We start from the raw sequence: 57,671 nt of genomic DNA, 5'->3' as shown, positions 1-57,671 counted from the left end.
CAACCGGGTTTAACTAGAACAGTGATTAATGGTGAAGATTATTTGTTATCTTATCAGGAAGTTGGAAATAGTGGATTAAAACTAGTTTTAACACTGCCTGAATCAGAACTTGGAATTACTCAAAATGTAATTAATACCTCAGTTATTTCTGCAGCTGCAATGCTGGCTTTTTTACTAATCATTTATCTGCTTATTAAAAAGTTAGTGCTCAAATATCTAAGAATGGCAGTTGAACATGCAGAAAGTGTGGCTGCCGGAAATTTAATGGCTGAACTTCCAGCTGACTTTGTGAACAGAGAAGATGAATTTGGTCGTTTAGGATCTTCACTAAAAAATATGACTGATAATTTACAACAAATTCTTTCTCAAATTCAGTCGATGGCTCAGCAGGTTGCTGCTTATAGTGAGGAATTGTCAGCTTCTGGAGATGAGGTTGGTACATCTGCTGAAGAAGTAGGAATAGCTATTCAGAATGTTGCTGATGGAGCTGAAGAGCAGTCAATTAAGTTGGAATCTACAGCTGAAAATATAAATAATTTAAGTTCTAAAGTTCAGACAGTAGAAAAACAAGCTCAAGATATGAATCAGGTTTCCAGTGAAGTATTAAAAAAGGTTAAGAGTGGACAAAAATCGATTAATGAATCTATTGAACAAATTTCTAAAGTTGAAAAAGATACTAAAGAAGTTAGTGATGTAATTGAAAGATTAGGTCAGCGATCGGAAGAAATTGGTAAAATCGTTGAACTTATTAATAGTGTTTCCAGTCAAACTAACCTGCTTGCTTTAAATGCAGCCATTGAGGCGGCAAGAGCCGGGGAAGCCGGCAGAGGTTTTTCTGTAGTTGCAGATGAAATTAGAGAATTAGCTGAAGAATCTTCCCAAGCTACTGAAAATATAGCTGAGTTAATTAGTGCTATTCAAAAGGATGTTAATTTAGCTGTTGATCAGATGAATCAAAATACTGACCGGGTTAATCAAAGTTCTGCTAAGATTAATGAAAATGGCGAAATATTTGATAGGATCAGTGAAGAAATTGATAAATTAATTAATATTATCTTTAGTAGTGTGGAAAATATAAACCAGGCTGCTGAGACAAGTCAGGAAATTGAATCTGAAGTAGATGAAGTTAATAGAATTAGTCAGGATTTTGCCGGTAATGCGGAGGAAGTTGCTGCTTCTAGTGAAGAACAGATTGCTTCAACTGAAGAAATAGTATCTTCAGCTAAAAAATTAACAGAGATGGCAGAAGATCTGGCTGAAATATCAAATAAGTTTAAAATTTAAATAGGCATAGAGTAGTTAAATTAAATATAAGGTTGAGATTTATAATAATATATTATTTTTCTGGACTTTCCCCATTTTTTATATACTGCTGCAAAAAGGGGAGATGCAGGAATATTGAAATTTTTAGTCAATGAATCTTAACGAAATGAAGGAAGAAATAGGGTTGAACTGCAGGATGGAGTGAGCTAATCATGAGTCAGGAGGACTCATTGATTAGTGTGCCCTATTTCACACCCGAATTGAGTTTTAGATAAATCTAAAAATTTCGTTGATGACTAAAGCCCCCCTTTTGCAGCTTGAAAATAAATTTTGGGGAAACTCCTAATTATTTTTACATTGACATTAATAATAAAATGTAATACAGAGGTGGTATCATGATTAGTGTAAGATTATCTAAAGAACTTGAGGAAAAAATCAATAATTTATCCGAACAAAAAAATGTAACTAAGTCTGATATTATAAAAGAAGCTCTCGAAAAATATATTGAAGAACAAGAGAAACAAACTAAACCATATGAATTAGGTGTTGAACTTTTTGGAAAACATGGAAGTGGTAAAGGGAATTTATCTAAAACATATAAAAAGAAAGTGAGGGAAAAAATTAATGAAAAGCACCCTCATTGATGCAGGACCACTTATTGCTTTATTTGATAAAGATGATAAATATCATGAAAAAATAAAAGAATTTTTAAAGGAGTATCACGGTAGATTATATACATCTTGGCCTGTAATAACAGAAGTATTGCATATGTTAGATTTTAATGTTGAGGTACAAATTGATTTTTTAAAATGGATAAGAAAGGGTGCATTAAATGCTGTATCCCTAACTAAAGAAAGTATTACTAGAATTATTAATTTATCTAGAAAATATTTGGACGTACCTATGGATTTTTCGGATGCTACTCTTATTGTAATATCAGAAACTAAAAATATAAAAGAAATAATATCTATAGATGCAGATTTATATAATTTTTTTATATATATATATATAGAAATGTTAGAAATGAATATTTGCAAAATGTGTTCAAATATCAATAAAAATTTACGATTATTTAGGGGGCTATATAGATACAACAAATATCCAGACACGTCGGAATTCCAAGTAATGTTACATGGTATTGCTAATTAGTAGATTGTGAAGCAAAAAACCTTCTGATTAATTAATCAGAAGGTTTTTTCTCTATTGAGTTTGTATTATTTAAATCATCAGCCCTATATGTCGTGAGGGCAATAAAATAAGGGAGATTGTTCCCTGATTAATCTATATCAAATTTTTTAATTATTTCTTCAAGATTTTCAGCTTTATTTGATAATTCATCTGCAATTGAAGACATTTCTTCAACAGTAGCGTTTTGTTCTTCACTGGCTGCTGCCACTTCTTCAGCAGATGCAGAAGTTTCTTCGGATACTCCAGCAATATTTTGAGCTTCTTCTGATATTCCAGAACTTAGCTTATTTGTTTTCTTGAATTCTTCTACAGAATTTGCCATTCCCTGATTTATTTTTTCTAAAGTTTTTCTAATATCCTTAAATGTTTTATTAGATTCATTTACAAGTTTTTCTCCACTTAGAATTTCATCTTCACTTCTATTCATTTCTTCTCCAACTTTATCGGTTGTTTTGGAAACTTCATCGATTAAGTCTTTGATTTTATCAGCAGAAGCAGAAGATTCTTCAGCTAATTCCCTAATTTCGTCAGCAACAACACTAAATCCCCTACCAGCTTCACCAGCTCTTGCTGCTTCAATAGCTGCATTTAATGCTAATAAATTAGTCTGGTCTGCTATATTGTTTATTAAATCAATAATGCTTTTTATTTCTTCGGAAATAGATTGTAATTCAGCAATATCTGTAGAAACAGTTCTCATAGCTTCAACTATATTTTCCATTTGTTGATTTAAATTATCCATCTTCTGAGAACCTTCATTAGTAACAACATTCATATCATCAGTATAATTTTGTACTTTTTGATTGTTTTGATTTAAATTGTTTAAGCTATCAACTAATTTTTGAATGTTTAAAGATACATTTTCTACACTTTTAGCCTGACTATCTGCTCCTGTTGCAACTTCCTGGATAGACATAGCAACTTGTTCTGATGTATTTCCTACTTCTTTTGAACTAACATCTAAAGTTTTAGATGTTTCAGTAACATCTTCTGAAGTGTTTTTAATATTTTGTACTAAATGCTTTAAGTCCTTTACCATTAAATTAAATGAATTACCTAAACTTCCAAGTTCATCTTTTCTGTTCACTTCTACACTAGCATTTAAATTTCCTTTAGCAACCTTATCCATTTCTTCTGAGTATTTTAAAATAGGTTTTATTACCTGTTTTGAAATGTATAAAATTATAGCTCCTAATAAAACAATTAATACTATAATGGATAAAATTGTAGTTGTTTTTAATATTTTTTGATTTGCTTGATAAGCTTCTTCAGTTGGTATTTGAGCAAAAACAGTTCCTCCAATTTCTTCAATCGGTAAATATGAGGCTAACATTTTTTTATTCTCATTTTGATATTCAAATACCGTATTATTTGAATTTAAAAGATCTTTTAAATTAAACCAGTTGCTAACATTGAAATTATTTTCTATAAGGTTTTGATTCGGATGTGCTAAAAGCTGGCCCTCTTTATTTACAAGAAAAGTATTTCCTGTTTCTCCCACTTTTGTTTCATTAATTAAAGTGCTTATTTGTTTTAATGAAATATCTCCACCGATAACACCAGATATTTGTCCTTTATCATTAACTACTTTTTTAGTAATAGTAATAATTAATTCACCTGTTGCTGCATCTGTATAAGTATCTGTCCAAATAGATGAATTTGAGTTTAAAGCATCTTTATACCAACCTCTATTTCTTGGATCAAAATCATCTCCAAGATCAGCATTTGGATAAGTTAATAATTCCCCATTTTTAGTTCCCATATAAATTAAATTAAATTGAGAATATTCTTTCCCAATATTAGTTAATGTTTTTTTAATTTCAGGTTTGTTCAAATTTTTAAAATTTGTTTCTTCTGCTGTATAATTTACAATTTTTTTACTTTCTTCTAAAAAAGCATTAATTTGTGATTGAACTGCTTTTGTTATATTTTTATTTCTCTGTTTAGCCAAAAGTGTAATTTCTTCTTTTACTACAGAATTAATAAAATAACCTAATGTTGTCAAACCAATTATCATAATTAATGCAACAATAACTATAATTTTTAAATTAAGTTTTTCGTTGATTTTTAAATTTTTAATAATATTATTCACATCATACCTCCTTTCTCCATTTTGATAAATTAATAACTCAATTGGTAATGGATGTTATTATATCATTTATTTTTTGTCTGGTCAATTGATTTTAGCAAAAAAAGGAGGTCCCTCTTTTGCTGCTATAAAGATAATTTTGGGGAAACCCCTTTTTTATGTAAAGATAGTAATTTTTAAACAAATAATAAAACTGCTAATCCTGCTAAAATAGGTACTGGAATTGCTAAAAGCAATCTAAGACCTACAATTTTAGGGCCAAAAAATATTAAGCCATAAGCAACCCTTCCAATTCCAATAGCACCATATCCCATTAACATTGCCATTACTACACTTATATGAGCCCCTTTATCATAAAGAGATTTAATGATAGGGTAAACAGCATAAGGGCCACCTTGTAGTAGACCGGCTAAAAGCCCACCTGCAGTAATACCCTTTAGACCTGAGCCTTCCCCTAAGAGATCACTAACCTTTTCTTCAGGAATTAGTAATCCAATAGCCTGCGAAATTAATAAAGCAGCTATAATTAAAGTCAGTAAGCTGGTAAAGGTTTGAAAAGAATTGATAACCCCTTTTTTTGCTACATTAGGTTTAACTATAAATAAATATGCATATAAAATAGCTGCACCTAATATAATAATCCTTTGTCCCCAACTTTTGCCAATGATAAAATTTATAATATCCATGATTTTCCTCCCTGTTTTGTTTTTTTTAATTATCTTTACCTATGTAAAATATTTCATTAGAAGATTTATATTAGTTTGACATTAAAGCAATTATAACAAATATAGTTTATAATTGCAACTATATATGCTGTGTGTTAAAATTATTATAGAAGATAAATTAAGGGTAAGAAAAGGGGGGTTATAAATGGAAGATTCTCTGGTAAGATATATTACTACAATTTCAAAATATATAAATTATTATATTAATAAGAAAGCAAATGAATTTAATTTAAATATAAAACAGGTGCATATTTTAAGAATTCTTTATAATAATGAAGGAATTAATCAGGAAGAACTGTCAGATATTTTTAAAACAGATAAAGTAACTATTTCCAAACTTTTAAGCGGACTAGTAAAAGAAGGGTATGTAGAAAAAAAGAAAAATGAAGCAGACAAACGTGTTAAAAATTTATATGTTACTAAAAAAGGAAAAAATATAAAAAAGGAAATAAATGATATATTGAAAAGTACTACAGAAATATTATCTTCTGGTTTTACAGAAAAGGAAAATGCTGTTATCAGGAAGCTGCTAAATCAAATGCTAGAAAATATTTATGAAGAAATAAATTTAGAAATATAATAAATGATATTGCCTAACACAGTGTCAGTGTTCCTGTATATACTAAAAACTGGCTTATTCTTGTGCAACATGATCTCTGTTATGTTTTTTAAAATACAGCTAAATGCTGCTTCATTATTTCTATTTAATTTGCTGGTATAATATGATAAGATTAGAATAATAATAAAAATCTGTGGGGTATTTAAATGGATAGATCAAGAAAAAGTAGACAGCATTATCAGAGAACAATGAATTTAATGATGGATAATAATATAACAGAAGCAATAAGTGAACTTAAATTATCACTGAAGTTTAACCCTCGTCATACTGCTTCACTTAATATGCTTGGATTCTGCTATTATCTTAAATGTCGTTTTGACAGAGCAGAAGAAATTTGGGAAAAAAGCCTTTCCATTAAACAAAATTATAATGAAGCAGAAGAATACTTGAACCTGCTTAAAAATGAAAAGTTTTCTAAAATGAGAAAAAAATATAAAGAGATGCTCTTCAGTGATGATAATAAAACCGGCAGAAAAATAAAATTTTTAAAAAAAGTTATAAAAGAATATGGTGATCTAATTGAGCCATATATTATTCTTGGCCTGACCTATATGCAGAAAAAACGTTTTAAAAAAGCACTCCAGTATTTTAACCAGGCATATGAAAAAGATAAAGGTAGTGCAAACATACAGAAATATATTATTGAAGCAGAAAATAAACTGTCACAAAGAAAGAAGATTCCGCCCAGAGTTTTAATTCCTGCTGCAGCAGTAATTATGGTGCTTATATTAGGTTTTACTTTCAATTCGCTGTTGGGAAATTTTGGTCGACCGCTTCCAGCAGGTGAAGAAAGCCAGCAGATGGCTGAAGTTAAAAACATGTCTGGAGAAAGCACTGATTTAGCAGCAGAAAATGTTAAAAAAACTGCTGATAGAAGGGTAAATACAGCAGATAATAATGATAATGATGTAGATTTAAATCAGGTTAGTAGGCAGAATAAAAAGAAATATGATCTTATGGATATCAAGTTTGCTGAAGATATTTTTGCAGGAATTGATTTTAGAAAATTTATAAATAATAGAGATAATAAACTTCGGCCGAATCAGTATAAAATAAGTGTGGAAAATCAGCAGGGAAAATCCCCCTCAAAAAATGTGGGATCAGAAATTGAAGAAAGAAATACAGATAAAAATAATGACAGTACAGTAATAGGAGAGCTAAGTGATCAGCAGCTTTTTAACCTTGCTGTAGATGTTTTTGAAAAAGGTAATTACAGCAGGTCACTTCCCCTTTTTGAAAAATTATATACTGAAGGGAAAAGGAATTATTTAATTAGAGAAGCTCTTTTCTTTCTTGCCAGAAACTATGAACGGCTTGGCGCTTATAAAAAAGCCAAAAATTATTATTACAGTTATATAAATACCTATCAGAAAAGCAATTATTATGATGAGGCACTCTATAATTTAGGTCTGCTTCTTTATGAAAATAATCAAGTTGAAGAGAGCCGGCAAATTATGAAAAAAATTGTGGAAGAAGTTCCCGACAGCCTCTATAATAATTCGCGAGTAAAAGCAATATTGGAAAATAATTAGAAAAACTTTATGAATCAGCCTTTTTATAGTTTAAATAATTAGATAAAATAACGATACTAGTTGAAAAAATGGTGGAAAAGAGGCAGAAAAAAATCAATTTCGGAGAAACTCCAATCTATTCAACAATTTTAATTTCAAATATATGCGGCCAGAGTTTACCTGTTACAAATAACCTGCCGGTATCTTCATCATATGCAATACCATTTAAAACATTTATCTCATGTAAATAATTATCCGGATTAATAATACCTGACAGATTTATCATAGAATTTATTTCTCCACTTTCAGGATTGATCCGTAAAATATAATCTTCAAACCAGATATTGGCAAAAATCTCACCATTTATATATTCCAGTTCATTTATATTAGAAATTTTTTCTCCATATGCTGCCACCTCTATTGTTCTGAGTACAGAAAAATTATCCGGATTTCTGTAATATATTTTATTACTTCCATTGCTCATTATCAGGTGCTGGCTGTCATTTGTCAGCCCCCACCCTTCACCTTTATAACTGAACTCTTTTAGCAAATTAAAATTCAGGTCATAAACATAAGCAGTTTTTGCCTTCCATGTTAGCTGATATATTTTATCATTCAGGATAGTTATACCTTCTCCAAAGTGATTGCCGGGCAGTTTTTTGATTTTTAATATTTCACCAGTATTTAAATTGATCTTTTTTAGTGATGACTTATCATACAGCCCGGTACTTTCATATAGGAATCCATTAAAAAACTCCAGCCCTTGAGTAAAAGCAGTGCTGTCATGTGGATAGGTATTAATAATTTTATAGCTGTAAGATTTAATTTTAGCAGATACAGCAGAAGGGGCGGCAAAAATAGTAATAATTATAAGTAATAATATCGTTTTTTTCATTAATATCTCCTTTCTTTTCCCTATTATAATTCTTCAGAAAAGTTTGAGGACCTGCAAATATATTATTTTTCAAAAAAGATTTTGGTTAAAATAGAATGAATTTTTGAGGCTGAAGTTCTTAATTGAATGAGAGATTATTTAATGGCTGATAAAGATATTTAACTTTTAGAATAATACTTACGATAATAATTATATAAGAGATTTGAGAAGAGGCTGCAGCAAAATGATTTTATGTAAATATGTGCAAAAATTTTAAATAAAAGAGGGAGAGGATCTTTCATAAAATGAAATTACTAAAATTCAAGTCTATCAGAGCAAAGTTTTTAATACCTACACTTATTGTTCTGATAGCAGGGATGGTAATAATAGGATACATAGGCTATGATACACAGAGAAATTATATAATGAATCAGACTGAAGAAACAGCAACATCTAAGATGGAAGAAATAAAAACTATTATTGATGACAGGAAAGAAAATGCCCAGCTTACAGAAGAAGCAATAGATAAACATCTTATCACAATAGCCAGAATGGTAGATCAGTTTTTGTCAACAACATCTGAACCAATGATTCAGGGGAAGATAAATGCACTGATGGAGGAGCTGAATGTGGCAGAAATACATGTAACAGATGCAGATGGAGTAATAAAGTGGTCCAGTGTAAGAGATTTTATTGGCTTTGATTTTAAGGAAACAGAACAGACACGCCCATTTTTGAAAGGGCTGGAAAATGAAGATTTTGAGCTGGCTCAGGCACCTCAACAGAGGGGGACAGATAAAGAATTATTTAAATACATAGGGGTTGGAAGAACAGATAAACCGGGAATTGTACAGATTGGTGTACAGCCGGCAGAACTGCAGGAAATTTTAGCAAAAATAGATATCACCCGCACTGCAGAGATAACCAAATATGGCCGAAATGGTTATGTTTATATAATAGATCAGAATGGAAAAATAATAAGTCATCCAGACAGCAGCTTGATAGGCAGCAGTATTACAGATTACAGCTGGGGAAATACAATTTTAAATACGCAGGAAGGTAGTGATATTATCAATCTGGAGGGAAAAGAACTTCTCCAGCATTATATGCCTTATAATGATTATATTATAGTTACAGCACTGCCGACTTCAGAATATCAGTCAGCACTTGATACATACAGAAATAAAATATTGATTACTATATTAATTGCAATTATTATAGCTACAATTGTAGTCTTTATGGTAACCTCATCTGTAGTAAAGCCTCTTAAAAATGCTATCAGTTTTGCAGAAGAAATAGCAGATGGGAATCTTTCTGTAGCAGAGCTGAAAGTAAAAACTAAAGATGAAGTGGGAAAACTGTCAGAAGCCCTTAACAATATGCTTAAAAGCTTAAAAAGCCTTGTCGGTCAGGTGATAGATATGTCAGGCAATCTGTCGGCTTCTAGTGAAGAACTGTCAGCATCAGGTGAAGAAGTAGCTGCATCTGCTGAACATGTAGGAACAGCAATCCAGGATGTGGCTTCAGGTGCTGAAGAACAGTCCGCACAGGCAGAGGAAACAAATGCTCTGCTTGATGAGCTGACAAAACAGATTAACATAGTCAACACTGCTTCTGAGGCAATGAATAGAAAAGCAGATGAAGTGATAGGAAATATAGAGATTGGTAATAAATCTATAGAAAATTCTGTAGCAGAAGTTAACAAACTTAAAGAAAATTCCAATAATGTATCTGATGCCATAGATTCTCTTGCTGAATCATCACAGAGAATTGGTGAGATAATAAAGTTGATTAAAGATATATCTGCTCAGACAAATTTGCTTGCTCTAAATGCAGCTATTGAAGCAGCAAGAGCAGGAGAAGCAGGCAGAGGATTTAGTGTTGTTGCAGATGAGATAAGAGAACTGGCTGAACAGTCTGGTGAGGCTACAGAAGAAATATCAGAACTGATTGGTGGGATTCAGAAAGATGTACAAGTATCAGTGAAAAATATGAAACAGACCGAAGAAGCTGTAGATACAAGTGTAAACTCAATAGAAGAAAGCGGAAAGTCTTTTGAAGATATAAGTCACGCAGCTTCTGTTTTAAATAATATTATAGAAAATATAATAAACCAAGCTGAAAAGATGGAGCTTAATAGTGATGAAGTAGCATCTGCAGTAAAACAGATTGCAGCAGTCAGCCAGACAGCGGCAAGTAATGCAGAAGAAGTTGCAGCAGCAAGCGAAGAACAGAGTGCCTCAACAGAAGAGATTGTAAATTCTGCTCAGGAACTTGCAGAAATGGCTCAGGAACTCTCAAATGCAGTAAATAAATTTAGAATTTAAAAGAAGGAATATATAAGGAGAAGCCAGGTTGAGATTTTTCTCGGTCTGGCTTTAACTTAAGATTGTTAAATTCTCTATATAAAAAATTATTATTCTAATATTAAATCTACAGCTAAAAAGAAGTATGTAGGCTTTAATTGAAGCTTGTTGGATTACATTGACTGTAGCAGTATTTAAAAACAGCCTTAAATTAACGATAATAATAATGATGACAGATTTAAGGGGGCGGTATTGTGATAGGAAGAGGAATAAACAACAATTTACTGAAAGTTTATGTTGATAACTATCCAGCTAGAAAAGATATCGGCTTCTATAATATTGCAGATATAGGTAAGGATATTGCTGAAAAAGGACAGCAGTCTGCATTTAAGGCAGCTTCCTTTTATGCAGAAACAGGTGATAAGCTGAGGGATTTTGAAAACTACAAAATTTCTGATCTTGCAGAAGAAATTATGTACACAGAGGAAAGAGAATTAACTTTAAAGTTCAAAAGAGGTCCAAATATAGATGTCAGAGCATAAATTAAAGGAGGGATTTAATTGGAAATTTTGAGCCGTGATTTTGGGAAAATTGAGATAGAAAGAGAAAATATACTGCACTTTAAAGAAGGTCTGCCGGGCTTTGAAGATTACAGAGAATTTGTGCTTCTTCCTTACAGTGAAGATTCACCTTTTATAATAATGCAGTCACTAAAAAAGGCAGATATTGCTTTTGTTACAGTAGAGCCGGGAAACTTTATCAATAATTATGAATTTGAGATAAGTGATAAAGCAGAAAAAGAATTGAAGATAAATGATATAGAAGACGTTTTGGTGCTGAATATAATAACATTGAAAGATAAGGTGGAGGAAATTACAGTTAATCTTTCTGCCCCACTGGTAATCAATATGTACGAAAAACTGGGAAAACAGATTATACTAAATAATCAAAAATATAAAGTTAAATATCCCCTTTTTTCTTCTGAAGAATTTGAGGTGGCAGAATAATGCTGGTGCTGTCGCGAAAATGCAACGAAAAAATAGTTATTGATGGTGAGATTGAGATAATTGTAGTTGGTATAGAAAATGGTAAGGTTCAAATTGGTATAGATGCCCCAAAGGAAGTGGAAATTTTAAGAAAAGAACTGATTGAAGAAGTAACAGAAGAAAATAAAGCAGCTGTTATGAAAAGTGAGGCTGCCGAAAAACTGGAAAAGTTTAAATTTAAAAAATAATTTTTGGCAAATTATTTCCAATTATGACATATTATATGTTAAAATAATATGATAAGGAGGATAATTATGAGAGGTAGAAATGCTGAACAGCAGTATAAGCAGATGCAGATTAAGACAGCAGGTCCAGGCAAGCTGCTTTTAATGCTCTATCAGGGAAGTATTAAGTTTATGAAAGTTGCAGTTAAAGAAATAGAGATGAATAATATTGAGGCAGCACATGAAAATATCATTAAAGCTCAGAACATTATTCTGGAATTAAAAGGAACTTTAAATAAAGAACAGGGTGGAGAAATTGCCAAAAATCTAGAAAGGCTGTATAATTTTATTTACCAGGAACTTCTCAGGGCAAATCTCCGTAAAGAAAAAGAACATATTGAAAATGTAATTCCACTGGTAGAAGAACTTTTTGAATCCTATCAGGAAATAGTCAGCAGGAAGAATCCAAAAAAACTTAAAGTAAATGTAGGTGGCTAATTATGGAGGATCTTCTCCAACTTTATGAGAAATTAAGTGATTTAATGAACAGAGAAAAAAAGCTTATTGAATCAGAAGAAATAGAAGCTCTTTCTAATAATTTAAAAGAAAAGGAAAAAATAATGAAAAAAATTGAGTCAGTTGATGTAGATGAATATTTTTCGGAACTGGAAGATGGAGATAAAAAAGCGAAATATCTTTACAGAAGGTTGGAAGAATTAAGGAGTGCTGAAGCAGAAAACATAGAAAAAATGCAGAACAGCCGCGGCAAAATAAAAGAAAAGCTGGTAAATCTCTACAGCAGAGAAAAAAGCATTAAAGGCTATAAAAAAAGAGGGAAATATGAAGCTAAATTCTTTGATGAGAAGAGTTGATTTTACGAAAGCGTAATGAAGTTGAAAAAATCTAAAACTAAAAATTATGTTTGTAATCAATTTAATGGTAGTAATATTATATTTGGAGTCAGCTTTAATCTGGCTGAACATCAGGTAGCAGATATTTTTGAGAGGATATAATTCATTCTGCAGATCTGGTATAAATGGCCGAGAAATTAAATCAACTGGTGAGTGATGTTCTTTAAGCACCTTAAGAATGGGAGGTAAATTAATTGCAGGACAATAATTATTTAGATCTATTTTTTGATGAGACAAAAGAATATATTGAAATACTCAATAATGGGATATTAACTTTAGAAAATAATCCTGATGATAAAGAGACAGTAGATGCTGTCTTTAGAGCAGCACATTCTCTTAAAGGCATGGCAGCAACTATGGGTTTTGAAAATCTTACAGAATTAACCCACAAAATGGAGAATATGCTGGACAGGGTTAGAGATGGGGAATTAAGTGTCACAACTGGTTTTATCGACCTCCTGCTGCAGGGACTGGATAATATCCAGTTTTTAGTTGAAAAAATCAGAGAAAATGAAGGAGAAGAACCGGCAGATATCGATATGGAAGGTTTTATAGAGGAAATATCCAATTTTACTTCAGATCAGAAAAATATCAGAAAAGAGGATAACTCTGAATCAGTTTCTGCCGGATTAACTGCAGAAGAAAAAAGAGATCTTCTTAAAAAGAAAAAAGAAAAAGAAAGAGTTTATCATTTAAGTGTAGAGGTTGATGATGCAGACTTTATAAGTGTGCGTGCTTTTATGGTTATCAAAAAAGTTGAAGAGATGGGAACACTTTTTAAATCAGATCCATCAAGAGATGAAATTGAAAACTCTCAATTTGAAGGTAATAAGTTAGATATTTACTTTTTAAGCTGGCTTCCGTCTGACGAAATAAAAGTGGAAATTAAAGATATCAGTAATATAAAAATACTGAATTTCAACGAATTGGAATCATCAGAACTAGAAAGTGATCAGGAAGAAAAAAAGGAAAGTCTGCATGCAGAACATAAAGTTAATTCTTTTCAATCCAGCTCGACAGTTAGAGTTGATATTTCTAAACTGGATACACTAATGAATATGGTGGGAGAACTTTTAATAAACAAAACCAGACTGCAGTCACTGGATATAGAAAGTGGTAAATTCAAGGAAATAATTCCCCAGTTGGACAGAGTAACTATGGAGCTGCACCATATTGTTATGCAGATAAGAATGGTTCCTGTTGGAGTTATGTTTAGCCGTTTTCCCCGCATGATTAGAGACCTTTCCCAAAAAATGGGCAAAGAAATTAATTTTATTATGGAAGGTCAGGAAACAGAGCTGGATAGATCAATTATTGATGAACTTTCTGATCCCCTTACACATCTGCTGAGAAATGCAATTGACCATGGAATTGAAACATCGGAAGAGAGAAAACAAAAGGGTAAAGCAGAAGAAGGGAAAATTGAACTTAAAGCATATCAAAAAGGCAGTGAAATCATGATAGAAGTTAAAGATGATGGAGCTGGAATAGATGCTGATAAAATAGGTGAAAAAGCTGTCGAGAGAGGTATAGTCTCTGAAGAAGAACTAGAGCAGATGGAGAAAAGAGATATACTGGATTTTATATTTCACCCAGGTTTCAGCACTGCTGAAGAAGTAACTGATGTTTCCGGGCGAGGAGTTGGAATGGATATTGTCCGAAATGTTGTTAAAAAACTGGATGGACAGATAAGTATAGATTCTCAATTAGGGAAAGGCAGCAGTTTTGTGATTTCTCTTCCACTCACCCTTGCTATAACTCAGGCATTGATGGTTAATATAACAGATGACATATTTGCCATACCTCTTAACTCGGTTAGTGAAACACTGATAATTAGTGAAGAAAACATTAAAAAAGTGAGGGGTAAAGATGTAATTGTACTGAGAGATAACACAATTCCTCTTGTGTCTGCAGATAAAATTCTGGGAAATGAAAACAGCAGTTATGTTTCAGACAGCAGAGATCTGTCTGTTGTTATACTTAAAAGTGGAGATAGAAGAATAGGACTTATTGTTGATGAACTGCTTAATCAGCAGGAAATTGTAATTAAGTCTCTGGGCAGTTATCTTCAGGATACCGAATATATTAGTGGAGCAACAATAATTGGAGATGGAGATGTAGCATTAATAATAGATGTACGGGATATAGTAGCATAATTATCAGTATAAATTACCTTATAACTTAAATAATAACAGACAAGTATATTTAAGGAGAGGAAAAAATGTTATTTAATTTGAAAGAAGTAGAGTTTAACAGTATTAGGACCAAAATAATTTTAATTGTGAGTATACTGATTCTTATTTTAATTACTGTTTCATCTGTTTTTACATATTTTCAATCACAAAATATACTTGAGGAAAGTATATATTCAGCAGCACTTGATAAAGCCCGCAACAACTCACAAATAATTGAAATGATGCTTAATATAAGTACTAATTCAATTAAAAATCTTGACCGCACCTGGTTTGATTCTCGAGCAGAGTGGGATTCAGAAATGATGAGGGAGTTTTATTTTATAAATCATAAAGAACTTTTTGTAAATGTTCAGGAAGAAAATCCATATATTTCGTCTATATTTATAACCGATAATACAGGAACAGTGCAGACAACTCTTTCTGAAGAGATATTTGATATTTCAGAGTATCTTTCATTTAAGAAAGTATCTGAGTTAGGAGAAATGGTAATTTCCAATCCTGTTAAAGAACCGGGAAGTTCTAAAGATGTGATATTAATCCTTGACCCAGTTATGATAAATGGTGAGTTAAAAGTAGTTTTTGGTGGGACACTACCACTTGAAGAATTTGCTGCTGTTGCTGAAAATATGAAAATTAGGGGCAGTGGACACGGTTTTATATTTAATTCTGAAGGATATGTTATTGCTCATCAGGATGAAAAATATATTGGCAATAAAATGCTGCTGGATGAAGGTGGAGAAGATATAGAACTTTTATTTAATGAAATGTTTTCAGGACAAAGCAAAATAGATTTTTATGAACTTATGGGAGGAACAAGTGGAGTTGTTTTTTCTCCAATAAAGTCTGCTGACTGGTCTCTAGGGATAATGGCCAGAAACTCAGAAGTCATGGCACCTATTAGAACACTTAGATACATAAGTCTTGGAGTGGCGCTGCTTGCAGTCTTAATAGGTATAGCTGTTTCTTACTACATTGCTAAATATATTTCAGAACCTATACTATCTCTGAGAGATTCTGCCAATATTATTGCAGAAGGAGATTTGACCGAAAGAGTGGAGCTTGATAATGATGACGAAATAGGTGATCTAGCAGATTCGTTTAATAAAATGGTGGAAAGTTTAAAAGATTTAATTTCAAATATTTCTAATTCTGCAGAAAAAACAGGACAGACGAGCAGGAGTTTGCTGTCTAATGCTGAAGAAACATCTAAGTTAAATGATAATGTGGCTTCATCGGTTGAAGAGTTTTCTGCTTCTATAGAAGAAGTAGCAGCATCAGCTGAAGAATTTGCAGCTACAACTGAATCAATTAACAAAAATGTCCAGGAAATAACCTCCAGTACTGATGAAGTAAATAACCTGTCTGAAAAAGGTGTTAAAATGATGCAGAAAACTGAGAAAGAAATGGAAGATACACTTACTGCTTCTTCTGAATCTATAAAAACTATTAATAAATTAAATGATGCGGCAGAAGAAATTGACAGTATTGTTAATATGATTTCTGGAATAGCAGAACAGACAAATTTACTGGCTTTAAATGCAGCCATTGAGGCCGCAAGAGCCGGGGATGCAGGTAGAGGTTTTGCAGTAGTTGCAGATGAGATTAGAGAACTGGCAGAAGAGACTAAAAATTCAACAGAACAGATTAGAGGATTAATAGAGAACCTTCAGGATGAAACACAGTCAGCTGTAATAGCTATAAATAGCAGTAATGAGCAGATGGAACAGGGAGCTGACTCAGTTGCTGAAACTGCAGAAACTTTTAATGAAATAACAGATAGAATTAAGTCTGTGGCAGCTGGTATTAAAGATACTGCTTCAGGAATTAATGATCTTTCAAAAGGAAGTAAAGATATTTCTCGAGTAACAGAGGAACAGGCAGTAAATAGTGATCAAATAGCTGAAGCAGCACAAAAACAAAGCAAATCTGTAGAGGGCTTAAAAGAAGAAGTTGATAATCTAAAAATATGACAGTAGAGCTGGAAGAATTGGTTGCAAAATTTAAAATTACATAAAAATGTGGGGGTGGAAAAATGGTTTCTCTAACAGAAGCAAAAAATACAAAAAAACAGGGTCAGATGCAGTATGTTGTATTCAATATTGGCCAGGAAGAATATGGTATTGAGATAGATTATACCCGAGAAATAATAAAATCAGCCCAGATAACGAATGTTCCAAATGCAGAAAAACATGTGCTTGGAGTAATAAATTTAAGAGGTATAATTGTACCTGTAATTGATCTTCATAAAAGATTTGAGATAAAAACAGATGAATCACTTTTTGATGAAAGTGAAAGCAGGATAATTACAGTAGAAGTAAATGATGTTCTGCTTGGACTTCAGGTCGACAGAATTGAGGGAATAGTCTGGCTTGATCTGGATAAAATTACACCTGCACCCGATGTTGAAGGTGGTCTGAAGCAGGATTATTTAACTGGAGTTTGTGCTCGAAGTGAAGAACAGCTGTTAATTTTACTCGATCTTGAGAAGACAATTTTTGCATAAAAACAGTCTGGAAGCTGAAGGGATGAAAAAGAATATGAAAAAACTAAGTTACCGCATTGTACTACCTGTAATAGTGATTTTAATAATCACTACAGCAGTTATTGGGTATATGAGTATAGAAAAATCATCAGAAAATATTGCTCGTGAATCTCAATCAAAACTAATAAATATTTCCGGCAGATATGCCAATCAGCTTGATATAAGATTAAAAGATGTGGAAGCTAAAACAGATGCTATTGGTTCGATAATAAGAAGTACAATTGATATGAAGCAGGTGGATACCAATGCATATATGTATACATATAAATATCAGACAGAGAATATAATTAAAGAAATGGCACAAAATACTGAAGATTCGCTGGGTGCTTTTATATTTTTCAATCCAGAACTTCTGGGAAAAGCTAATGACATATATTTTGCTGATTCAAATGGAGATGGAGAATATGAGCTGCAGGAAACCCTTGATATTTCTGCATATCAAGAAAATAATTCGGAAATGGAGTGGTTCTATAAACCCCGCCAGCGGGGGAAAGCTTTATGGACAGATCCGTTTCAATGGCAGGATATAGATGAAGAAATAGTGAGGTTCTCTAAGGCACTAATTATAGATGATAAATTTGTTGGAGTTATTGGAATAGATCTTAAATTTAGTGCTGTGGAGAATATTGTAAATAATATTGAAACTTATGAAACTGGATTTGCCTATCTTTTAAACAGTGATGGAAATTTTTTGGCTCATCCGAATTATGAACGAGGAACAAATATGGCTGACTCCGGTTTTACAGAAACAGCTGAATTAATAGAGCAGAATAGTGAAGGCTTTTTTGTTGTAGAAGATAAAGGTGAAGTGCTTGATAATGGCTTTGCCACCCTAGCCAATGGATGGAAGCTTGGAACAGCAGCACCACAAAGTGAAGTTATGGCAGGTGTGACAGAATTAAAAAATTATCTTATTTATCTTACAATTGCTGCTTTAATTATTGCTGGACTGATAATGGTTTATATTGGCAGAAGAATTGCAAAACCGGTTAGTGATCTTTCCAAAAAAGTGGAGGAATTTGGCAGAGGCAATCTAACTGTTGAATTCACACAGCATACTCAGGATGAAATCGGAGTTATGGAAAAATCACTGCAAAATATGGCAGAAAATTTGAGGGGTATTATTTCTCAAATAGCTTCAATTGCAGGCAGTGTTTCTGCTTCTAGTGAAGAACTGACTGCTTCAGGTGATCAAGTTGGTAAATCTGCCGAACAGGTCGGTAATGCAATTCAGGATGTTGCTTCCGGAGCACAGGAACAGTCTGCTCAGCTGGAAACAGCTGAAAATAATGTCACCAGCCTTATAAAGAGTTTTGAGGATGTAAATTCAGAAACTAATAAAATGAGCCATCAGGCGGATACAGTTGTTTCTGAGGTTGAGTCAGGTAATAAAGCTGTAGACAAATCTGTCAGTAAAATCGAAAGAGTAAAAGATGATACCACAACTGTCAGCAGGCAGATAAATGAACTGGGAAAACTTTCTGAAGAAATTGGAGGAATTATAGAAATAATTAAAAGTATTGCTGATCAGACAAATCTGCTGGCTTTAAATGCAGCTATAGAGGCTGCTAGAGCGGGAGAAGCAGGTAGAGGATTTAGTGTTGTTGCAGATGAAATTAGAGAACTTGCCGAAAATTCTTCTGAAGCAACAGAAAAAATAGTTAAATTAATTGCCGATATTCAGTCAAATGTAAAAAATACTGTCAGTAAGATGAACAGCACCGAAAAAACTGTTACAGAAAGTGTTGAGGCTATCAATATTTCCAAAAATTCCTTTACAGAAATAAACAGTGCGGTAAAAAACCTTAATGAATATATTCAGAGTATAAGTACAAAAACAGCTGAAATGACCGCACAGGGTAAAGAAACTCAGAAAACTGTAGAAGAAGTAATGATGGTAAGTCAGCAGGCTGCAGGTAATGCAGAAGAAGTAGCAGCCTCAAGTGAAGAACAGATTGCAGCTACCGAAGAAATAGTTTCAGGTGCTGAAGAACTTTCGGAGATGGCAGAAAATCTTACAGAAGCAGTTAATAAATTCAAACTTTAATTAAATCAGCCTCTACAGGTACAGTTAAAACGGAGTTAACTGTATTTTTCGGGTGCTGAAGTTACTAAAATTTAGATTTGACGTAACGATTAATATGATGGGGGTGAAAAAATGAAAGCAAAAACAATTACCGAAAGTCAGCAGCAGTATATTATATTTTTTCTGGGGAGCAGGAAATTTGGAGTTAATATTACTCAGACCAGGGAGATTCTTGACAGCAAAAATCTGACATCTGTTCCTGATAGTCCTGAATTTATCAGGGGAATAATTAATTTAAGAGGTTCTGTTGTACCGGTAATAGATCTGCATGTCAGGCTTAATGTTAATCAGAAAAAAGAAGATAAAAATAATAAAAAAATAATTATTGTTGAACTTGATGGTATAACTGCCGGGATGATGGTTGATGACGTAAAAGAGATAAAAGGTCTTACTAGAGAAGAGATAGTCAATCTGCCTGAGCTGTGCAAAAATGTTGATAGTGATTATATTGAAGGAGTAGGCAGAACCGATTCAGATGAACTGCTGCTTCTGCTGGATTTAGCAAAAATTTTGAGCAGAAAGGAAATAAAAGATTTAAAAAGAGTTGATCAGGTTGATCGGGAAGTTCAGGAGGAGAATTAAATGGATTTAAAACCAGAAAAAAAAGATATTCTAAAAGAAGTAGCAAATATTGGAGCAGGTAATGCAGCAACAGCTTTTTCGGAAATGATAGGTTATACTATTAATATGACTGTACCTAAAGTTGAGATTCTTGCAATTGAGAAGTTACCCTGTATTACTGGTGATGAAGAAGATTATATTGCCTGTATAATGATAAATTTTGAAGGTGAAATTTCAGGCAAAATTTTGTTGGTGATAGATAATCAAAATGTGGAAAAAATGTTGAAACTTATTTTTAACACTGATAGTCTTCCAGAAAAAAAGATGCAGATGTCTGCTTTAAATGAATTGGGAAATATATTGAGTGGAGCTTATCTTAGAGCAATAAATGATTTTACAGATCTAAATTTAAATCAATCTGTACCAGCTCTGGCTTTTGATATGGCTGCAGCTGTGCTGAGCTCTTCTGTAATTGATTACAGCCAGACAGAAGATTATATTCTTCTTTTGGAAACGGAATTTATTGCAGGAGATGAAAAGTTAGAGATATTTTATTTCTTTATTCCCGAAAAAGATTCGCTGGATATTCTTTTTGAGCGGCTGGGGGCTGATAGTGTTGATTAATCAGCAGACAGCAGAGAAAATTATCGTTAAAATGGCAGATTATGCAGTAGGAGAACAGGGCCTGCTGCTTGCCACACTGGGTCTTGGTTCATGTGTAGGGATTGCTCTTTATGACAGTTTTAGAAAGATAGGCGGTCTGATTCATATTATGCTGCCAGAAAATCCCGGTCAGAAAAAAATTGTTAAATATGCCGACACCGGTATACCTTTTCTGATTAGTGAGCTAGAAGATATGGGTGCTTCAAAAAGAAGGATGACAGCAAAAATTGTTGGTGGTGCTGGGATGTTTAAGTTTGAAGGTGGAGATCCTGTTATGCAGATTGGACGCAGAAATGTAGAAGCAGTGAAAAATATACTTAAAGAAGAAAATATCAAAATAATCGGGGAAGATGTTGGGAAAGATTATGGTAGATCTATGTATTTTTATTTAGATGATGGAAAGGTAGAAGTAAAGTCATTTAGTCGGGATTTGTTAATAATTTGAAAAAATTATATTTTGACATTGTAAATAAAAATATAATCTGTTATTATAATAAATAATGGCGGCTATAATTCTCAGAGGAGGTAATCATTAAATGCCAAGAGTATTAGTAGTGGACGACGCAGCATTTATGCGCTTGAATTTAAAAAATATATTAAAAGATGAATTTGAAGTTGTAGGTGAAGCAGAAAACGGTAAACAGGCTGTAGAACTATATCAGGAATTAGAGCCGGATATTGTTACTATGGATATAACAATGCCTGTTATGGATGGTCTGGAAGCAATTAAAGCAATTCAGGATATTGATCCTGATGCACAGATAGTTGTCTGCAGTGCAATGGGACAGCAGAAAATTGTTATTCAGGCAATTGAAATGGGAGCAAAAGACTTTATAGTTAAACCATTTAAAAAAGATAGGGTTATGGAATCTTTAAAAAAATTAATATAAAAAGAGGATTTTGAGATTATATATCCAATATTATAATAAATAAGAAGAGTTATTATTAGAGTAAAAATTACATATTACGCTATTTTTTAATAAAATAACTTTATTTTACGTTTTAATCTTATTTATTTTTGGCAAAATCGGTGAAAACCGGTGACGCAAAGCTATGGGTCTAATACAAAATGACTGCCAGGCTGCAAAAGCTATTTTTTAATTCTATAGCTGATGCTGCTGTAGAATTTTCTTTTATATGGAGGTGGTTTTTTGACAGATTATATTTCATTAATAACAGCTGCTTTAGATGGAGCCTCCAGACGTGGTGAGTTAATTGCAAATAATATTGCAAATGCAACTACTCCTGGATATAAAAGGCAGGATATTAATTTTCAGCAAGTACTGAAAAGACAAATGAATGGAAGTCAGAATGGTACCAGGTTACGATTGGACACCACTGATAAAAATCATATTTCTGCTCCTGGTGTAAAAAATAATGATTCTTTTAAAAAAAGCAGTTTTTTAGAAAAAAGTAATAAAAATGGAAGTTACAGAAATGATAAAAATAATGTAGATATAGATGTAGAGGTGGCAGAAATGGCGAAAAATAGCATTTATTATAATGTTCTTACAAGGAGAGCTGCTGCAAGATTCTCCACACTTAATCAGGTTATAGAAAAAGGGGGTAGTTAGATTTGTTTAGTGGAATAGATATTAGTGCATCTGGTTTAACTGCTCAGAGATTGAGAATGGATATAATTTCTGGGAATATAGCCAATGTGGAAACTACCAGAACAGAAGATGGTGGTCCATACAGGCGAAAAGTTGCTGTTTTTCAGGAAAAGCTGCAAAATAAAATGTCAGTTTTTGGTTCTGGCTTATCTGTCCTAAATGATAACGCTAACGATAAAGGTGTAGAAGTTAAAGAGATTAGAGAAGACCAGAGCCCCTTTAAAATTGAATACAGACCCAACCACCCTGATGCAGATGAGGATGGTTATTTGCGGCTTCCCAATATAAGTATTATGACAGAAATGATAAATATGATAGATGCAACTAGAGCTTATGAAGCTAATGTTCAGGCAATTTCTAACTACAAGAACATGGCAGCAAGTGCTCTGGATATCAGCAGATAGGAGGAATTACATTGCTGGATAAAATGGGAATTAACCCTGCAACAGATATTTTTGAACATTATTCTCTAGAAAACAAGGAAAAAGAAAATACAAAAAGTGATTTTAAAAATCTTTTCAAAGAGAAAATTATGGAAGTAAACAACCTTCAAAAAAATTCGGAAGAGATGACAGCCAAATTTGCTGCCGGTGAAACAGATAATATTCATCAGGTGATGATAGCTGGAGAAAAGGCTAAAATAGCTTTAAATTTAACCACAGCCGTGCAGAATAAAATTGTGGAAGCATATAAAGAAGTTATGAGAATACAGGTATAATATATATTAATATTAATTTTTACAGAAAAATCAGCAATTTATATTAATGAATTTTCTTTGAGAGAGGTATTAAGATGGCCGATTTTTTTAATAAATATAGAGAAGAATTTAACAAAGTATGGGGAAAATTAAATAATAATATAAAAATCATAATAATTGTAAGTACTATTCTCCTTGCAGCTGGTTTCGGCTATCTAATAATAAGGGGTAGTACAGCAAATTATAAACCCCTTTATACTAATCTTACGACACGGGATACTGCTGCCATTGTCGAAAAATTAAAAGAAGACCAGGTAGATTACAAACTGTCAGGTAATGGCTCCACAATTCTGGTTCCAGAAGATCAGCTGTATCAGTTAAGGATAGAACTTGCTGGAGCAGGACTGCCTGATCAAGGAGTTGTGGGATTTGAAATTTTTGACAGCAGTCAGTTTGGGACAACAGAATTCGAACGAAAAGTAAATTATTATAGGGCACTTGGAGGGGAGTTGAGCAGATCTATTCAATCAATTTCGGGCATCAGCTATTCTCGTGTTCAGATAACACCTCCAGAGCAGAGCCTGTTTATTGCAGAAGAAAAATCAGCAACAGCTTCAGTGCTGATAGATCTGGAGCCAGGGTTTAACGTGAGTCCAGAGGTGGTTGCCTCGATTCAGAATCTTGTGGCCAGCAGTGTTCAGGACCTCCCCATATCTCAGGTTACTGTTGTTGATACTAATGGTAACCTTCTTTCGATTGATGGAGAAACAAATGGAAGCAGCTGGGTATCTGACCCCAAAAACTTTACCCTGCAGAAAAATTTTGAAAAATCTTTAAAAAATGATCTTGCGGCTATGCTGACAAAGGTGCTTGGTCCAGGTAATTTTACAGTTCAGGTCTATGCAAAACTTAATTTTGATCAACGCCAGGTAGAAAGCAAGACATATTCCCCTGTTGTTGATGAGGATGGAGTAGTTCGCAGCCAGGAAAGCAATACTGAATCTTATGTAGGCAGTAATGCCGGGCCAGCAGCAGGTATACCCGGTACAGACAGCAATATTCCACAGTATCAGGCAGAAGATAGTGAAAATGCGGGCAGCTATGAAAAGGAAAATATAATTACAAATTACGAAATAAATGAAAAAATCGAAAAACATGTTTATGCTCCTGGAGAAATTGAAAAGCTGTCGGTTTCAGTAATGGTTAATCAGGATGCAGATGAAGAAACAATTGAACAGATCAGAAATGCTGTACAGGCAGCTATTGGTTATGATAGAGAAAGAGGAGATGTAGTTAATATAACTGCAATAAAATTTGATAATTCTCTTGCAGAAGCGGCAGCTCAGGCACGTGCTGCAGAAGAAGCTGCAGCTCAAAGGCAGACATATATTTATGCCGGACTTATTATCTTAATACTTGTTATAGCAGCAGCTCTGATAATTTATTTATATAGAAAACAAAAAACAGCACCAGCAGGTTCAGGTGTTGATGTCTCTGTAGAAGAAGAGGAAGAAGAGCTGGATCTTCTCAAGAGAAGTCCTGAAGAGAAAGAAAAAGAACAGGTTGAAAAAGAACTTGAAAGATTGGTTAATTCTGATCCAGAAGGTGCTGCCAAACTTATTCGCAGCTGGCTGGTAGATGAATAGTATAGAAGGGGTTAAACTGTTATGAACAACAAACTTACAGGAAAAGAAAAGGCGGCTATTCTTCTAATTTCTCTTGGTCCTGATGTTTCTTCAAATATTTTTAAGCATCTGGATGAAGACGAGGTAGAAAAATTAACTCTGGAAATAGCCAATTTAAATAAAATAAATCCCGAACTAAAGCAGAAAATACAGGAAGAATTTCTGCAGCTCAGAAAAGCCAATGATTATATTAACTCTGGCGGAATAAACTATGCGAAAAAAATACTGGAAAAATCATTTGGAAAGGAAAAAACTAAGGCAATCATAAACCGCCTTACAGCAACACTACAGGTAAGACCTTTTGATTCAATACGCAAATCCGATCCCTCACAGCTTTTAAACTTTATTCAGGGAGAACATCCACAAACTATAGCACTTATCCTCGCATATGTAAGTCCTTCCATGGCCTCACAGGTTTTGTCTGCACTTTCTCCGGATATACAGAGTGAAGTAGCCAGAAGAATAGCAGTCATGGATAGAACTTCTCCGGAAATCATTAAGGAAGTTGAGGCAGTATTAGAAAAGAAGTTATCTTCTGTTATGGCAAATGAATATGCCAGTGCTGGCGGTATTTCAGCAATAGTAGATGTTTTAAATCAGGTTGACAGGGGAACAGAAAAAAATATTCTTGATAAGCTGGAGGAAGATGATCCAGAGCTTGTTGAGGAAATCAAAAAGAGGATGTTTGTCTTTGAAGATATTGTTCTTCTTACTGACAGAGCTGTACAGCTTGTACTGCGTCAGGTGGAAACACATGATCTGGCTCTGGCCCTAAAAACAGCAAGTGATGAAGTTGAAGAAATTATTACTGGCAACATGTCGCAAAGAGCTGCTGAAATGCTGACAGAAGACATAGAATTTATGGGTCCGGTCAGACTGCGTGAAGTAGAAGATGCACAGCAGAGAATTGTGAATATTATTCGTGAACTAGAAGAAAGCGGCGAAATTGTTATTGCCCGCGGTGGGGAGAGTGAAGTGATTGTCTAAAATCATTAAAGCATCACAGGTGATAGGCAAATATAGAATAGATAATGAAAAAAAAGTGCTGAAAGCAGATAAAAATAAGTTAAAAAAAAATAAAAATAAAGATACAGACAAAAATGAAAACAATACAAAAAAAACAGCAAATAATAAGACTGCCAGAAGTAAAGAAGAAAAAATAGAAGAAAATGCTGAACATAGAGCTGAAGAGATAATTGAAGCAGCAGAGGTTAAAGCCGCTGAAATACTGACTGAAGCCGAAAAGAAAAAAAATAAAATAATTGAAGAAAAAGGAAAAATATTAAAGGAAGAAAAAGAAAAAGGATATCAGCAGGGACTTAAAGAAGGACGTCAGGAAATAAAAAAAGAAATTGAAAGTCTAATGAAGCTTGCAGACAGCTTCAGCAGTGAAATTACCCGCGAAAAAAATAATTTAAAGAGATCGGTAATAAATCTGGCAGTAAAGATAGCAGGTATAATTATCGATGTTAAACTGGAAAAAGAACATGAAATTATAAATAATATAATATCTGATATGTTAAACGAACTTGGTGAAAACCATAAAGATATGATAATAAAAGTTCATCCAGGTTTTCTTCCCTATATTCAGGAAGACAGGCTGGGCAGGAACTTAAAAGATAAAAACTTCAAATTTGTTGGTGATGATAATCTCAGCAGAGGTGACTGTATTGTTGAAACAAATTTGGGCGGAAAAGAAGGCAGACTGCAGGAAAAATTAATGCTTATAAAAAGAGAATTGCTAGAAGAGGTTGAAGTAAATGGTTAATATTGATTTTGAAAATCTGGGAAAAAGGCTGAATAATATTAATATGACCAGAAATTTTGGCCATATTAATAGAGTAATAGGTCTTGTGATCGAATCTATCGGTCCTGAAGCCTCCATAGGTGAACTCTGTCTTATTGAAACAGAGGAAGGGAATCTTAAAGCAGAAGTAGTTGGCTTTGATGATAATAAGGTTTTAATGATGCCTATCGGGGAAATGGATGGTATTAAACCAGGTGCCAAAGTTACTGCAACAAACGAAAGACTTAAAGTACATGTCGGCAAAAATCTGCTGGGGAAGGTTCTTGACGGAACCGGTCAGGTCATAAGTCAGGACAATTCTAATAAAGCCGGTCTTAAGGAAGTCAATGTTAACAATCGTCCACCTGATCCTATGAAGAGATCAAGAATTAAAGAACCTCTTTCACTGGGAATAAAATGTATTGATGGGCTGCTGACCTGTGGAAAAGGGCAAAGGCTTGGTATATTTTCCGGCAGTGGTGTCGGAAAAAGTACCTTACTGGGAATGGCTGCTAGAAACACAAATGCCGATATCAATGTAATTGGCCTTATAGGAGAAAGAGGGAGAGAGGTAAAGGATTTTCTGGAAAAAGATTTGGGTGAAGAAGGATTAAAAAGATCTATTGTAATAGCTGCTACTTCAGATCAGCCGGCACTGGTGCGGGTTAAAGCAGCAAATATTGCAACTGCTGTAGCCGAATATTTTCGAAATCAGGGAGAAGATGTTCTTCTGATGATGGATTCGGTGACAAGAGTTGCAATGGCTTTAAGAGAAGTAGGGCTGGCTATTGGTGAACCACCTGCAACAAGGGGTTATCCACCTTCTGTTTTTGCAAAACTGCCTAAACTGCTGGAAAGAACAGGAACAAATGATAAAGGATCTATCACAGCACTTTATACGGTATTAGTAGAAGGTGATGACTTCAATGAACCGGTTTCTGATACTGTTCGCGGTATACTTGATGGACATATTTCTTTATCAAGAGAGCTGGCAGAAGCAAGTCACTATCCGGCAGTAGATGTTTTAAGCAGTGTCAGCCGTATAATGAAGGATATTGTTGATGAAGAACATGTAAAAGCCGCTGATAAATTTAAAAAACTTCTGGCAACATATAATCAATCAAAAGATTTAATTAATATTGGAGCATATGAACATGGGTCAAATGCAGAAGTTGATAGAGCTATTGATAAGATTGACAGTATAAATAATTTTCTTACTCAGAATATAAATGAAAAGACAAATTTTGAACAGACTGTGGAACACCTCAAAAATATTGCGGCAGAATAAGGTGATAATTTTTGTATAAATATAATTTTAAATTTGAAAAAATATTAAATCTAAAAAGCAGGCAGGAAGATATGGAAGAAGACAGATACAGGCTGCTGCAGAAAGATTTAAATGATTTAAAGAAAAAATTGGAAAAAATAAAAATTGAAAAAGAAAATATTTTTGCTCACCTGCGAGAAAATGGTAGTGATCTCTGGTTAAATATTGATTACAGAAAATACTTAAAAAAGCAGAGAGAACTGGAAGAAAAAATATCTGTCAAAAAAAGGGAAAAAGAAGCAGAGGTAAAAAAACAGCTTAATGTATTAATGGAAAAACGCAGAGAAAGAAAAACTTTAGAAAAACTGAAAGAAAAAGAAACCGAAAAATTTATTAAAGAATTTTTGCTGGATGAGCAGAAAGAGCTGGATGAAATAGGACGACAATTTATGTCAGGCGGGAGATAAAAATGAAAAAAGCTTTGTTTTTTCTCATATTATTTATAATACTTTCAGCAATGCTTATCTGGTCATTAAATGCACTGGAAATAATTAATTTTAAAGCATCAGTAGTTAATTTGCTGAATAGAATACCATTTGTACAGCAATATATGATAACAAAAGCAGATATTGAAGCTGAAAAAACTAAAAATAAAAAGTTTAGTGCGGAAATTCAGCAGAAAGATGAAAAAATAGCTTCACTTGAAGGTGAGATAGAAGAACTAAAAAAGAATCTCAAAGAAACGGAGCTGGCTCTTGAAGCTGAAAAGAAAAGAAACGAAAAATTGAGCAGTGATCAAGAGACTAAAGAAGAAAAATTAAATAAATTGACTGAAATATATCGAAGAATGGAAGCTCCAGCAGCAGCCTCAGTTATACAGCAGCTGGATAGAGAATTTGCTGCAGAAGTTCTTGCCAATTTAAAAGAAGAACAGGCAGCCGCCATACTTCAGGAACTGCCGGAAGGATTGGCAGCAGAACTGTCAAAAATAATTGGATCAGAATAAATAGCTGAGTGCGACGGGCTCGATGCCCTAGTACTGTGACGCACTCGATGTGTTAATACTGAGCTGACCATGCGATTACTAAAAAAAGCTCAGTGAGTCGACCTGGCGTTATAATAATGAAGACTCAGTGAAAGGAGGTGAACAAATGACAGAACATGTGCTGATAAATATGATTCAGCAGAAACCTGGTTCTTTTTCTGAAGTGAAAAAGAAAAAAACTTATCAAAATGCTGATAAAAGTTTTGCTGATATCATAAAAGGAATTAATAAAGCAAAATCAGACAGAAGTGGGAAAAGCCCACCTGATAATGAAAAAAATAAAAAACTGAATAACCAAAAACTGATTAATAATCAGGAATTTTTGGATAAACTGGAAAAGATACTATCTAAAAATAGTGACAAAACAGCTTCAGAACTTTTTTCTTTACTGCAAGGTGGAAGTCTGAACAGACAGCAGGAAATCGTGCTGCAGAATTTGCTTTCTAAAATCGAGAACAGCAGTACTAATTTATCAGAAATTAAATCTCTACTGCAGGAAAATAGTGCAGTTTGTATGCAGGAAACTAGTGTGTTTAACAAAAAATATTCTTCAGATGATAAAGTGTTAGATATAAAGGGTCTTAAACAAATAGAGTCATTGCTGGAAGAAAATAAGATAACATTGACAGAAAAGCAGCAGTCTGTACTAAAAAATGAACTGGACAGTTTTGCAGAGGTGGTTTTAAATAATTCTGATAAAAATTATGCTGAGATTTTAGATGCTGAAACTCTGAAATCGAAGATCCATAAATTGATTTCACTTTCTGATAAAGGTAAAATTGACTCTACTAATCTGGAGGATCTGCTGAAAAGAGAGGATAGTAAATTACCTTTACTGCAGAAGTTAAATTCTATGAGTATTCAAGATATACCTCCTACAGACAGTTTAGCTGAAAGCAATTCGGTATCGGCAGAACTGGCAGATCAATTAAAGCAGCTGTTTGATGATCAAAATGAGAAAAACAGTAAAAACATAAAATTAGATAATTTTACTGCTGATCAAAAAGGGGCTTTTCCGTTAGATAGTAATTCTTCTCTGGGAAAAATATCTGCAGCAGGAAATACAGAAAGCGGCAGTGATAAGAACTTTCTTGATCTGAATAATAATCTTTTTTTCAGCTTTGATCTAGAATCAAGAGGCACAGCTCCAGAAGTGGATAATTTTCCACTGCCGGAAAATAATATAGATTTAAATCAGACAGAGAATACTGATCTTAAAACACAGATCGTCGAAAAATTTACCGGAGAATATTCTGCAGATACAAAAGAAATGCAGATTCATCTGGAACCCCGCTCACTGGGTAAAGTTAATATTAGTTTAGGCTATGACAATGAAAAACTGGTGGGGAAAATGATAGTGGAAAATGAACTTGTCAGGACACAGCTGGAAAACAGTCTAAAACAGCTCAAAATCGATCTGGTAAAACAGGGTATTAATATTGAACAGTTCAAAGTGGAAATAGCAAAAAATTCTCCCCAGCAGGTTGAAAGGCAGAATGAGTTTGCTTTTAGTGATCAGGAAACAGCTTTTGGTGATGGAGAAACTGGCCAAAATCAGGAATATGAACAGCGGAAGTTTTTTCAGGGCCAGTATTATGTCCACCGCAGAAATGACAGATCTAATACAGCCGGTGACAGTGTGGTATTAAAACATCTGAAAATGATAAATAGAGCAGCTTTTTCCAGTGATAAACTAAATCTGCTCGCTTAAAGGAGGGATTGAATGTCAGATATAGCAGGTGTAGGAGCCGTACAGAACTCTCAGTATAAGATTGAAACAGAAAGAGCAAGCCTGGCAGGAAATGATGGTTTAGGTCAGGATGCATTTTTTAAAATCTTAATCACACAGCTTCAAAATCAGGATCCTTTAGATCCGATGGAAGATAAAGAGTTTATCTCTCAGATGGCCGAATTTAGCTCTCTAGAAAAGGTGGAAAAAATATACGGTATGTTAGAACAGCAGTTTAATGTTAATCAGCTTGCAGGTCAGGCAGATCTGATCGGTAAGGAGATAACTGCAGAGATAGAAGGTGTTGAATTAAAAGGTACAGTGGATGGAGTAAAATCTAAAGATGAACAAATATGGGTAGTGCTGGAAAATGGTTCTGAGATAAGAATGGATCACCTTACAGCTATCAGTAAAGCAGGTGGCTCTGAGGAAGAGGTGTAGATTATGGATAATAGATTAAAAATAAATCAGCCAATAAGGCCGCTTGAACAGAATAAAAATATAAATCGTAAAAATCAGCAGAAAAATGATAAAAATGTATCTTTTAAAGAATTATTAAATGAAAAACTTGCTGATAAAAATAAAATTAATTTTTCCAAACATGCGCAAAAAAGGCTGGATTCCCGCTCTATTTCTGTTAGTGAAAAAGATTTGGATCAGCTGACAAGCGGTATTGAAAAAGCTAAAGCAAAAGGTGCAAGAGATTCACTAATAATGGTAAATAATGTAGCCTATATTGTAAGTGTTGAAAATAATACTGTTGTCACAGCTGTTGATGGAAAGAGCATGAAAGAAAATGTTTTTACAAATATTGATAGTGCTGTCATTATGAAATAGAAGAAAAATTAAAAGTTGAAGGTTAAAACTAAGAAAAGAGTAAAGCTAAAATATTGAAATTAATTTGTAATCGGAATGAGCTGGACCTTTTTCAGGAGGCTCTGTCCCGCTGTCGAAAACAGCAGGACTCCGATAAAACTGAAGGAGGAAAATTATATGTTGAGATCGATGTATGCTGGTGTATCAGGGTTAAACAGCCATCAGCAGATGATGGATGTGGTTGGAAATAATATTTCCAATGTAAATACAATTGGTTTTAAAAGCAGTAGAGTAACATTTAAAGAGATGTTAAATCAGACAATAAAAGGTGCATCTGCACCACAGGATAACCGTGCAGGTACAAATCCACAGCAGGTTGGATTGGGAGTTGGTCTGGGGAGTATAGATGCAGATATGTCATCTGGAAACTTACAGCCGACTGGAAAATCATCTGATGTTGCGATCCAGGGAGATGGATTCTTTATACTTCAGGATGGAGAAAAAAATGTGTTTTCCAGAGCAGGTAATTTTAACTTTGATAGAAATGGTAACCTTTATTCTTCCAGCACAGGACTGCTTGTACAGGGATGGAAGGCAGATCAGGGGGAACTACCTACAGATATGGGAAAAAATAATATGGAAGCAATTACTCTTGACAGCCAGATAGGTGCAAAAGCAACAGATTCAATATCTTACAGCAAAAATATAGATGCAGCAGCAGAAAATACACTAAAGGTTGATAATTTAACACTTGACTTAACTACTTCAGGTTATGAAGATTCTCTTTCTTTTGAATTAACTCCAGATGAAAATTCATTTAATACATGGAATTTTACTTTAAAGGCTGAAAATGCAGCTACCACATTTTCTGGTGGCACTGCAAATTTTACAGAGAAGATGACTGGACAGTTAGAACTGGATAGTAATGGCAGCATAATTTCATTTGTATCAGATGATGATGGTTCAGGTAATACTATAGATTTCATTACTAATAATTTGACCGTTGATATTAATGGAAGTGGAGAAACCGTTGTCTTAAATACACCTGTATCTGGAGACAGTATAAATTCAGTAAAACTCTTTGCAGATTCTACTGCACCAGCAGACAACAATTTGACCCTTGATTATAAACTTAATGCAAAAAGAGGTATCTCAGTTGATGTATTTGACAGTCTGGGAGACAAACACAATCTTGAGTTTACTCTTAAAAAAGTGGATAACAGACTCTGGAGAATTTATGAAAATGATATTTCAATTGATGGTTCCAGCAGTCAGGATATTGGTGGCCCCTACCATGAAATAAAATTTGGGCCAGAGGGTAAGGTTGAATCAGGTGGAATACTCGATTTTACATTTCATCCAGTAGGTCCTGATGCAGATCAGACAGTAGAACTGGATTTCAGTAAAATAACTCAGTATGCAGGTGAAATGTCTGCAAACTTTGAAAATATAAATGGAAATGCGAAAGGTTCTTTAGAATCATTTTCATTTACTGAGACTGGAGATATAATTGGTTCTTACAGTAATGGACTGACACAGGTACAGGCAAGAATTGCCCTTGCCAATTTTCAGAATCCTGCCGGACTTATCAGACAGGAAGGTGTATTCAGCGAGTCAGCTAACTCTGGTGATGCGGAGGTAGTTAGTCCTTCAGAAGGTGGCGCGGGGTCTCTGGCCCCATCAACACTGGAGATGTCCAATGTTAACCTTTCACAGGAGTTTACTAATATGATAACTGCTCAGAGAGGATTTCAGGCCAGTTCAAAACTGATAACAACATCTGATGAAATGCTGCAGGAACTTGTTAATCTAAAAAGGTAATTTTAGTTAAGCTGTCAGACCTCATTTCAGTATTGAGGTCTGGCAGGATAATAAAGGAAGTGGAAGATGATTAAGGTAGAGAAAACAAATGGCGAAGAAGTAACACTTAATTCCGATCTTATTGAACAAATTCAGGAAACACCTGATACAGTAATTACTTTAACCAACTGTAAAAAAATACTGGTCAAAGAAACATCTGATGAAATTATAGAAAAAGTTATAGCTTACCGGAGAAAGATACTATCTGGAATTTCAAGAACAGGGGAGAGATAGGTTATGGATCTAGCAACAATTATTGGAATAATAGGTGGTGCAGCTGTCTTTGCATCTGTTGCATTATTGGGGGGTAATGCGGTTATATTTGTCAGTGTCCAGTCCTCATTAGTAGTTTTAGGTGGAACACTGGCCGGTACACTGATAAGTTATTCTTTTGAAGATCTAAAAAAAGTTCCTGAACTGGTAAAAGTATCTCTTCAAAATGATTTAATGAAATCTGATTTCATTATTGAAGATCTGGTGAATTTTGCTGAAAAGGCCAGGCGGGAAGGTCTGCTTGCTTTAGAAGATGATGCAAATGAGATGGAAGATGAGTTTTTAAAAAAAGGAATTCAGCTGGTTGTGGATGGTACTGATCCAGAGCTTGTGCGAAATATTCTGGAAACAAAATTGACTTTTCTGGAAGAAAGACACGGTAAAGGACAGGGTATATTTGCCACAATGGGACAGCTGGCCCCTGCTTTTGGAATGATAGGTACACTGATTGGTTTAATCCAGATGTTGAGTCAGCTGGATGATCCAACAAAGCTAGGTTCCGGTATGGCTGTTGCCCTTATTACAACACTTTATGGTGCACTGATGGCCAACTGGATTTTTATCCCGCTTGCCAAAAATCTTGAAACTAGAAGTGCTCACGAAGTTTTGATAAAAGAAGTAATAATAGAAGGTATACTGTCTATTCAGGCAGGAGAAAATCCAAGAATAGTAAAAGAAAAACTGCATGCCTTCCTATCAGAGGGAGAAAAGGAAGAAGTAGAAGCCAGAATAAATAATAATGAGGCGGCACCTGACAATGCGTAAAAAAAGAAACAGCTCCAATCAAAATCAGGATGGTGGAGGTTCTCCGGCATGGATGACAACCTTTGGAGATATGATGACATTACTGCTGGTATTTTTTGTGCTTCTTTATTCGTTTTCTTCACTGGATGTGCAGAAATTTAAAGGATTTATATCAGCACTTCAGAATCAGCTTGGGGTACTTGAAGGTGGAAAAACTATAATAGATGAACCTAACATTACTGCAGGAAATATAAGTGAAGATTTAGGTGATGCTCCACAGAATTTAGGGCGGGTAATGGATCAGATGCAGAAATATATAGATAAAAATAATTTAAATGATAGAGTAAATATTGATAGAAAGAGAAAGGGTGTTGTAATAAGTCTGACAGGCGAAATTCTCTATGATCTGGGAAAAGCAGATCTAAAACCTCAGGGAAGAGAAGTTCTAACAATGATAGCAGAAAATCTCAAAGAAATACCCAATGACATCATGATAGAAGGACATACTGACTATCTGCCTATAAATAATCAGCAGTATCCATCAAACTGGGAACTTTCCACAGCTCGAGCCGTTAATGTTATTAAATATTTAATAGAAGAAAATGACTTTACCCCTTCTCGACTTTCTGCAGCAGGTTATTCTAAATTCAGGCCTGTAGTTGATGAAGATACTCCGGAAGCACGGGCAAAAAATAGAAGGGTAGAGATTGTAATATTAAATTCACAGTATGGAAGTGAACAGTATAATAATTAGGGAGGGGGCACCCAATGGATGATGGTAAAGTGAATATAAAAATGATTGCTCTAATTGTAGTATTGGTGATAATAATTACTGGAATAATGAGCTTTACCTTTTTTACATTTTTCTCAGTTTCAGAAAATAATACAGGAGAAAACGGGAAAGTAAAAAGTGTCAAAGATTTAAAACCAACATATAGTGTTGGAGATTTTGTTGTAAATTTATCTGGCAGTTCAAACATGAGCTTTATTAAAGCTAACATTGTTTTTGAATTAGAAGATAAAGATATGGTAGAAGAGCTGGATAAGCGTAAGCCTCAGATAAGAGATGAAATAATTTCAATATTGAGGGCCCAGAGCAAAAAACTAATTGAGGAGCCAGAAGCAAAAACCATTAAATCAATGATTCAAAATTCTATTAATCAGCTTTTAATATCAGGTAAGATACACAATGTCTGGTTTACAGAACTGGTTGTTCAGTAGGGAGGAAAGAAAATGGCTGAAGTATTAAATCAAAATGAAATAGACTCTCTTCTCTCTGCGCTGAGCAGTGGAAATCTGGATGTTGAAGAAGTAAAAGAACAGTCTGAAGAAAAAGAAGTTAAAAGTTACGACTTTCGAAGACCTAATAAGCTGTCAAAAGAACAGATGCGCACACTGCAGATGATTCACGAAAATATGTCCAGAAATTTCACTACCACACTGTCAACCAAACTGAGGAGTATGGTTAATTTTGATGTAGCTTCAATAGAACAGCTTTCTTACTCAGAATTTATTCATTCTCTATCAGAACCAACTATTATTGGTATCTGCAGCTTGGAACCTTTGAAAGGACAGTTTATTTTTGAAATTAATCCGGAAATAGGGTTTGCAATAATCGATCGGTTGTTTGGAGGTTTTGGGAAGGCAATAACAGAGGTAAGAGCTTTTACAGATATAGAACAGGTGGTAATCAAAAAAGTTATGTCCTGGATACTGGGAGATTTTAAAGAATCCTGGCAGAATATTGCAGAATTAAAACCCAGGCTTTTGGAATTAGAATCCAATCCACAGTTTACACAGATTGTTCCAGATAGTGATATGACAATTATCATTACTTTATCTGCTCGAATAGCTGATATAGAAGGACTTATAAATATCTGTATTCCTTATATAATGTTAGAACCACTTGTTTCCAACTTAAATGCACAGTACTGGTTTTCCAGCACCAGGGAAAAACAGACTGCCGAACATATAGAACAGTTAAAAAAACGACTCCAGGATGCCAGTTTAGAAATTCATGCTGAACTGGGCAAAACAGAGCTTACAATTGAGGATTTTCTATATCTCCAGCCGGGAGATGTAATAACTCTTGACAAAAAAGTAAAAGAAAATGTAGATGTGCGAATAGGTGATTTTAGAAAATATAGGGCAGCTGCAGGAACAAAAAACAGACATAAAGCAGTTAAAATACTCGGTGTAGCAGAAAATACGGTAGAGGAGAGTGATTATGATGAGTAATGATGGGAATTTTTTATCCCAGGAAGAAATAGATGCTCTAATGAACAGCCAGGAAGAGGAAGAAGATGGTGAAGAAATCTTAACCTCAGAAGAAATAGATGTAATAGGAGAAATAGGAAATATTTCTATGGGTTCTTCTGCAACTGCACTCTCTACCCTATTGGATAAAAAGGTGGAAATTACAGCTCCTGAAGTCAAAGTAATTAAATTTCAGGAAGTAATAGATGAATATGACCGCCCCTGTGTTCTGGTCCGGGTTAAATATATTAAAGGGCTTGAAGGAGTAAATCTTCTTGTAATAAATACTGAAGATGCTGCTATTATTGCAGACCTCATGATGGGGGGGGATGGAATCAGTGGTGTAGATGAAGATTCACTCAATGATATATATATAAGTGCTGTAGGTGAAGCGATGAATCAGATGATGGGGTCAGCATCTACCGCTATGTCAAATATACTGGATGAAATTGTAAATATTTCTCCACCGGCAGCAGAATATATAGAACTTAATGATGTACTAAAAAGTGATGAGGACTGGTTTAAGGCAGATGAAGAAGTTGTGGTAACTTCCTTTAACCTAAAAGTTGGAGATCTTATTGACAGTACCTTTAAACAGATATCATCTCTAGCTTTTGTAAAGGAACTGGCTGATTCTCTTTTACATGAAGGTGAAGGTCTGATCGACAAAACTATTGATGAAGAAAAACTGGCTGAAGAAGCAAAAGAAGAGGTGGATATGTCTGCTAAAAGGGAGCTGCAGAATTCATTAGGGGAAACATCATCAGCTGCAGAAAGCTCTCCTACTGATCAGCAGAGGTCAGCAGCATCTTCGAGAAAACAGACCAAAAATAGAAATGTTAAAAAAGAAGAAACTGTTGCTGTACAGACAGCACAATTTCCGGAATTTGATGAGCAGATATCTCAGCCTCTGCCAAATAATATGGAATTAATTAAAGATGTTCCTCTTGAGGTAACGGTAAGACTCGGCAAAACCAGCATGAAGATAAGGGAAATTTTAGAGCTTGGTGATGGTTCAATAATTGAACTCGATAAACTGGCCGGTGAACCTGTGGATTTGCTTGTAAATGGAAAGCTGGTTGCTAAAGGTGAAGTGGTTGTAATTGATGAAAACTTTGGCTTCAGGGTAAAAGATATTATAAGTCCTGCTGAACGCCTTACACAGCTTTAGGATAGGGAGCAGAAATGAGTTATATCTGGGAAACAGCAAAAATAATTTTTTCACTTGGAATTGTAATTATATTAATTTTTCTTCTTTATTATCTGCTGAGGGATAGGCTGAATTTTACAAACAGCTCCAAACATATGAAGGTGATAGATATTATGCGCCTCGGCAGTGGTGAAATTATTTATCTGGTAGATAGTTTTGATAAGATAATTATGATTGTTTCCGGTAAACAGGGGTCTACCAAAATTGAAAGCTGGAAAAAAAGTGAAATTAAACTGGAGCTTGATAAAATAGATGATAATAATAAATCTGGTAAATTTAAGAAAGATATTTTTAAAGATAAATTTATGCAGGCTTTAAATAGAACAAATTACAGCGAAAAAAAACAAAAAAGTCGTGATAATGATGAATAAAAGGCTCACTTTAGTTCTGTTTTTAGTTTTTTTATTTTTTATTTTTAATAGTTCAGTTATTGCACAGAATTTTAATCTTCCTGAATTTAGTTTTGAAATGAACAGTGGTGGTAATGAAGCAGATGATCTTGTTCTGTCACTGAGAATACTACTTCTGCTGACAGTTCTTTCTCTTGCTCCTGCTGTTATTATATTATTTACTTCATTTACCAGAATAATAATTGTGTTTTCAATTTTGAAGCGGGCTCTGGCATTAAATAATATGCCGCCAAATCAGGTTTTAATTGGGATTGCAATATTCTTAACTATATTTATTATGGCACCTGTTTGGCAGGGAATAAATCAGGATGCACTTCAGCCCTATCTCAATGAAGAAATTTCTCTGGAAACTGCTTATGAAAACACATTAACTCCGGTTAGAAATTTTATGTTTGATCAGGTTGATGAGAGGTCAATGGCACTTTTTACTGATATGGCGAAAATGGAGAGACCTGAAACTCGGGATGATATTCCCACTTATGTTCTTATTCCTGCCTTTCTGGTTAATGAAATAAAAATTGCTTTTCAAATAGGTTTTTTAATCTACATACCATTTTTAATGATAGATATGATAGTTGCCAGTATTCTGATGTCAATGGGAATGATGATGCTTCCACCTGTTATAATATCTTTACCTTTTAAAATTCTTCTATTTGTACTGGCAGATGGCTGGCATTTACTAATTGGTTCACTTGTACAGACTTTTAATTAGTAAGGAGGCAGTATTTTGAATGAAGCTCTTGTGGTTGACATAGGCCGCCAGGCTGTTTATATTGTGCTAAAAGTTATACTGCCTGTTCTTGGTGCAGGTCTAATTACCGGTCTGATAGTTGCTGTAATACAGGCAACAACTCAGATTCAGGAGCAGACACTTGCTTTTGTACCAAAAATATTTGCAGTTCTGGCTGCAATCGGGTTTTTTGGACCCTGGATTATGAGAACTGTTGTGGAATTTGTGCAGGAACTGCTGCGGAATATACCCCTGTATGTGGGGGGCTGATGATAGATGGGAGCAGAATTTTTAGGCAATAATTCTATATATCTTTTTGTACTGATTATGATCCGCTATATTGGCATGATGCTGATTACACCTATCTTTGGCAGTCAGGTAATAATAAATAGAGTTAAAATCATTCTTGCTGTAGCTCTGGCGGTTTTTACATATCCAATTCTGCAGCAGATGTATCAAATAGAATTTAACTTAAAACCTATTCAGCTGCTTATAAATATTATGAGTGAAATTAGTATTGGACTTTTTATGGGATTTGCTGTTTTTTTAGTATTTTCAGCTGTACAGATGGCGGGTCAGTTTATTGATATGCAGATGGGTTTCAGGATCGCAAATGTTGTTGACCCTTTTACAGGGGCCAATTCACCGGTGATTGGTCAGTTTAAAAATATATTGATAACACTTATATTTCTGTCAGTAAATGGGCATTTATTTTTAATAAGGCAGCTTTTTTCTTCATTTGAAATAATACCCCCGGGACGGATAAATTTTGGTGAGCAAATCTGGCAGTATTTTTTCCGCAGAAGTGCAGATATGTTTGTGCTGGCGGTAAAAATGGCTCTTCCAATTGTGGGAGCTGTTTTCGTGATAGATATTATACTTGCTTTTTTGGCCAGAGCTGTACCACAGATGAATCTTTTTATTATTGGACTGCCGGTAAAAATAATGGCTGGTCTGGTAGTGCTGTTTTTGCTTTTAGGTGTTTTAACTCATTTTTACAGTCAAATTATTATGGATATAATTTATGAAATTGGTGATTTATTTAAACTGCTTGCACCAGAATAGAGGAGATTTAAATGCCTGATAATGGAACTGGAGAAAAAACAGAGGAGCCAACGCCGAAGCGGAAACGTGAGGCAAGGGAAAAAGGTAATGTTGCTAAAAGTAAAGAGATTAGTCAGGCATTTACCCTACTGGCCAGTTTTTTGTTTCTTTACTTTTTTATGCAGGAGATAATGTTCAATGTAATGGCAGGTATTGAAAGATATTTTTCAGCTCTTATTGTAGATCCACTTTCAGTGGATACAGCCGGCAGACTGCTGCAGGATGCAATGATTTATACAGTTCAAACTATTTATCCGGTGCTTATAGTTACTGCTGTAGTTGGTTTTTTTATAAACTTTTTACAGATAGGACCACTATTTACAACAAAAAATCTTGCGCCAGATATTAAAAAATTGAATCCTATAAAAGGGTTAAAAAATATCTTTTCACTTCGAGGATTTGTGGAATTTTTAAAATCACTTTTAAAACTGGGAATAATAACATTTATAGCTCAAAGTTTTCTAAAAAATAATATTATTATTTTCAGAAGATCTCTAGATCAGAGTCTAAATCTTGCACTTGCAGAAATAGCATTGCTGATCAGCAAAATGGGATTTACTATAATTGCTGCCATGGTTTTGCTGGGCATTTTTGACCTATTATATCAGCGATGGCAGCACAATAAAGATCTCAAAATGTCAAAATATGAGGTCAAACAGGAGAGAAAAGAAATGGAGGGAGATCCTGTTATCCTCCAGAAAAGAAGAGAAAAGCAGAGGCAGTTTAGCTTAAATAGGATGATGAATGCAGTAAAAGATGCAGATGTTGTTATTACAAATCCAACCCATATTGCAGTAGCTCTTCAGTATGATCTTGATGAAATGGATGCACCGATAGTTGCTGCCAAAGGTGAAGGTTTTGTTGCTGAAAAGATTAAGGAAAAAGCAAAAGAACTTGAAATAGAGATTGTGGAGAACAAGCCGCTGGCCCGCTCTTTAAATTCAATGACAGAGATTGGTGATCAGGTTCCAGTTGAGCTTTATCAGGCTGTGGCTGAAGTGCTGGCACATGTATTTAAGGAAAATAATCGTATTAATGGAGGTTAATCTCAGCAGTGGATAATAGTTTAGTATACGCAAAGATAACAAAAAATAGTGATATTATATTTGCTCTCATGGTAGTAGGTATAATTGTCATGTTCATTATACCTATGCCCACAGTGCTGATGGATATACTGCTGGCAGCAAACATTACATTTTCCATGGTTATAATTCTGGTCAGTATTTATACAATAGAGCCTCTTGATATCTCTGTTTTCCCATCACTGCTCCTATTTGCAACCCTATTTAGGCTGGGATTAAATGTATCGACAACAAGGCTGATACTTGGACAGGGATATGCTGGTGAGATTATCATGAGTTTTGGTAATTTTGTTGTCGGAGGCAACTATGTTGTTGGACTTATAATATTCTTAATTTTGATTGTAATTCAGTTTATAGTAATTACCAAAGGTGCAGAAAGAGTTGCTGAGGTTGCTGCTCGTTTTACACTTGATGCAATGCCGGGTAAACAGATGAGCATAGATGCTGATCTTAATGCTGGTATTATAGATGAGAAGGAAGCTAAATATGAAAGAGCTAAAATAAGGAAAGAAGCAGATTTTTATGGAGCTATGGATGGTGCCAGTAAATTTGTTAAAGGAGATGCAATTGCCGGTATAATTATAACTTTTATAAATATTATCGGTGGTTTAATAATTGGTATGATTCAGCAGAATATGGGTTTTGCAGAAGCAGCACAGACATATACTCTGCTGACAGTAGGAGATGGACTGGTATCACAGATACCTGCTCTGCTTATTTCTACTGCCACAGGTATGGTTGTTACAAGATCAGCTTCTGAAAATAATATGGGTCAGGAGATGACAGATCAGCTTCTCAAACAGCCCAAAGCCTTATTTATAGCTGCTGCAGTTCTCACTGTTTTAGGATTTGTACCTGGGCTGCCGACACTTCCTTTTATTTTTCTAGCAGTATTTATAGCTGTGATGGGATATTTAATGTTAAATGCATCTGTAGAGGAAAAAGCTGTTGAAAAATCTCCAGAACAAACACAGATAAGTGAAGCCCAAAAACAGGAAGCAAGACAGGAGGAGTTAAAACAGCTAATTAAAGTAGATAAGCTGGAAATAGAAGTAGGATATAATCTAATTTCACTTGTTCTGCCAGAACAGGGTGGAGATTTTCTGGAAAGAGTTTCAGTTATTAGAAAGCAGATTGCAGCTGAACTTGGTATTATTTTACCACCTGTACGTATAGTTGACAATCTTCAGCTTGAGCCAAATATATACTGTATTAAGCTGCAGGGGGTAGAAATAAGCAGATATAGACTTTATGCAGATAAATATCTGGCCATGGATCCAGGTCATACTCTAGAAGAAATCGAAGGAATTGAAACAGAAGAACCTGCCTTTGGTACACCTGCGATCTGGATTGAGGAAGAAGATAGAGAAAGAGCAGAAATGGCAAATTATACAGTGGTAGACCCCAGCTCAGTGTTGGCTACCCACCTGACAGAAGTTATAAAAAAACATTCCCACGAACTGCTGGGAAGACAGGAAGTAAAAAAACTTATAGATAATATTAAGGATGATCAGAAAGCAGTTATAGATGAACTTATACCGGATAAGATGAATTTGGGTGGAATACAGAAAATACTGCAGAATCTTCTTTGGGAGAATATACCGATTAAAAATCTTGTTTTAATACTGGAAACACTTGCTGATCATGCAGGAAGAACAAATGATATAACTGTTTTGACAGAATATGTAAGACAGGCACTATCACGTCAGATAAGCAGTCAATTTACAGGGCCAGACAATACCCTTTATGTATTTACCATAGATCCAGCAAAAGAAGAACAGCTGGTCAATGCACTGGAGCAGTCTGATCAGGGCAATTATCTATCTCTACAGCCCGCCCAGGCACAGAATATTATCAATCAAATCGTAGAACAGGCAAAAGAACTTTTAGAAAAAGGTAATGATCCAATTTTACTGACATCACCTATGATCAGGCGTCCAATTAAAGAACTGGTACACAGAACATTTGAAGATTTAATTGTTCTGTCATTTAATGAACTTGAACCTGATGTTGATCTTCAAGTACAGGGGGTTGTTAAATAGATGAAAATAAAGAAATATACTGGAGAAACAATACAGGATGTAATATTCAAAGTAAAAGCTGATCTGGGTCCAGAAGCAATTATTATAGAAAAAAGAAAATTTCAAAAAGGCGGTATTTTTGGATTTTTTGGAAAAACAGTTGTTGAAGTACTGGCAGCACTTGAAGAAAAAAGCCGGCCCCATTATCAGCCGGTTGACAGCAGGGTCAGCAGAAAAAAAGAAGAATTAGTTAAAGAAAAGCTGCCTGACAGACCGGAAGAATTATTAAAAAGTGAAACAGAAGCACCTAAAGCAGAAAAAATAGAATCTAAAAATATAGAGGATAAAAATAAAGAAAGAGCTGATTTTTCAGCTGAAAGAAAAAAAGATGAGAAGATAGAAGAAGATCATAAAGCAGAGATTAGTGTCGAAAAAGAAATCAAGGAAAGCTACAAAAATACTAAAATATATAATCATCTTTTCCATCAGGGAGTAGAAGAAGATTGTTTAAATTCTTTTATTAATAAGCTGAATAAAGGTGCAGGTTTTCCACTTAATGATAATTACAGCGAAAAAATAGAATCATTCAGCCGCAAATATTTTGCCGACTGTTCACCTATAAAAATAGATAAAAAGAGAAAGGTTGTTTCATTTATTGGTCCTACAGGAGTTGGTAAAACTACAACAATTGCCAAAATAGCAGCTTATTTTGCAGTAGATAAAAACAAAAAAGTCGGTTTAATAACGGCAGACACCTACAGAATAGCTGCTGTAGAACAGCTGCAGACATACAGCAATATAATAGATATTCCCTTTAAAGTATGCTACAGCAGTGGTAAACTTAAATCTATGATAGAGGGTAAGTTTAAAAACTGTGATCTAATATTTATTGATACTCCTGGCAGCAGCTGGAAAGATCAGCTTCAGCTGGGTAGACTTAAGGATTACACTGAAAACGAGATAATAGATGAAGTTCACCTTCTTGTCAGCTTGAATATTAAGAGCAGGGACATGTATAATATTATTGAGCGCTTCGAAAAAATGAATCCGGATAAAATACTGCTGACAAAGCTTGATGAGACAGGCAGCTATGGCGACTTAATTAATATTAAAGAAAGATATAATCTTCCATTTTCTTATCTAACTTTTGGACAGGATGTTCCAGAAGACATTAATCCGGCCTGCCCGGAAATATTATTTAAATATTTATTTGGTGATTATCATGTTTAGTCAGGCTGCAAAATTAAAAGAAATAGTTCAAAAGAAAAAAGAAAAGATGCTGGAAAACAGTGGTGATAATAATTCCATTAGGCATAAGAGTAGAGCTAGGACAATAGCTATTGCCAGCGGCAAAGGTGGTGTTGGTAAATCAACCCTTACCGTTAATCTGGCTTATAATTTAGCCAGGCTGAAAAAAAAAGTGCTGATAATTGACAGTGATATTGGAATGGCAAATCTGGATATTATGCTCGATATCAGTCCAATTTATGATATGGGGCATCTTTTGAGGGGAGAATGTACCCTTCAGGAAGCAATTGTCAAAGATCCAAGTGGAATTAGTATTCTCAGCGGAATTACTGGAGATGACACTTTTATAGATCTTAATACAGATATGATGAACAAAATAATTAATATAGCTGGAGAAATGGAAAAAGATTATGATTATCTGCTGATTGATTTAGGTGCAGGAGCAGGTAAAAATATAGTCAGTACAATTCTTTCTGCAGAGGAGCTTCTTTTGGTTCTTACTACAGAACCAACATCTGTAATGGACAGCTACAGCCTTATAAAAATACTGGCAAAATATAATTTTGATAAATCAGTTAAACTTGTATTAAATCAGGTCGATAGAAAAAAAGATGCCCAAAAAACTGCCGAAAGAATGAAAAAGACAGTTAAAAAATATCTAAACATTGAGCTGGATTTAGTCGGCCAGATATCTCACGACAGAAATATCAGCACTGCTGTAAAAAAGCAGAGGCCTTTTTCTGAAATATATGCTGGAAGATCTGCAGCAGAAGATTTTGAAAAGTTAGCTAAAAAAATTAGTGGAGAAGAAGGAGAAAAGCAGAGCAAAGGTGTTAAAAGCTATTTTTACAAAATGATAGGATTTTTTAACAGCAGCAGGAAATAATCACTGGAGTTGAAGATGATGAAATTACCAGAAATTAATCAAAAATTAGAAATAGAAATTTTGACTGGACTTTACAAGGGTAAATATTTAAGCAAAGTTGCTGATATAAAAAAGGGCGGAATTCTTATTACTGGCCTGTATCGGGAAGGAGCGTCTTTGCCGGTTAGGATCAACCAGGATATTGAAGTCTATTTTACAACAGAGAGGGCAGCATATAAGTTTAAGAGCAGAGTAAAAAAGAGATTAAAAGAACCATTTCCACTTCTCTATATAGAAAAACCGGAAAACATAATCAGAATTCAGCGCAGAGACTATTTCCGCCTTGAAGTCAGTGGACAAATAACTATATACAGTCAGGAAGAAGAGAAGCTTATGGAAGCAAGACTGCTTGATATCAGTGGGGGAGGAATTAAAATAGAAGTAGATGAACATTTTGATAAAGGTCAGAAAATTAAGGTTGAGCTCAAAAATATTTTAAAGGAAAAAGAGCTGATCAGTGCTTCTGTTGTGAGATCACATAAAAAAGATCACAAAAGCTGGGAACTTGGAATTAAATTTGAAGATATTGAAGAGAATTTAAGAGAAGAGATTATTCAGTGGATATTTGCATATCAGCGAGAAAACAGAAAAAAAGGATTAAGTTAAATGCTTTTTAAATCAATTTTATTTGGCTTTATATTTTATGTTTTAAATACAATATATTATTTAATAAATAAAATGGAACTAAAAACAGTCTTTTTTAAAAGTATCAATAGAACTATTATTTTTGTGCTGATATTTAATCTTATATTTCTTTTAACTTCAATTTTGAAAGACCGCAGTAGTAAAAATAGTTCTGATTTAAGTAATGAAAGTAAAGATAAAAATCAATCAGATACTAAAGAATCTGACGAAGGAAATGCGGAAGATGATGGGTTTTCACCAATTAATCCTCCTGAAATAGAATATACTCAGAGGGAAGATTAATAATCAAAAAAAGGAAGATTATTATGCCTAATAATGAAAAACTATGGCAGAAGTATAAAGAACAGGATGATATGCAGGCCAGAGAAGCTCTTATTTTAGAACATATTAATCTTGTTAGATATGCTGCAGGCAGAATAAGTGTTATACTGCCTGATCATATAGATAGAGATGATCTGGAAAGCTATGGAATCATTGGTCTGATAGAAGCTGTAGAAAATTTTGACTGGAGCAGAAATATTAATTTTTCCACCTTTGCACTGCCGCGTATAAAAGGAGAAATTTTTGATCATTTAAGAAGTCAGGATTGGCTTCCCAGCAGCATGAGGAGACAGATTAAATTAATAGAGGAAAGAAAATTAGATTTTAAAAATGATCAGGGCCGTGACCCTTCAAACAGTGAATTAGCAGAAATAATGAATATGGATATAGAAAAAATTGAAGACATACTTTACCGCAAATATCTATCTGACTGGATATCGCTGTCTTATGAGTATGATGGCTCAGAATTGATACAGCTTATAGATTCAGGTGCAGATAAGCCAGTTTCTAAAATGGAAGAAGAAGATGCAGTAGAACTGCTGGCTGAAAAAATTGATAGCCTCAAAGAAAGAGAAAAACTTCTTGTCCAGCTGTATTACTATGAAGAACTGACACAGTTAGAGATAGCAGAAATAATGGATATTAGTCCGGCCCGAGTATCTCAGCTACATAAACAGATTGTCCGCCGACTCAGAGGAATGTTGAGCAGAAGTAAAGAATATTTTTTCTAATGAAAAGCAGGTGAATCAAATTGAATAAAAACAAAAATCAATTTAACGGAAAAGAATATCTTCTTAAATTTACTGATAGTGATGTAAAAATTAAGATAAATTATGATAGTGATATTTCACTGTCTGATATAAAGGATTCTTTGCAGGAAAAAAATATTGTAGAAGTAGATTCTGAGCTGCTTGAGGAAAGATTTCAGGATAGATATGAAGATTGGTTTACAATTGCTCCAAGAATTAAAGATTTAGATGAAGACGACAAAATTAGTTTAAAGATTTCTGATGACAGAATGAAAGCATTTATGAGCTTTGATCCAGGTAATGGGAGCAGTATTATTCATTATGAAGATGTAAAAATACTGCTGGAAGAAAAAGATATTTGTTTTGGTTTAAAAGAAGACCAGATCAAGAAGATAATTGAAAATCGAATTCCCGTTAATGAAACATTAATAGCTGAAGGGAAAAAACCTGAAGCAGGTAAAGATTCAGAATTGATCTATCATTTTGAACAAAAAGAAAAAAATGTTGGAACTCTGCGTCAGGATGGAACAATGGATTTTCACAACAGAAATTTGATAACAAATGTTAAAAAGGGAGAAAAGCTTCTGACAAAAATTCCGGCCCAGAAAGGTAAACCGGGCAGAAATGTTAAAGGAGATGAAGTTAAACCTCAGCCTGTAAAAGATAAAAAACTTCCCAGAGGGAAAAACACTGTAAAAAAAGATTTGTGTGTTTATGCAGCTATTGACGGCCAGGTAATAAAAGAAAAAGATAAGGTTCATGTAAGACCTGTGCTGAATATAAAAGGTGATGTAGACCTAACTACAGGTAATATTGATTTTTTGGGAAGTGTTAAAATAAGTGGTGATGTTAGAGAAGGTTTTATTGTTAAAGCAGCTGGAGATATAGATATACAGGGTAATGTTGGAGCTGCAGAAATTAAAAGCAGCCAAAATGTGAGTATCAAAAAAGGTTTTTTGGGCAGAGGTAAAGGAAAAATTGAAGCTGAAGGTGAAGTAAGGGTTCGTTTTGTTGAAAACGGAAGTATTACAGCTGAAAAAATTATGATTCATGATGCATCTATGCACAGTGAGCTGAAGGCAAAAGATAGAATTGTCGTCAAAGGTGGAAAGGGTTTAATTGTAGGTGGAAAAGCATCAGCACACAGTTTAATTGAAGCTAATATTGTTGGTTCAAGCCTTGCAACAAAAACCATATTGGAGGTAGGACTGGATCCGGGAATTCATGCTAAATATAAAGAAAAAAAAGATGAGATGGAGTCACTTAAAAAAAACTTAGATAAAGTGATGAAAGGAATTAGAATGTTGAAACAGTTGAAAAACAAGGGTATAAAGCTGACCAAAGATAAAATAGTGATGTTTAATAAATTTTTGGAAACCGAAAAAGAGCTGAAAAAGAAAGAAAAGAATCTAAAAGAGGAAATAGAAGATCTGGAGCTGCAGCTATCTAATAATGTAAAAGGAGAGATAAAAATTAATGAATTAGTTTTTCCCGGAGTTCATCTTTTAAGCAGTAAGGATAAGCTGATAATTCAAAATAAAACTGCAGAATCGTGTTTTACAGAGGTAAATGGAGAATTAAGACAAAAAACTTTATAAAGGGGGTGAAAAATTTTGATAAAAGGACTTTATACAGCTGGGGCAGCAATGTTAGCTGCTGAAAAACAGAGCAGTATTACTGCTAATAATCTTGCAAATGCAGGTACAGTTGGTTTTAAAAGGGCAGGCAGTCTTAAAAGGTCTTTCCCAGAAATGCTGCTTAAGAAAATTGAAGCAGGAGAAAAAAACCGCGAAATTGGGTCTATTTCTTCTGGAGTTTATACTGAAAGAAAATTTAAAGATATGAGTCAGGGTGATCTGCGGAAAACAGGAAATAAGCTGGATCTTTTTATTCAGGGAGAAGGATTTTTTGCTGTCCAAACACCTGGCGGAATACGCTATACGCGTAATGGTAATTTTACACTTAATAGAAATTCAGAAATAGTTACACAGTCTGGTTATCAGCTGCTTGACATAAATGGTGAGCCGGTACAGACAATTCCAGAACGCGAATTTTTTATTGATGGACAGGGCCAGCTTTCGTTTTCTGGTGGACTTCAAGGAGCAGAAATTGCAGTTGTTAATTTTCCGGAAGAGGAAAGCTTAATTCAGGAAGGTGACAATCTTTATGTTCCAGCAGATGAAGCACAAATGCCGGCAGCAACCGATGCTGTTATTCTGCAGGGATATCTGGAAAACTCAAATGTTGAAATTGTAAAAGAAATGGTCAATATGATTAAAACGACCCGCCATTATGAAGCAGGTCAGAAAGTCATCTCAAGTATAGATGACAGTCTGGGTAAAGCTATTAATGAAGTTGGTAAAGCATAAAGAATCAAATTCAGCTGGACCTCAAAGAGGAAGCTGAAACAGACACCGTTGACTGATAGATATGGTGTTAAATTACAATTAAAATGAGGTGGAAATATGATTAGTGCACTCTGGACTGCTGCAACAGGAATGAATTCTCAGCAGACCAATATAGATGTTATTTCAAATAATCTTTCCAATGTAAACACAAGTGGATTTAAGAAGACAAGGGTAAATTTTGCAGATTTAATGTATTCTGAGATAAAACAGCCGGGAACTCCTAATACTAGTGGAGCCCAAATTCCGGTCGGAATAGAAGTAGGACATGGGACAAAAGTAAACAGCACTCAAAAAATGTTTACTCCTGGTAATGTTCAGAATACAGATAATCCACTGGATTTTCTTATAGAAGGAGACGGGTTTTTTAGAGTAATGCGGCCTGATGGAAGTTATGTCTATACTAGAGATGGTTCATTTAAACGAGACAGCACAGGTCAGGTGGTTACAGCAGATGGATACATTCTTTCTCCACAAATAGTTATCCCGGAAGAATCTACAAGTATATCGGTTACTTCTGATGGTGCTGTTAATGTAAAAAATCCGGATGGTACAGTACAGCAGATTGGAGAAATTGAACTCTACAGATTTGCAAATCCTGCCGGACTCATCAGTGAAGGAAGAAATCAGTTTTCTATTTCAAGTGCTTCTGGTGATCCAAGAGCAGGTGTGCCTGGAGAAGAGGGATATGGAACAATAAGCCAGGGCTTTCTGGAAATGTCAAATGTAAAAGTAGTGGAAGAAATGGTAAATATGATAGCTGCACAGAGAGCTTATGAAGTTAATTCAAAGGCGATAACTGCAGCAGATGAGATGCTTCAGACTGCCAATCAGCTGAGGAGATAGTATTAAAAAGGGTGAATATAATATAATGCTAAAAAAAATACTGCTGCTGGTTCTGCTGCTGATTTTTAGTTTTAATGTTCAGGCCTTTGATATTTCAATACCACCGGAAATTTCTATTAATTCGGACAGGATTACTTTAGAAGAGATATCGATAATAGAGGCAGGAGATCTTTCTGCAGCAGAGCTAAAAAAGTTAAAGAAATTGGATTTTGGGAGGGCACCACTGCCTGGATATGAAAAAACACTCAGTCAGGCTCTTGTAGAAATTTCCATAAAAAATCTCGGATATAATAATAATGATTTTAAATTAACTATGCCTTCAGATATAGTTGTGAAGAGAAACAGCAGCCAAATTACAGCTGAACAAATAGCAGAAGTAGTGAAAAAACAGCTGAAAAAGAAGGCAAATATTGATAAAGATAAGATACTGATAAAAATTAACAGTCAGCCTGACCCAATAATGATACCAGCTGGAGAATATGAGATTATTATAAATGATAATTATAATTTAAAACTGGGCCAAAATACTGTAGTGTTAGAAATATATCAGAATGGCAGTCAGTATAAAAAAATATATGTGCCTTTAAAGCTGGGGGTCAAAATGACAGTATTTAAAGCAAAAAGAAGATTTAATCATGGAGAAAAAATTAATAGAGAAGATTTTGAGAAAGTGGAAGATGAAGTTTATTCTGACAAAAACAATCTTGTTTCTGAATGGAATAATAAAAAAATCAATGGAAAAGTATTTAGAAGGTCGCTTCCTGCTGGGAGCTATCTTTCCTATGATGATTTTAAAGATCCTGTTTTGGTCAGGTGGGGAGACAGAGTTAAAGCAGTTGTAGAGATAAATAATATATCTGTAACTGCTTTTGTCACTGCCCGTGGGCGAGGCAAACTGGGAGATATAATAGAAGTTGAAAATCCACAGACAGGGTTTCGCTTTCAGGCAGAGGTAATTTCAGCTTCTGAAGTCAGATTTATGTCCAAATAAAAATTTGTTTTGTCTGGTGAAAAAATGAATAAATTTGTTTAGTTTTCGCAAAAATGAGGTGGAAAAATGTTAATACAAAATAAGGTGGTTATTATTCTGCTTCTTTTTCTAATAATATTTACTTCAGCAGTTTGTGGTAAATCTCTCTGGAGTGAAGATGGTTCTGGATTTTATAATGATTATCCAGATTACAGCTCTGGAGATATAATAACAGTTGTGATAGAAGAAGATGCAAGTGCGATCCAGACTGCCAACACTGATACAAGTCAGTCAAACAGTGTTGATGGATCTGCTGGAACAGGTTTTTTAGATTTTCTTGATTCATTTGGTTTCGGTTATTCTGATTCTGATTCTGCCGATGGACAGACACAGAGAAGCGGTACCCTGACAGCTGATATCACAACAGAAATTGTTGAAATTACCAAAAATGGAAATCTGAAGATAGAGGGAAGAAAGGTTGTTAAGATCAATGGAGAAACACAGATTATTAAACTGTCAGGTGTAGTTCGCCCTGAGGATGTTGATTTTGAGAACAATGTTTCTTCAAAAAATATTGCTCAGGCAGAGATTGAATATGAAGGTGAAGGTCCTGTGGGGGACAAACAGCAGCCGGGACTGCTGGGCAGACTGTTTAACTTCATCTTTTAATGGAAGAAGGGATATATTGTTGAAATTTACTTTAAAGATTAAAATAAAAGTGGTGGCTTTATTAATAATGGTTCTTTTTACTTTTCAGTTTTCTACCACAGCAGCAGAACCATCTGTTGAAATAGGAAATATAACCAGAATTAAAGGAATGCGCGAAAATCAGCTGATAGGTTATGGTATAGTTGTTGGTCTAAATGATAGTGGTGATTCCAATAGAAGTCAGTCAACAGTACAGAGTGTGGCGAATATGCTGCGGAATTTTGGTATATATGTTGATTCTGGACAGGTTGCAAGCCAAAATATAGCTGCTGTAATGGTTACCGGCAAACTGCCTCCAGTTGTCCACAGCGGAGATCAGATAGATGTAACTGTCAGTTCCATTGGTGATGCTGAAAGCCTTCAGGGAGGAACACTTCTTATGACTCCACTAAAAGCTCCAAATGGAGAAGTTTTTGCCTCTGCACAGGGAGCTATCTCTATTGGAGGCTATAATGTCAGCGGTGGTGGAAATACCCAGAGAGAAAATCATCCGACCGTGGGGAGGATCCCTGGTGGGGCTATGATAGAAAAAGAACTTTCGGTTAATTTACACGGAAACAGTCTTACCTATGTACTGGATAATCCAAACTTTGAAACTGCAGGTCAAATTGCAGAAATGATAAACAGCAAATTTTCATCACCAGATATAGCCAGAGCTCAGGATTCATCTACTGTAAATATAGAAATACCAGCAAACTATTCAAATAAAGTTGTAGAATTTATTGCAGAGGTAAATAATCTTAAGGTTAGACCTGGACTGGAAGCAAAAGTTGTTATAGATGAAAGGACCGGTACGGTTGTCTTCAGCCATAATGTGAGGATTTCTACAGTTGCTGTTGCACACGGAAATCTATCTGTTAAGATTACAACAGATACAGAAGTTTCCCAGCCACCTCCATTAAGTGCAGGTGAAACAGAAGTAACAGAAGATGTGCAGATAGAAGTTAAAGAGGGTGAAGAAGGTAATATGATGGTAGTAGGGCAGCAGACAACAATTGAAGATTTAGTAACTGCATTAAATGCAATAGGTGCTACACCAAGAGATATAATTTCAATAATACAGAAGATAAAGGCAGCCGGTGCACTACATGCTAAATTGGAAATAATATAAAATGCTGGAGGTTTAAGCTATGCAGATAAATAATTTAGACAGCAGTGCCAGATATTCAGCTCTGCAGCAGATGGAAACGAGAAAGTCAGCTGAGCTAAAAAATGCAGTTAAAAATGGTCAAAAGCTTGAAGAAACTGCTGCAGAATTCACATCTATATTTATCGAAAAAATGTTTTCAGCAATGAGAAATACGCTTTCCGATGAAAAACTTATTGATGGTGGGTATGCGGAAGATGTATTTACAGATATGCTATATAAAGAATACAGCCTTATGGCAGGGAAGCAGGGTCTACTGGCAGACTTAAATAGAAAACTTGTAGTTCAGCTGAGATCAGAATAAATATGTGAATATTTTCATTTGTACCGGGTACGAAAAGGCCTTTTCGTACCCGGTACATAAACATAAAATATTTTGACATTTATTTTTAAATAATATATAATATTAGTAATTAATGTTCTAGCTGATTTTAGTTTTAGAGAAGAGACGAGATTAGATTAGTTTTTCAAAAAAAAATGAGGAGAGATGAGTTGAGATGAAAACTAAAGACTTAGCACAGGCAGCACTTTTGGTGGCGATTGGTTTTATTTTACACGCACTTTTTCCACCAATTGTACTGGGGATGAAGCCGGATTTTGCTCTGGCTATGATGTTTATTTTGTTGATTATCAAGCAGGATTTTAAACTTGGATTTTTGGTAGCAGTATCGACAGGTATTTTTACTGCTTTAACAACCGGTTTTCCGGGAGGTCAGCTGGCCAATATGGTGGATAAACTAGTCACTTTTTTAATTATTTATCCTCTGATACCGTTAATTTTAAAACTTCCTTCAGTTAAGCTGTCAACTGCTATAATTACTTTTATGGGAACACTGGTAAGTGGAGCTGTATTTCTCGGAACAGCAGCTTTTATAGTAGGTCTTCCAGGACCATTTACCGTATTGTTTTCCACAGTGGTTCTGCCGGCAGCAGTTATAAACACTGTAACAGCTGTTGTAGTATTCAGTGTTGTACATTTTGCTTCAGAATTAAGCCAGGCAGAAAATGAAATAACACAGTAGAATAATAGTAACAGTAAAATTTTTTAATGAACATTTAGCCCCCTCATATAAAAGGGGGCTTTTAGTTTTTATAACTGGTAATATATTTTAAATTTTTAGTTGCAGCTGCAACTAAAATATGTTATTCTTTGATTGAGATAGTTGCATATGCAACAGAATTAGAGGTGAATTATATGTATATAAGTGCTCCTATTGGAAAATGGATAGCCAGATTATATAAAGATCATGACCAGTTTGTGGATGAATTACTTGAAAAACATAATTTAAATCACAGTGAAGGCAATATATTGATACATTTATACAAAGATGGAGATGGTATTAATCAAAAAGCTTTGGAAGAATGTCTTGGGGTTGATAAAGCAACAGTATCTCGTTCTATAAAGACACTGCTGAGGAAAAAATATCTAAGAAGGAATAAATCCCCCTCTGATGGAAGAGCTAATTTAATATATTTAAGTAAAAAAGCAGAAGAAAAAAGAGAAGAAATAGAACATATTTATCAGCAGTGGTTTAAGATATTTTTACGTGAAATACCGGAAGAAGATGCAGAAGTTGTAATTAAAACTCTAAAAAAGATGTATCAAATGGTTCAAAATAGCTAATAAGCTGATGGAGGTAGGAACTATGAATCAAATTTTAAAATATAATAAAATAATAGTAATAGTAATTTTATTGATAACGATATTTTTTGCTTTTCAGATTCCTAAAGTAGAGATTAACAATGATATTGAAGTTTTCCTGCCTGATGATCATTTTACAAAGGTTCAAAATGATAGAATGAAAGATATTTTTGGAGAAAGTGACAGTATAGTGGCAGCTGTTAAAGTTACAAGAGGCAGTATTTTTGATAGAAACAATCTCAGTATTATTGATAATATGTCTTCAGAGTTTGAAAAAATAAAATTTGTAGATGAAGTGACATCTATTACAAATGTTGATTTTATAGAAGGAAGTTCTGAAGGTATGATTGTTGAAGAACTGGTTGAAGAACTGCCAGAAGGAAAAGAAGATATAAGAAATATTAAAGAAAAAATATTAAGCTGGGATCTATATAAAAATAACCTTTATTCTGAAGATTTTAAGGCTACCCAGATTTTAATTTCTCTTGATGAAGATTTAAATAATAATGAAGAAAGACAGGCTTATTATCAGATTAAAGAGACAGCAGACAAATATAAACAGAGCGGAATTGAAAGTTATATTTCTGGATCTACAGCCATCAATGTACTGATGGGCGATAATATGGTACAGGATATTAAATATTTAATTCCATTTATAATTGCCGTATTGATTATTACTCTCTATTTATTTTTCGATAAAATTTTTGCAGTTTTTTTAATAATGTTGACTGTATCAATTAGCAGTATCTGGTCGATTGGACTGATGGCGTTTTTGGGGATTAATATGACACTTGTTTCTACAGTTATACCTGTACTTTTAATTGCAGTGGGAAGTGCATATGGAATTCATATTTTAAGCCATTATTATGATTATATTAATGATCATAACGGTGAGCTGAGTACAGAAGAACAGAAAAAAATAGTTTTAAAAACTGTTAATCAGATGGAGAAAGCTGTTTTTCTGGCGGCTTTAACAACAGCTGTAGGTTTTGGATCACTGGCATCCAGTGACATCGTGCCTATCAAAACTTTTGGAATTTTTACTGCTGTTGGTATTGCGGCTGCATTTTTAGTTGCGCTGTTCTTGATTCCATCACTTTTAATTTTAACCTATCAGTACAGAGATAATATTAATAATGGAGAATTTAAAGGTAGAGAACATTTTTCTTCTGTCATAAGAAGTCTGCATGATTTTTATGCAGAAAAGAGAATTTCAATAATGCTGACTGTTTTGATCATAACTGCTGTATCGTTTATGGGTTTTAACAAAATTATAGTGGATACACCACTAATAGAAATGTTTAGAGAAGATACAGAAATCAGAAGAGCAGATAATTTTATAAATGAAAATTTTTCTGGAACTAACATAATGAAGGTGATGGTTGAGGGAGAGGAAATAGGTGATCTCAACCATCCGAAAATATTGACAGAAATAGACAGAATGCAGAACTATATTACTGATAATTTTACAGAGGTTGGGAAAACTACTTCTATTGTAGATTACATAAAAAGAATGAATCAGGTTATGCACTATCCGGAAGAAGAAAAAGACAGAACAGAAGAAAGTATATCTGATGCTGAAATAAGTGAAGAAACCACTTCTAATTTTTATAAAGAGAAAGAAACTACTTCAAGTTTTTATAATTCTACCGATGAGGAAGAAACTGCTACGAGCTTTTATGATGAATCTGGAGAAGATACTGCTTCGAGTTTCTATAATGAAGAAAAAGAAGATACTGAAAGTCAGGCTGATAGAGAGGGTGTAAAAACTAAACAGCCGCAGGTTATGGCTGGCCCTAATAGAGAAAAAAATATGTCTGAATATGATATGATAATGATTTTAAATTCTGCTCTCATCAGAGCTGAAAAATCTAATTTAAATGCTGTAGAATTGGTGGATTTAATAAAGGAAGAGCTTAATTATAAAGCAGCAGTATATTATGAGATTCCGTCAGATTTGGAAAAATATAATGCGGAAAGCCAGAAAAATCTGCAGAATCTAATTTCTCAATATCTTCTTCTGTATTCGGGCAATGTAGATGATTTAATAAATGATCAGATAGAGCCGGATAAAGCGCAGATTCTGCTGCAGCTAAATGATCCCAGCAATCTAATAGCTAGAGATGTAAGAAAAGAAGTACTTAAATATGCTGAAGAAAATTTTCCTAAAAAATATCAGACTACTGTAACAGGTAATGCTGCTATGGCACTTGAAGCAAATAATTTGATTGTCAGCAGTCAGACAAGAAGTATAATTATTTCATTTATTATTGTGTTTTTGATTGTTTCAGTTTCATTTAAATCTTTAATTGCCGGAATTTATGGTATAATTCCACTTGCTTTTTCTCTTATAATTAACTTTGGTTTAATGGGGCATCTGGGAATTAAATTAGATGTTGGAACAGCAATGGTTGCCTCAATTGCTATTGGTATTGGGGTTGATTATACTATACATTTTCTTCACACATATTATGCAGAACGAAGAGGAGAAGATGATTTGTATACAGTGACGAAAAAAACACTCAGTTCAACCGGAAAAGCCATTATCTTTAATGCAATTTCTGTTGCAGCTGGTTTTCTAGTTCTGCTTTTTTCCAATTTTTATCCACTTGTATATCTTGGCTTTCTAATAGCGGTTACTATGTTTACTTCGTCAATTGCTTCTTTAACAATACTGCCGCTGTTGTTAAATATCTTTAAACCTAAATTTATAAGTAAAAATTAAGTTTAAAAAAAGTAATAATCATAACTGATTTATATAAATATATCTGTATTTTGCTTTAATAGTTTTACCGCCGATATATTTTATTTTGTAGTTTGTTAAGATGATAGTTTTAGAAAAATAAAATTAAATAGAGAATCTTTAAAAATAGGTAAATAAATTATTTAGGTTTTTATAGTGATAGAAGTTATAGTCTGCTAGCAAACCTCGTGGGCTTGCCCCGAGAAAATAGCAGACGGTTTTGAATTTCAATTATTATGTTTAGCTAATAA

The 57,671-nt window shown here is 34.2% G+C and carries 62 protein-coding genes and 1 riboswitch (1 of these 63 running past the window's edge); of the genes, 59 read left to right on the top strand and 3 right to left on the bottom strand.

The genetic code is table 11. From position 1 onward, the window contains the following. The 3 genes from DFR78_RS07120 to DFR78_RS07110 form a co-directional block, all read left to right on the top strand. Window positions 1-1,284 carry the 3' portion of a methyl-accepting chemotaxis protein gene (locus DFR78_RS07120; RefSeq protein WP_114458147.1) on the top strand. 765 nt of this gene lie to the left of the window's left edge, so 1,284 of the gene's 2,049 nt are visible here — the last part of the coding sequence; the start codon falls outside the window, past its left edge; its stop codon occupies window positions 1,282-1,284. A gap of 374 nt (window positions 1,285-1,658) precedes the next feature. Next, complete coding sequence (locus tag DFR78_RS07115) at window positions 1,659-1,907, top strand: DUF6290 family protein (RefSeq protein WP_114458146.1); 249 nt, start codon at window positions 1,659-1,661, stop codon at window positions 1,905-1,907. After that, window positions 1,888-2,412 (top strand): type II toxin-antitoxin system VapC family toxin, encoded by a 525-nt coding sequence (locus DFR78_RS07110; RefSeq protein ID WP_199505575.1) that lies wholly within the window; start codon window positions 1,888-1,890, stop codon window positions 2,410-2,412. The genes DFR78_RS07115 and DFR78_RS07110 overlap by 20 nt, the downstream gene beginning before the upstream one ends. 127 nt (window positions 2,413-2,539) lie before the next feature. On the opposite strand, the gene DFR78_RS07105 is transcribed toward DFR78_RS07110, so the two are convergent. Both DFR78_RS07105 and DFR78_RS07100 read right to left on the bottom strand, forming a co-directional pair. Then, entirely contained in the window at window positions 2,540-4,543 is a 2,004-nt protein-coding gene (locus DFR78_RS07105) for a methyl-accepting chemotaxis protein (RefSeq protein ID WP_233487018.1), read from the bottom strand. A gap of 173 nt (window positions 4,544-4,716) precedes the next feature. After that, complete coding sequence (locus DFR78_RS07100; protein ID WP_114458145.1) at window positions 4,717-5,226, bottom strand: permease; 510 nt, start codon at window positions 5,224-5,226, stop codon at window positions 4,717-4,719. Window positions 5,227-5,410: 184 nt separating this feature from the next. Here DFR78_RS07100 and DFR78_RS07095 point away from each other — a divergent pair, with 184 nt between their 5' ends. Together DFR78_RS07095 and DFR78_RS07090 are read left to right on the top strand one after the other, a co-directional pair. Beyond that, the gene (locus DFR78_RS07095) at window positions 5,411-5,845 is read left to right on the top strand and encodes a MarR family winged helix-turn-helix transcriptional regulator (RefSeq protein WP_114458144.1); all 435 of its coding nucleotides are present in this window, start codon (window positions 5,411-5,413) and stop codon (window positions 5,843-5,845) included. A gap of 185 nt (window positions 5,846-6,030) precedes the next feature. Beyond that, window positions 6,031-7,416, top strand: coding sequence for a tol-pal system YbgF family protein (locus DFR78_RS07090; RefSeq protein ID WP_114458143.1), 1,386 nt, complete (start codon window positions 6,031-6,033; stop codon window positions 7,414-7,416). Between the two features lie 115 nt (window positions 7,417-7,531). Here the strand turns inward: DFR78_RS07090 and DFR78_RS07085 are convergent, their stop codons facing one another. Next, window positions 7,532-8,290 carry a glutaminyl-peptide cyclotransferase gene (locus tag DFR78_RS07085; protein WP_114458142.1) on the bottom strand — a complete coding sequence of 253 codons (759 nt, stop codon included), beginning with the start codon at window positions 8,288-8,290 and terminating at the stop codon, window positions 7,532-7,534. 284 nt (window positions 8,291-8,574) lie between these two features. Here DFR78_RS07085 and DFR78_RS07080 point away from each other — a divergent pair, with 284 nt between their 5' ends. The 54 genes from DFR78_RS07080 to DFR78_RS06815 all read left to right on the top strand — a co-directional run bounded on the left by DFR78_RS07080 (window position 8,575) and on the right by DFR78_RS06815 (window position 57,402). Continuing rightward, window positions 8,575-10,596, top strand: a complete 2,022-nt coding sequence (locus DFR78_RS07080; protein WP_114458141.1) for a methyl-accepting chemotaxis protein — start codon at window positions 8,575-8,577, stop codon at window positions 10,594-10,596. 233 nt (window positions 10,597-10,829) lie between these two features. Further along, window positions 10,830-11,117: a DUF6470 family protein gene (locus DFR78_RS07075; RefSeq protein WP_233487017.1), complete on the top strand. Its 288-nt coding sequence runs from the start codon at window positions 10,830-10,832 to the stop codon at window positions 11,115-11,117. A gap of 18 nt (window positions 11,118-11,135) precedes the next feature. Further along, window positions 11,136-11,582, top strand: coding sequence for a flagellar assembly protein FliW (gene fliW / locus DFR78_RS07070; protein WP_114458140.1), 447 nt, complete (start codon window positions 11,136-11,138; stop codon window positions 11,580-11,582). Further along, window positions 11,582-11,809 (top strand): carbon storage regulator CsrA, encoded by a 228-nt coding sequence (csrA, locus tag DFR78_RS07065; protein ID WP_114458139.1) that lies wholly within the window; start codon window positions 11,582-11,584, stop codon window positions 11,807-11,809. The genes fliW and csrA overlap by 1 nt, the downstream gene beginning before the upstream one ends. 66 nt (window positions 11,810-11,875) lie before the next feature. After that, entirely contained in the window at window positions 11,876-12,283 is a 408-nt protein-coding gene (fliS, locus tag DFR78_RS07060; protein WP_114458138.1) for a flagellar export chaperone FliS, read from the top strand. 2 nt (window positions 12,284-12,285) lie between these two features. After that, the gene (locus DFR78_RS07055) at window positions 12,286-12,657 is read left to right on the top strand and encodes a hypothetical protein (protein ID WP_114458137.1); all 372 of its coding nucleotides are present in this window, start codon (window positions 12,286-12,288) and stop codon (window positions 12,655-12,657) included. A 233-nt stretch (window positions 12,658-12,890) separates the two neighbouring features. Then, entirely contained in the window at window positions 12,891-14,852 is a 1,962-nt protein-coding gene (locus DFR78_RS07050) for a chemotaxis protein CheA (RefSeq protein ID WP_114458136.1), read from the top strand. A gap of 65 nt (window positions 14,853-14,917) precedes the next feature. Next, complete coding sequence (locus DFR78_RS07045; RefSeq protein WP_114458135.1) at window positions 14,918-16,861, top strand: methyl-accepting chemotaxis protein; 1,944 nt, start codon at window positions 14,918-14,920, stop codon at window positions 16,859-16,861. A 62-nt stretch (window positions 16,862-16,923) separates the two neighbouring features. Continuing rightward, a complete protein-coding gene (locus DFR78_RS07040; protein ID WP_114458134.1) occupies window positions 16,924-17,394 on the top strand; it encodes a chemotaxis protein CheW in 471 nt (156 codons plus the stop codon). Window positions 17,395-17,428: 34 nt separating this feature from the next. Beyond that, window positions 17,429-19,480, top strand: coding sequence for a methyl-accepting chemotaxis protein (locus DFR78_RS07035; RefSeq protein ID WP_158531727.1), 2,052 nt, complete (start codon window positions 17,429-17,431; stop codon window positions 19,478-19,480). Between the two features lie 111 nt (window positions 19,481-19,591). Next, window positions 19,592-20,101: a chemotaxis protein CheW gene (locus DFR78_RS07030; protein ID WP_114458132.1), complete on the top strand. Its 510-nt coding sequence runs from the start codon at window positions 19,592-19,594 to the stop codon at window positions 20,099-20,101. Then, window positions 20,102-20,704 (top strand): chemotaxis protein CheC, encoded by a 603-nt coding sequence (locus DFR78_RS07025; protein WP_114458131.1) that lies wholly within the window; start codon window positions 20,102-20,104, stop codon window positions 20,702-20,704. After that, window positions 20,694-21,188, top strand: coding sequence for a chemotaxis protein CheD (locus DFR78_RS07020; protein WP_233487016.1), 495 nt, complete (start codon window positions 20,694-20,696; stop codon window positions 21,186-21,188). The genes DFR78_RS07025 and DFR78_RS07020 overlap by 11 nt, the downstream gene beginning before the upstream one ends. A 91-nt stretch (window positions 21,189-21,279) precedes the next feature. Beyond that, window positions 21,280-21,633, top strand: coding sequence for a response regulator (locus DFR78_RS07015; RefSeq protein ID WP_114458130.1), 354 nt, complete (start codon window positions 21,280-21,282; stop codon window positions 21,631-21,633). Between the two features lie 120 nt (window positions 21,634-21,753). Continuing rightward, window positions 21,754-21,832, top strand: a riboswitch (cyclic di-GMP riboswitch). A gap of 62 nt (window positions 21,833-21,894) precedes the next feature. After that, on the top strand, window positions 21,895-22,317 hold the full coding sequence (gene flgB, locus DFR78_RS07010) for a flagellar basal body rod protein FlgB (protein WP_114458129.1): 423 nt from the start codon (window positions 21,895-21,897) through the stop codon (window positions 22,315-22,317). 2 nt (window positions 22,318-22,319) lie between these two features. Beyond that, the gene (gene flgC / locus DFR78_RS07005; RefSeq protein WP_114458128.1) at window positions 22,320-22,760 is read left to right on the top strand and encodes a flagellar basal body rod protein FlgC; all 441 of its coding nucleotides are present in this window, start codon (window positions 22,320-22,322) and stop codon (window positions 22,758-22,760) included. Between the two features lie 11 nt (window positions 22,761-22,771). Then, window positions 22,772-23,074 carry a flagellar hook-basal body complex protein FliE gene (gene fliE, locus DFR78_RS07000; RefSeq protein ID WP_233487015.1) on the top strand — a complete coding sequence of 101 codons (303 nt, stop codon included), beginning with the start codon at window positions 22,772-22,774 and terminating at the stop codon, window positions 23,072-23,074. A 74-nt stretch (window positions 23,075-23,148) separates the two neighbouring features. Next, on the top strand, window positions 23,149-24,699 hold the full coding sequence (fliF, locus tag DFR78_RS06995; RefSeq protein WP_114458127.1) for a flagellar basal-body MS-ring/collar protein FliF: 1,551 nt from the start codon (window positions 23,149-23,151) through the stop codon (window positions 24,697-24,699). A 21-nt stretch (window positions 24,700-24,720) separates the two neighbouring features. Next, window positions 24,721-25,725: a flagellar motor switch protein FliG gene (gene fliG / locus DFR78_RS06990; RefSeq protein WP_114458126.1), complete on the top strand. Its 1,005-nt coding sequence runs from the start codon at window positions 24,721-24,723 to the stop codon at window positions 25,723-25,725. Next, window positions 25,718-26,506, top strand: a complete 789-nt coding sequence (locus DFR78_RS06985) for a FliH/SctL family protein (protein ID WP_114458125.1) — start codon at window positions 25,718-25,720, stop codon at window positions 26,504-26,506. Before fliG ends, DFR78_RS06985 begins: the two co-directional genes overlap by 8 nt. Beyond that, complete coding sequence (fliI, locus tag DFR78_RS06980) at window positions 26,499-27,812, top strand: flagellar protein export ATPase FliI (RefSeq protein WP_114458124.1); 1,314 nt, start codon at window positions 26,499-26,501, stop codon at window positions 27,810-27,812. Before DFR78_RS06985 ends, fliI begins: the two co-directional genes overlap by 8 nt. 11 nt (window positions 27,813-27,823) lie before the next feature. Then, window positions 27,824-28,258 carry a flagellar FliJ family protein gene (locus tag DFR78_RS06975; protein ID WP_114458123.1) on the top strand — a complete coding sequence of 145 codons (435 nt, stop codon included), beginning with the start codon at window positions 27,824-27,826 and terminating at the stop codon, window positions 28,256-28,258. Between the two features lie 2 nt (window positions 28,259-28,260). After that, on the top strand, window positions 28,261-28,797 hold the full coding sequence (locus DFR78_RS06970) for a MotE family protein (protein WP_114458122.1): 537 nt from the start codon (window positions 28,261-28,263) through the stop codon (window positions 28,795-28,797). 145 nt (window positions 28,798-28,942) lie between these two features. Next, entirely contained in the window at window positions 28,943-30,547 is a 1,605-nt protein-coding gene (locus tag DFR78_RS06965) for a flagellar hook-length control protein FliK (protein WP_114458121.1), read from the top strand. 12 nt (window positions 30,548-30,559) lie between these two features. Beyond that, window positions 30,560-31,006, top strand: a complete 447-nt coding sequence (locus DFR78_RS06960) for a flagellar hook capping FlgD N-terminal domain-containing protein (protein ID WP_114458120.1) — start codon at window positions 30,560-30,562, stop codon at window positions 31,004-31,006. Between the two features lie 3 nt (window positions 31,007-31,009). Next, on the top strand, window positions 31,010-31,402 hold the full coding sequence (locus DFR78_RS06955) for a TIGR02530 family flagellar biosynthesis protein (RefSeq protein ID WP_114458119.1): 393 nt from the start codon (window positions 31,010-31,012) through the stop codon (window positions 31,400-31,402). Window positions 31,403-31,558: 156 nt separating this feature from the next. Next, window positions 31,559-33,202, top strand: coding sequence for a flagellar hook protein FlgE (locus tag DFR78_RS06950; protein WP_158531726.1), 1,644 nt, complete (start codon window positions 31,559-31,561; stop codon window positions 33,200-33,202). A 66-nt stretch (window positions 33,203-33,268) separates the two neighbouring features. Continuing rightward, the gene (locus tag DFR78_RS06945) at window positions 33,269-33,475 is read left to right on the top strand and encodes a flagellar FlbD family protein (RefSeq protein ID WP_114458117.1); all 207 of its coding nucleotides are present in this window, start codon (window positions 33,269-33,271) and stop codon (window positions 33,473-33,475) included. A gap of 3 nt (window positions 33,476-33,478) precedes the next feature. Further along, window positions 33,479-34,279: a motility protein A gene (locus DFR78_RS06940; protein ID WP_114458116.1), complete on the top strand. Its 801-nt coding sequence runs from the start codon at window positions 33,479-33,481 to the stop codon at window positions 34,277-34,279. Then, window positions 34,272-35,012, top strand: a complete 741-nt coding sequence (locus DFR78_RS06935) for a flagellar motor protein MotB (RefSeq protein ID WP_114458115.1) — start codon at window positions 34,272-34,274, stop codon at window positions 35,010-35,012. The genes DFR78_RS06940 and DFR78_RS06935 overlap by 8 nt, the downstream gene beginning before the upstream one ends. A 14-nt stretch (window positions 35,013-35,026) precedes the next feature. Continuing rightward, on the top strand, window positions 35,027-35,479 hold the full coding sequence (gene fliL, locus DFR78_RS06930) for a flagellar basal body-associated protein FliL (RefSeq protein ID WP_114458114.1): 453 nt from the start codon (window positions 35,027-35,029) through the stop codon (window positions 35,477-35,479). A 12-nt stretch (window positions 35,480-35,491) separates the two neighbouring features. Then, window positions 35,492-36,496 (top strand): flagellar motor switch protein FliM, encoded by a 1,005-nt coding sequence (fliM, locus tag DFR78_RS06925; protein WP_114458113.1) that lies wholly within the window; start codon window positions 35,492-35,494, stop codon window positions 36,494-36,496. After that, a complete protein-coding gene (fliY, locus tag DFR78_RS06920) occupies window positions 36,486-37,685 on the top strand; it encodes a flagellar motor switch phosphatase FliY (RefSeq protein WP_233487014.1) in 1,200 nt (399 codons plus the stop codon). Before fliM ends, fliY begins: the two co-directional genes overlap by 11 nt. A 14-nt stretch (window positions 37,686-37,699) precedes the next feature. Then, the gene (locus tag DFR78_RS06915) at window positions 37,700-38,095 is read left to right on the top strand and encodes a flagellar biosynthetic protein FliO (protein WP_114458112.1); all 396 of its coding nucleotides are present in this window, start codon (window positions 37,700-37,702) and stop codon (window positions 38,093-38,095) included. Beyond that, on the top strand, window positions 38,088-38,846 hold the full coding sequence (gene fliP, locus DFR78_RS06910; protein ID WP_114458152.1) for a flagellar type III secretion system pore protein FliP: 759 nt from the start codon (window positions 38,088-38,090) through the stop codon (window positions 38,844-38,846). The genes DFR78_RS06915 and fliP overlap by 8 nt, the downstream gene beginning before the upstream one ends. A 15-nt stretch (window positions 38,847-38,861) precedes the next feature. Beyond that, window positions 38,862-39,134, top strand: coding sequence for a flagellar biosynthesis protein FliQ (gene fliQ / locus DFR78_RS06905; protein WP_114458111.1), 273 nt, complete (start codon window positions 38,862-38,864; stop codon window positions 39,132-39,134). 6 nt (window positions 39,135-39,140) lie between these two features. Further along, window positions 39,141-39,929 carry a flagellar biosynthetic protein FliR gene (gene fliR / locus DFR78_RS06900; RefSeq protein ID WP_114458110.1) on the top strand — a complete coding sequence of 263 codons (789 nt, stop codon included), beginning with the start codon at window positions 39,141-39,143 and terminating at the stop codon, window positions 39,927-39,929. Between the two features lie 11 nt (window positions 39,930-39,940). Then, a complete protein-coding gene (gene flhB / locus DFR78_RS06895; protein WP_114458109.1) occupies window positions 39,941-41,014 on the top strand; it encodes a flagellar biosynthesis protein FlhB in 1,074 nt (357 codons plus the stop codon). Between the two features lie 68 nt (window positions 41,015-41,082). Then, entirely contained in the window at window positions 41,083-43,092 is a 2,010-nt protein-coding gene (gene flhA, locus DFR78_RS06890) for a flagellar biosynthesis protein FlhA (protein ID WP_369834941.1), read from the top strand. Continuing rightward, window positions 43,093-44,301 (top strand): flagellar biosynthesis protein FlhF, encoded by a 1,209-nt coding sequence (flhF, locus tag DFR78_RS06885; RefSeq protein WP_114458107.1) that lies wholly within the window; start codon window positions 43,093-43,095, stop codon window positions 44,299-44,301. Continuing rightward, window positions 44,294-45,205 (top strand): MinD/ParA family protein, encoded by a 912-nt coding sequence (locus DFR78_RS06880; protein WP_114458106.1) that lies wholly within the window; start codon window positions 44,294-44,296, stop codon window positions 45,203-45,205. The genes flhF and DFR78_RS06880 overlap by 8 nt, the downstream gene beginning before the upstream one ends. Window positions 45,206-45,220: 15 nt before the next feature. Further along, window positions 45,221-45,850 (top strand): flagellar brake protein, encoded by a 630-nt coding sequence (locus tag DFR78_RS06875; RefSeq protein WP_233487013.1) that lies wholly within the window; start codon window positions 45,221-45,223, stop codon window positions 45,848-45,850. Beyond that, window positions 45,851-46,171: a hypothetical protein gene (locus DFR78_RS06870; RefSeq protein WP_114458104.1), complete on the top strand. Its 321-nt coding sequence runs from the start codon at window positions 45,851-45,853 to the stop codon at window positions 46,169-46,171. 23 nt (window positions 46,172-46,194) lie between these two features. Beyond that, entirely contained in the window at window positions 46,195-46,941 is a 747-nt protein-coding gene (locus DFR78_RS06865; RefSeq protein WP_114458103.1) for a sigma-70 family RNA polymerase sigma factor, read from the top strand. A 20-nt stretch (window positions 46,942-46,961) separates the two neighbouring features. Then, window positions 46,962-48,557 carry a DUF342 domain-containing protein gene (locus DFR78_RS06860; RefSeq protein ID WP_114458102.1) on the top strand — a complete coding sequence of 532 codons (1,596 nt, stop codon included), beginning with the start codon at window positions 46,962-46,964 and terminating at the stop codon, window positions 48,555-48,557. Between the two features lie 15 nt (window positions 48,558-48,572). Next, entirely contained in the window at window positions 48,573-49,328 is a 756-nt protein-coding gene (gene flgF / locus DFR78_RS06855) for a flagellar basal-body rod protein FlgF (RefSeq protein ID WP_114458101.1), read from the top strand. Between the two features lie 96 nt (window positions 49,329-49,424). Continuing rightward, a complete protein-coding gene (flgG, locus tag DFR78_RS06850; protein ID WP_114458100.1) occupies window positions 49,425-50,210 on the top strand; it encodes a flagellar basal-body rod protein FlgG in 786 nt (261 codons plus the stop codon). Between the two features lie 25 nt (window positions 50,211-50,235). After that, window positions 50,236-51,201 carry a flagellar basal body P-ring formation chaperone FlgA gene (flgA, locus tag DFR78_RS06845; protein WP_114458099.1) on the top strand — a complete coding sequence of 322 codons (966 nt, stop codon included), beginning with the start codon at window positions 50,236-50,238 and terminating at the stop codon, window positions 51,199-51,201. Between the two features lie 66 nt (window positions 51,202-51,267). Next, window positions 51,268-51,849 (top strand): flagellar basal body L-ring protein FlgH, encoded by a 582-nt coding sequence (locus DFR78_RS06840; protein ID WP_114458098.1) that lies wholly within the window; start codon window positions 51,268-51,270, stop codon window positions 51,847-51,849. Window positions 51,850-51,868: 19 nt separating this feature from the next. Beyond that, the gene (locus tag DFR78_RS06835; RefSeq protein WP_233487012.1) at window positions 51,869-52,999 is read left to right on the top strand and encodes a flagellar basal body P-ring protein FlgI; all 1,131 of its coding nucleotides are present in this window, start codon (window positions 51,869-51,871) and stop codon (window positions 52,997-52,999) included. A 19-nt stretch (window positions 53,000-53,018) separates the two neighbouring features. After that, window positions 53,019-53,339, top strand: coding sequence for a rod-binding protein (locus tag DFR78_RS06830; protein WP_114458096.1), 321 nt, complete (start codon window positions 53,019-53,021; stop codon window positions 53,337-53,339). Window positions 53,340-53,532: 193 nt separating this feature from the next. After that, complete coding sequence (locus DFR78_RS06825) at window positions 53,533-54,057, top strand: tryptophan transporter (RefSeq protein WP_114458095.1); 525 nt, start codon at window positions 53,533-53,535, stop codon at window positions 54,055-54,057. A 173-nt stretch (window positions 54,058-54,230) separates the two neighbouring features. Next, complete coding sequence (locus DFR78_RS06820) at window positions 54,231-54,659, top strand: MarR family winged helix-turn-helix transcriptional regulator (protein ID WP_114458094.1); 429 nt, start codon at window positions 54,231-54,233, stop codon at window positions 54,657-54,659. Between the two features lie 22 nt (window positions 54,660-54,681). After that, the gene (locus DFR78_RS06815; RefSeq protein ID WP_114458093.1) at window positions 54,682-57,402 is read left to right on the top strand and encodes an RND family transporter; all 2,721 of its coding nucleotides are present in this window, start codon (window positions 54,682-54,684) and stop codon (window positions 57,400-57,402) included. Window positions 57,403-57,671 lie beyond the last annotated feature (269 nt).

Source organism: Halanaerobium sp. MA284_MarDTE_T2 (assembly GCF_003337245.1).
Lineage (GTDB): Bacteria > Bacillota > Halanaerobiia > Halanaerobiales > Halanaerobiaceae > QPJE01.
Note: the sequence above shows the minus strand (reverse complement) of the source record. Positions and strands in the feature narration are given on the sequence as shown.

Excerpts from the sequence above, each read along its gene's own strand:
- DFR78_RS07115 (WP_114458146.1), top strand. The coding sequence starts at position 1,659 with ATGATTAGTGTAAGATTATCTAAAGAACTTGAGGAAAAAATCAATAAT.
- DFR78_RS07110 (WP_199505575.1), top strand. The coding sequence starts at position 1,888 with ATGAAAAGCACCCTCATTGATGCAGGACCACTTATTGCTTTATTTGAT.
- DFR78_RS07100 (WP_114458145.1), bottom strand. The coding sequence starts at position 5,226 with ATGGATATTATAAATTTTATCATTGGCAAAAGTTGGGGACAAAGGATT.
- DFR78_RS07095 (WP_114458144.1), top strand. The coding sequence starts at position 5,411 with ATGGAAGATTCTCTGGTAAGATATATTACTACAATTTCAAAATATATA.
- DFR78_RS07090 (WP_114458143.1), top strand. The coding sequence starts at position 6,031 with ATGGATAGATCAAGAAAAAGTAGACAGCATTATCAGAGAACAATGAAT.
- DFR78_RS07085 (WP_114458142.1), bottom strand. The coding sequence starts at position 8,290 with ATGAAAAAAACGATATTATTACTTATAATTATTACTATTTTTGCCGCC.
- DFR78_RS07080 (WP_114458141.1), top strand. The coding sequence starts at position 8,575 with ATGAAATTACTAAAATTCAAGTCTATCAGAGCAAAGTTTTTAATACCT.
- csrA (WP_114458139.1), top strand. The coding sequence starts at position 11,582 with ATGCTGGTGCTGTCGCGAAAATGCAACGAAAAAATAGTTATTGATGGT.
- fliS (WP_114458138.1), top strand. The coding sequence starts at position 11,876 with ATGAGAGGTAGAAATGCTGAACAGCAGTATAAGCAGATGCAGATTAAG.
- DFR78_RS07055 (WP_114458137.1), top strand. The coding sequence starts at position 12,286 with ATGGAGGATCTTCTCCAACTTTATGAGAAATTAAGTGATTTAATGAAC.
- DFR78_RS07045 (WP_114458135.1), top strand. The coding sequence starts at position 14,918 with ATGTTATTTAATTTGAAAGAAGTAGAGTTTAACAGTATTAGGACCAAA.
- DFR78_RS07040 (WP_114458134.1), top strand. The coding sequence starts at position 16,924 with ATGGTTTCTCTAACAGAAGCAAAAAATACAAAAAAACAGGGTCAGATG.
- DFR78_RS07035 (WP_158531727.1), top strand. The coding sequence starts at position 17,429 with ATGAAAAAACTAAGTTACCGCATTGTACTACCTGTAATAGTGATTTTA.
- DFR78_RS07030 (WP_114458132.1), top strand. The coding sequence starts at position 19,592 with ATGAAAGCAAAAACAATTACCGAAAGTCAGCAGCAGTATATTATATTT.
- DFR78_RS07025 (WP_114458131.1), top strand. The coding sequence starts at position 20,102 with ATGGATTTAAAACCAGAAAAAAAAGATATTCTAAAAGAAGTAGCAAAT.
- DFR78_RS07015 (WP_114458130.1), top strand. The coding sequence starts at position 21,280 with ATGCCAAGAGTATTAGTAGTGGACGACGCAGCATTTATGCGCTTGAAT.
- fliF (WP_114458127.1), top strand. The coding sequence starts at position 23,149 with ATGGCCGATTTTTTTAATAAATATAGAGAAGAATTTAACAAAGTATGG.
- fliG (WP_114458126.1), top strand. The coding sequence starts at position 24,721 with ATGAACAACAAACTTACAGGAAAAGAAAAGGCGGCTATTCTTCTAATT.
- fliI (WP_114458124.1), top strand. The coding sequence starts at position 26,499 with ATGGTTAATATTGATTTTGAAAATCTGGGAAAAAGGCTGAATAATATT.
- DFR78_RS06970 (WP_114458122.1), top strand. The coding sequence starts at position 28,261 with ATGAAAAAAGCTTTGTTTTTTCTCATATTATTTATAATACTTTCAGCA.
- DFR78_RS06965 (WP_114458121.1), top strand. The coding sequence starts at position 28,943 with ATGACAGAACATGTGCTGATAAATATGATTCAGCAGAAACCTGGTTCT.
- DFR78_RS06960 (WP_114458120.1), top strand. The coding sequence starts at position 30,560 with ATGTCAGATATAGCAGGTGTAGGAGCCGTACAGAACTCTCAGTATAAG.
- DFR78_RS06955 (WP_114458119.1), top strand. The coding sequence starts at position 31,010 with ATGGATAATAGATTAAAAATAAATCAGCCAATAAGGCCGCTTGAACAG.
- DFR78_RS06950 (WP_158531726.1), top strand. The coding sequence starts at position 31,559 with ATGTTGAGATCGATGTATGCTGGTGTATCAGGGTTAAACAGCCATCAG.
- DFR78_RS06945 (WP_114458117.1), top strand. The coding sequence starts at position 33,269 with ATGATTAAGGTAGAGAAAACAAATGGCGAAGAAGTAACACTTAATTCC.
- DFR78_RS06940 (WP_114458116.1), top strand. The coding sequence starts at position 33,479 with ATGGATCTAGCAACAATTATTGGAATAATAGGTGGTGCAGCTGTCTTT.
- DFR78_RS06935 (WP_114458115.1), top strand. The coding sequence starts at position 34,272 with ATGCGTAAAAAAAGAAACAGCTCCAATCAAAATCAGGATGGTGGAGGT.
- fliL (WP_114458114.1), top strand. The coding sequence starts at position 35,027 with ATGGATGATGGTAAAGTGAATATAAAAATGATTGCTCTAATTGTAGTA.
- fliM (WP_114458113.1), top strand. The coding sequence starts at position 35,492 with ATGGCTGAAGTATTAAATCAAAATGAAATAGACTCTCTTCTCTCTGCG.
- fliY (WP_233487014.1), top strand. The coding sequence starts at position 36,486 with ATGATGAGTAATGATGGGAATTTTTTATCCCAGGAAGAAATAGATGCT.
- DFR78_RS06915 (WP_114458112.1), top strand. The coding sequence starts at position 37,700 with ATGAGTTATATCTGGGAAACAGCAAAAATAATTTTTTCACTTGGAATT.
- fliP (WP_114458152.1), top strand. The coding sequence starts at position 38,088 with ATGAATAAAAGGCTCACTTTAGTTCTGTTTTTAGTTTTTTTATTTTTT.
- fliR (WP_114458110.1), top strand. The coding sequence starts at position 39,141 with ATGGGAGCAGAATTTTTAGGCAATAATTCTATATATCTTTTTGTACTG.
- flhB (WP_114458109.1), top strand. The coding sequence starts at position 39,941 with ATGCCTGATAATGGAACTGGAGAAAAAACAGAGGAGCCAACGCCGAAG.
- flhA (WP_369834941.1), top strand. The coding sequence starts at position 41,083 with ATGGTAGTAGGTATAATTGTCATGTTCATTATACCTATGCCCACAGTG.
- flhF (WP_114458107.1), top strand. The coding sequence starts at position 43,093 with ATGAAAATAAAGAAATATACTGGAGAAACAATACAGGATGTAATATTC.
- DFR78_RS06880 (WP_114458106.1), top strand. The coding sequence starts at position 44,294 with ATGTTTAGTCAGGCTGCAAAATTAAAAGAAATAGTTCAAAAGAAAAAA.
- DFR78_RS06875 (WP_233487013.1), top strand. The coding sequence starts at position 45,221 with ATGATGAAATTACCAGAAATTAATCAAAAATTAGAAATAGAAATTTTG.
- DFR78_RS06870 (WP_114458104.1), top strand. The coding sequence starts at position 45,851 with ATGCTTTTTAAATCAATTTTATTTGGCTTTATATTTTATGTTTTAAAT.
- DFR78_RS06865 (WP_114458103.1), top strand. The coding sequence starts at position 46,195 with ATGCCTAATAATGAAAAACTATGGCAGAAGTATAAAGAACAGGATGAT.
- flgG (WP_114458100.1), top strand. The coding sequence starts at position 49,425 with ATGATTAGTGCACTCTGGACTGCTGCAACAGGAATGAATTCTCAGCAG.
- flgA (WP_114458099.1), top strand. The coding sequence starts at position 50,236 with ATGCTAAAAAAAATACTGCTGCTGGTTCTGCTGCTGATTTTTAGTTTT.
- DFR78_RS06840 (WP_114458098.1), top strand. The coding sequence starts at position 51,268 with ATGTTAATACAAAATAAGGTGGTTATTATTCTGCTTCTTTTTCTAATA.
- DFR78_RS06830 (WP_114458096.1), top strand. The coding sequence starts at position 53,019 with ATGCAGATAAATAATTTAGACAGCAGTGCCAGATATTCAGCTCTGCAG.
- DFR78_RS06825 (WP_114458095.1), top strand. The coding sequence starts at position 53,533 with ATGAAAACTAAAGACTTAGCACAGGCAGCACTTTTGGTGGCGATTGGT.
- DFR78_RS06820 (WP_114458094.1), top strand. The coding sequence starts at position 54,231 with ATGTATATAAGTGCTCCTATTGGAAAATGGATAGCCAGATTATATAAA.
- DFR78_RS06815 (WP_114458093.1), top strand. The coding sequence starts at position 54,682 with ATGAATCAAATTTTAAAATATAATAAAATAATAGTAATAGTAATTTTA.